Source organism: Desulfocurvibacter africanus subsp. africanus DSM 2603, from assembly GCF_000422545.1.
Lineage (GTDB): Bacteria > Desulfobacterota > Desulfovibrionia > Desulfovibrionales > Desulfovibrionaceae > Desulfocurvibacter > Desulfocurvibacter africanus.
On record NZ_AULZ01000030.1, the window covers coordinates 1 to 41522 of the forward strand.

The 41522-nt window shown below is 61.3% G+C and carries 39 protein-coding genes and 1 tRNA gene; 13 read left to right on the forward strand and 27 right to left on the reverse strand.

Going from position 1 to position 41522, the window contains the following annotated elements:
• The 8 genes from H585_RS23565 to H585_RS0116525 form a co-directional block, all read right to left on the reverse strand.
• Positions 1–189, reverse strand: a 189-nt coding sequence (locus tag H585_RS23565) for a hypothetical protein (protein ID WP_027368630.1), incomplete at its 3' end; no start/stop codon positions are given.
• Positions 190–513: 324 nt separating this feature from the next.
• Positions 514–1524: an ABC transporter ATP-binding protein gene (locus H585_RS0116495; RefSeq protein WP_102046965.1), complete on the reverse strand. Its 1011-nt coding sequence runs from the start codon at positions 1522–1524 to the stop codon at positions 514–516.
• Between the two features lie 4 nt (positions 1525–1528).
• Complete coding sequence (locus H585_RS0116500) at positions 1529–2494, reverse strand: ABC transporter ATP-binding protein (protein WP_014258998.1); 966 nt, start codon at positions 2492–2494, stop codon at positions 1529–1531.
• Between the two features lie 10 nt (positions 2495–2504).
• Complete coding sequence (locus tag H585_RS0116505) at positions 2505–3422, reverse strand: ABC transporter permease (protein ID WP_014258997.1); 918 nt, start codon at positions 3420–3422, stop codon at positions 2505–2507.
• Between the two features lies 1 nt (position 3423).
• Positions 3424–4401, reverse strand: a complete 978-nt coding sequence (locus tag H585_RS0116510) for an ABC transporter permease (RefSeq protein WP_027368632.1) — start codon at positions 4399–4401, stop codon at positions 3424–3426.
• Positions 4402–4485: 84 nt separating this feature from the next.
• Complete coding sequence (locus H585_RS0116515; RefSeq protein WP_027368633.1) at positions 4486–6084, reverse strand: ABC transporter substrate-binding protein; 1599 nt, start codon at positions 6082–6084, stop codon at positions 4486–4488.
• Positions 6085–6433: 349 nt separating this feature from the next.
• Positions 6434–7228: a hypothetical protein gene (locus H585_RS0116520; protein ID WP_034628342.1), complete on the reverse strand. Its 795-nt coding sequence runs from the start codon at positions 7226–7228 to the stop codon at positions 6434–6436.
• Positions 7229–7501: 273 nt separating this feature from the next.
• Positions 7502–8251, reverse strand: a complete 750-nt coding sequence (locus tag H585_RS0116525; protein WP_027368635.1) for a glutaminyl-peptide cyclotransferase — start codon at positions 8249–8251, stop codon at positions 7502–7504.
• A 544-nt stretch (positions 8252–8795) separates the two neighbouring features.
• Between H585_RS0116525 and gap the strand changes: the two genes are divergently transcribed.
• On the forward strand, positions 8796–9812 hold the full coding sequence (gene gap, locus H585_RS0116530; protein ID WP_027368636.1) for a type I glyceraldehyde-3-phosphate dehydrogenase: 1017 nt from the start codon (positions 8796–8798) through the stop codon (positions 9810–9812).
• Between the two features lie 136 nt (positions 9813–9948).
• Here the strand turns inward: gap and H585_RS0116535 are convergent, their stop codons facing one another.
• The 10 genes from H585_RS0116535 to H585_RS0116585 form a co-directional block, all read right to left on the reverse strand.
• A complete protein-coding gene (locus tag H585_RS0116535) occupies positions 9949–10281 on the reverse strand; it encodes a MerR family transcriptional regulator (protein ID WP_027368637.1) in 333 nt (110 codons plus the stop codon).
• Between the two features lie 85 nt (positions 10282–10366).
• Entirely contained in the window at positions 10367–11407 is a 1041-nt protein-coding gene (locus tag H585_RS0116540) for a 3-oxoacyl-ACP synthase III family protein (RefSeq protein ID WP_027368638.1), read from the reverse strand.
• Between the two features lie 657 nt (positions 11408–12064).
• Positions 12065–12418, reverse strand: a complete 354-nt coding sequence (locus tag H585_RS0116550; protein WP_014258989.1) for a hypothetical protein — start codon at positions 12416–12418, stop codon at positions 12065–12067.
• Positions 12419–13147: 729 nt separating this feature from the next.
• A complete protein-coding gene (pheT, locus tag H585_RS0116555; protein WP_027368640.1) occupies positions 13148–15568 on the reverse strand; it encodes a phenylalanine--tRNA ligase subunit beta in 2421 nt (806 codons plus the stop codon).
• A 301-nt stretch (positions 15569–15869) separates the two neighbouring features.
• On the reverse strand, positions 15870–16922 hold the full coding sequence (gene pheS / locus H585_RS0116560; RefSeq protein ID WP_027368641.1) for a phenylalanine--tRNA ligase subunit alpha: 1053 nt from the start codon (positions 16920–16922) through the stop codon (positions 15870–15872).
• 1 nt (position 16923) lies between these two features.
• On the reverse strand, positions 16924–17277 hold the full coding sequence (rplT, locus tag H585_RS0116565; protein ID WP_005986231.1) for a 50S ribosomal protein L20: 354 nt from the start codon (positions 17275–17277) through the stop codon (positions 16924–16926).
• 131 nt (positions 17278–17408) lie between these two features.
• Positions 17409–17606: a 50S ribosomal protein L35 gene (gene rpmI, locus H585_RS0116570; RefSeq protein WP_005986234.1), complete on the reverse strand. Its 198-nt coding sequence runs from the start codon at positions 17604–17606 to the stop codon at positions 17409–17411.
• A gap of 87 nt (positions 17607–17693) precedes the next feature.
• A complete protein-coding gene (gene infC, locus H585_RS0116575) occupies positions 17694–18221 on the reverse strand; it encodes a translation initiation factor IF-3 (RefSeq protein ID WP_005986236.1) in 528 nt (175 codons plus the stop codon).
• Complete coding sequence (gene thrS, locus H585_RS0116580; protein ID WP_027368642.1) at positions 18187–20154, reverse strand: threonine--tRNA ligase; 1968 nt, start codon at positions 20152–20154, stop codon at positions 18187–18189. The genes infC and thrS overlap by 35 nt, the downstream gene beginning before the upstream one ends.
• A gap of 67 nt (positions 20155–20221) precedes the next feature.
• Positions 20222–20296 (reverse strand) — tRNA-Val (locus H585_RS0116585).
• Positions 20297–20858: 562 nt separating this feature from the next.
• Between H585_RS0116585 and H585_RS0116590 the strand changes: the two genes are divergently transcribed.
• Together H585_RS0116590 and H585_RS0116595 are read left to right on the forward strand one after the other, a co-directional pair.
• On the forward strand, positions 20859–21692 hold the full coding sequence (locus H585_RS0116590; protein WP_027368643.1) for a hypothetical protein: 834 nt from the start codon (positions 20859–20861) through the stop codon (positions 21690–21692).
• A gap of 310 nt (positions 21693–22002) precedes the next feature.
• Positions 22003–22515, forward strand: a complete 513-nt coding sequence (locus H585_RS0116595) for a hypothetical protein (RefSeq protein ID WP_027368644.1) — start codon at positions 22003–22005, stop codon at positions 22513–22515.
• Positions 22516–22640: 125 nt separating this feature from the next.
• Here H585_RS0116595 and H585_RS0116600 read toward each other — a convergent pair whose 3' ends face one another.
• The 6 genes from H585_RS0116600 to ade form a co-directional block, all read right to left on the reverse strand.
• Positions 22641–23111, reverse strand: a complete 471-nt coding sequence (locus H585_RS0116600; RefSeq protein WP_027368645.1) for a hypothetical protein — start codon at positions 23109–23111, stop codon at positions 22641–22643.
• Positions 23112–23300: 189 nt separating this feature from the next.
• Entirely contained in the window at positions 23301–23714 is a 414-nt protein-coding gene (locus H585_RS0116605) for a glycine zipper family protein (protein WP_027368646.1), read from the reverse strand.
• A 144-nt stretch (positions 23715–23858) separates the two neighbouring features.
• Entirely contained in the window at positions 23859–24332 is a 474-nt protein-coding gene (locus H585_RS0116610) for a glycine zipper domain-containing protein (RefSeq protein ID WP_034628346.1), read from the reverse strand.
• 366 nt (positions 24333–24698) lie between these two features.
• Entirely contained in the window at positions 24699–25046 is a 348-nt protein-coding gene (locus tag H585_RS0116615) for a hypothetical protein (RefSeq protein WP_027368648.1), read from the reverse strand.
• Between the two features lie 94 nt (positions 25047–25140).
• Positions 25141–25629 carry a chemotaxis protein CheX gene (locus H585_RS0116620; protein ID WP_005986252.1) on the reverse strand — a complete coding sequence of 163 codons (489 nt, stop codon included), beginning with the start codon at positions 25627–25629 and terminating at the stop codon, positions 25141–25143.
• A 171-nt stretch (positions 25630–25800) separates the two neighbouring features.
• Positions 25801–27516, reverse strand: a complete 1716-nt coding sequence (gene ade / locus H585_RS0116625) for an adenine deaminase (protein ID WP_027368649.1) — start codon at positions 27514–27516, stop codon at positions 25801–25803.
• A gap of 249 nt (positions 27517–27765) precedes the next feature.
• Here ade and H585_RS0116630 point away from each other — a divergent pair, with 249 nt between their 5' ends.
• The 4 genes from H585_RS0116630 to H585_RS0116645 all read left to right on the forward strand — a co-directional run bounded on the left by H585_RS0116630 (position 27766) and on the right by H585_RS0116645 (position 33494).
• Positions 27766–29859 (forward strand): acetate--CoA ligase family protein, encoded by a 2094-nt coding sequence (locus tag H585_RS0116630; RefSeq protein ID WP_027368650.1) that lies wholly within the window; start codon positions 27766–27768, stop codon positions 29857–29859.
• A 39-nt stretch (positions 29860–29898) separates the two neighbouring features.
• On the forward strand, positions 29899–30960 hold the full coding sequence (locus tag H585_RS0116635; RefSeq protein WP_027368651.1) for a phosphotransacetylase family protein: 1062 nt from the start codon (positions 29899–29901) through the stop codon (positions 30958–30960).
• 281 nt (positions 30961–31241) lie between these two features.
• A complete protein-coding gene (locus H585_RS0116640) occupies positions 31242–33065 on the forward strand; it encodes a methyl-accepting chemotaxis protein (RefSeq protein WP_027368652.1) in 1824 nt (607 codons plus the stop codon).
• Positions 33066–33203: 138 nt separating this feature from the next.
• Positions 33204–33494: a hypothetical protein gene (locus tag H585_RS0116645; RefSeq protein WP_027368653.1), complete on the forward strand. Its 291-nt coding sequence runs from the start codon at positions 33204–33206 to the stop codon at positions 33492–33494.
• A gap of 78 nt (positions 33495–33572) precedes the next feature.
• Here the strand turns inward: H585_RS0116645 and H585_RS0116650 are convergent, their stop codons facing one another.
• Positions 33573–35783, reverse strand: coding sequence for a putative bifunctional diguanylate cyclase/phosphodiesterase (locus tag H585_RS0116650; protein ID WP_027368654.1), 2211 nt, complete (start codon positions 35781–35783; stop codon positions 33573–33575).
• Positions 35784–35966: 183 nt separating this feature from the next.
• Between H585_RS0116650 and H585_RS0116655 the strand changes: the two genes are divergently transcribed.
• The 3 genes from H585_RS0116655 to H585_RS0116665 all read left to right on the forward strand — a co-directional run bounded on the left by H585_RS0116655 (position 35967) and on the right by H585_RS0116665 (position 38667).
• Positions 35967–37307 (forward strand): 4Fe-4S binding protein, encoded by a 1341-nt coding sequence (locus tag H585_RS0116655; RefSeq protein ID WP_051183187.1) that lies wholly within the window; start codon positions 35967–35969, stop codon positions 37305–37307.
• 161 nt (positions 37308–37468) lie between these two features.
• Positions 37469–37954, forward strand: coding sequence for a response regulator (locus H585_RS0116660; RefSeq protein ID WP_027368656.1), 486 nt, complete (start codon positions 37469–37471; stop codon positions 37952–37954).
• A 260-nt stretch (positions 37955–38214) separates the two neighbouring features.
• On the forward strand, positions 38215–38667 hold the full coding sequence (locus H585_RS0116665) for a hotdog fold thioesterase (RefSeq protein WP_027368657.1): 453 nt from the start codon (positions 38215–38217) through the stop codon (positions 38665–38667).
• Positions 38668–38711: 44 nt separating this feature from the next.
• Here the strand turns inward: H585_RS0116665 and H585_RS0116670 are convergent, their stop codons facing one another.
• Positions 38712–39146 carry a methylglyoxal synthase gene (locus H585_RS0116670; RefSeq protein WP_005986269.1) on the reverse strand — a complete coding sequence of 145 codons (435 nt, stop codon included), beginning with the start codon at positions 39144–39146 and terminating at the stop codon, positions 38712–38714.
• A gap of 218 nt (positions 39147–39364) precedes the next feature.
• Here H585_RS0116670 and H585_RS0116675 point away from each other — a divergent pair, with 218 nt between their 5' ends.
• The 3 genes from H585_RS0116675 to H585_RS0116685 all read left to right on the forward strand — a co-directional run bounded on the left by H585_RS0116675 (position 39365) and on the right by H585_RS0116685 (position 41042).
• A complete protein-coding gene (locus H585_RS0116675) occupies positions 39365–39871 on the forward strand; it encodes a hypothetical protein (protein ID WP_027368658.1) in 507 nt (168 codons plus the stop codon).
• 287 nt (positions 39872–40158) lie between these two features.
• Positions 40159–40611 carry an aspartate 1-decarboxylase gene (gene panD / locus H585_RS0116680; RefSeq protein ID WP_027368659.1) on the forward strand — a complete coding sequence of 151 codons (453 nt, stop codon included), beginning with the start codon at positions 40159–40161 and terminating at the stop codon, positions 40609–40611.
• Between the two features lie 140 nt (positions 40612–40751).
• A complete protein-coding gene (locus tag H585_RS0116685) occupies positions 40752–41042 on the forward strand; it encodes a YciI family protein (RefSeq protein ID WP_027368660.1) in 291 nt (96 codons plus the stop codon).
• Positions 41043–41288: 246 nt separating this feature from the next.
• Here H585_RS0116685 and H585_RS0116690 read toward each other — a convergent pair.
• Positions 41289–41522, reverse strand: a 234-nt coding sequence (locus tag H585_RS0116690; protein WP_027368661.1) for an IS5 family transposase, incomplete at its 5' end; no start/stop codon positions are given.

A 41522-nucleotide genomic window follows, 5' to 3' on the forward strand; every position in this document is an offset into this window, starting at 1 on the left:
ACCAAGCAATGTGCAGCCAGACCCACCGTCTCCATCACGCACGCAGAAGGCCTGCTTCATGGCGAGTAACTGCCGCAAGGCTTCCTGGAACGAAGTCTCGTCAGCCATGGGCCCAAAGAGGTGTTCAACCTCGCGAGCGAGGATCAACCAGTCATCATAGTCTTGCATTGTCGCCAAGCACACATCCATCGTCAGCTCCTAGAGCAGATTGCTTTTAAGACGCCCGCTCCGGCGTTGACGGCGCAAGTGAATTGCGCCTACGCCGAAGCTAGCGGCAAGCCATGCCGACGCATGGCTTGCAGAGCATTTTCAAAAGCAAAATGCTCTAAGGGAAACATTGCTGGGATCTCGTGGTCTTTGTCTGTCGGCAGCCAAAAATATGTTCAAAGGCCCGGAATCTATTCGGGGATTCCGGGCCGCGATGAAACCAAAAAGTTTAGGAAGGGGTGGGGTTCGGGGAGGGGAGAACCCTTTTCAAAGGGTTTCCCCTCCCCGATTCTCTTCCTCTGCGTCTCACACCAATCCTTCCTCCGCCGCGTGACAGGCCACGAACACGCCTCCGCCGTGGTCCACTGGAATCGGGACCTCCTTGATGCAGCGCTCGTGGACCTTGGGACAGCGGCCGTGGAATACGCAGCCTTCGGGCAGGTTGATGGGCGTGGGGATTTCGCCTTTGAGGCGGACGTGCTCGAAGCCTTTGTTGCCCAGGCGCGGGATGGCCGACAGCAGCGCGCGGGTGTACGGGTGGCGCGGGTTGTCGAACAGTTCCTTGACCGGGGCCAGTTCGCAGAGCGTGCCCAGGTACATGACGGCCACGCGGGTGGAAATGTGCCGCACCACCGACAGGTCGTGGCTGATGAACAGATAGGTCAGGCCGCGAGACTCCTGGGCGTCCATGAGCAGGTTCAAGATCTGGGCCTGGATGGACACGTCGAGCGCTGCGATGGGCTCGTCGGCCACGATGAACTCGGGGTCCACGACCAGGGCTCGTGCAATGGAAATGCGTTGGCGCTGCCCGCCGGAGAACTCGTGCGGGAAACGGTCGGCCCAGTCCGGGTCAACGCCGACCTGCAGCATGACGTCGGCCACGCGGTCCTTGACCTCGTTGTCCTGGATTCCCCGGTTGTGGAAGCGCACGGGCTCTTCCAGGATCTTGCGCACGGGCATGCGCGGGTTGAGCGAGGCGTACGGGTCCTGGAAGACCATCTGCATGCGCGTGCGGTACGGCAGCCAGCCCTTTGGGGGCAGGTTGTCGATGCGCCGTCCCCGGTAGTGGATCGTGCCGTCGGTTGGCGGGTAGATGCCCAGAACAGTGCGGCCCAGGGTTGACTTGCCGCAGCCCGACTCGCCCACCACGCTCAGGGTTTCGCCCGAGCGGATGTCGAAGGACACGGAGTTCACGGCGCGCACCAGGGTGCGAGTGCGCGTCAGCCGGCCGCCGGACAGCGAGAGCTGGTCCAGCAGACCGCCGGAGATGTCGAAATGCTTGCTGACGTTCTGTATGGAGACAAGGGTTTCACGCATAATCTTAGTCCAGGAGATGGCAGGCGGCCAGGCAGCCCTTTTGCTTGGGTTCGAGGATCGGCACCGAGCCGCGACAGACCTCCTCGCAGGAGGAACAGCGGTTCTGGAAGGCGCAGCCAGACGGGATGGAGCGCAGGCTCGGCATGGAGCCGGGGATCTGGTTCAGCCGCCGGCCGTTGGCGGATTGGGGAAGCGCGGCGAGCAGGCCGCGCGTGTAGGGGTGGCTAGGATAGCCGATGATGTCGGCCGTCTTGCCCATCTCGACGATGGTGCCGGCATACATGACCGCGATACGTTCGGTTACCTGCGAGACCACGGCCAGGTCGTGAGTGATGAGGATAAGGCCCATGCGCTCTGCGCGGCACAGGTGCAGCAGCAGGTCCATGATCTCGGCTTGGATGGTCACGTCCAGCGCCGTGGTGGGCTCGTCGGCGATGATAAGCGCAGGTTCGGTGAGCAGGGCGATGGCGATGACGATGCGCTGGCGCATGCCGCCCGACAGTTCGTGCGGGTACTGCTTCAGCCGACGCTCGGGCGAAGAAATGTGAACCTTCCTGAGCTTGTCCAGGGCGATGATCTCGGCGTCCCGGCGCGTGATGCGGCGGTGGGCCATGAGCGTCTCGACCATCTGCGTGCCAATGGTCAGTACGGGGTTGAGCGTCATCATGGGGTCCTGGAAGATCATGGAGATACGGTTGCCGCGTATGTCGCGCAACTGCTCCTGGCTCATGGAGGCCAAGTCGACGCCCTGGAAGAGCACTTGGCCGCCGGCGATGTAGCCTGGTTTGCTGACCAGCCCCAGTATGGAGAAGCCGGTCACGGACTTGCCAGCGCCGGACTCGCCAACCAGCCCGAGGCGCTCGCCCTGGGCCAGATCGAAGCTCACGTTGCGCACGGCGGGCAGGTCGCCGTGGCGCAGGCGGAAATTGACGCTCAGATCGCGGACCGAGAGGATGTTCTTGTTGTCCATGGTCCGCTCCTTAGCCCTTGTAAAGCTTGGGGTTGAGGAAATCGCGCAGCCAGTCGCCCAGCAGGTTGATGGACAGGATGAGCACGACCAGCGCAATGCCGGGGAAGATGGTGATCCACCACGAGCCGGAGAAGATGTAGTCGAAGCCGGCCTTGATGAGCGAGCCGAGCGACGGCTTGTGCACGGGCATGCCCAGGCCGATGAAGGACAGGGCCGCCTCGCTCATGATGGCGTTGGCCACCTGCACCGTGGAGATGACCAGCACGGGCGTGAGCGTGTTAGGCAGGATGTGTCGCCACATGATGCGCGTGGGGGACAGGCCGATGACCTTGGCCGCTTCTACGTACTCCTTCCTCTTCTCGGCCAGCACCGAGGCACGCACGGTGCGCGCGTACTGCGGCCACTCGGCGAAGCCGATGACCACGATGAGCATGGGCACGGCCAGGTCGGCGTATGCGCCCATGCCGAAGGTGGCCTGGAACAGCGCTCCGAAGAAGATGGCCACCATGTAGGTGGAGAAGGACAGTTGCACGTCAGCCATGCGCATGAGCACGGAATCGATGCGCCCGCCGCGATAGCCGGCCAGCAGCCCCACGATGATGCCCATGGCCGCCTGCAGGGCCACAGCGCCGAAGCCGATGAGGATGGACACGCGCATGCCGTAGAGCATGGTGGAGAACATGTCGCGGCCCTGGGTGTCGGTGCCCAGCACGAAGCGCGTGTCACCGCCCGGTTGCCAGACAGGAGGCTTCTCGGAGTCGAGTAGCTCGATGGTGTGCATGTCGTAGGGGCTGTAGGGCGCGATGAGCGGAGCCGCGAAGCTGGCCACGCCCAGGATCAGCAGCACCGTGAAGCTGGTCACGGCCACGGGGTCGCGCAGGAAGGAGAACAGCAGGTAGGAGTTGGCGAAACGTTTTATGAACTGCATGCTACTTCCTCCCAGCCACGCGGACCATGGGGTTCACCAGTCCGTAGATCAGGTCGACCACGGTGTTCACCGTCACGAACACGAAGCCCACGAACACGAGATAGGCGACCATGAGCGAGGAGTCCGCGCGCTCCACGGCCTCGATGAACATGGAGCCCATGCCCTTCCACTGGAAGACCGTCTCGGTGAGAATGGTGAAGGCGATCATGGTGCCGAGCTGCACGCCGCCCACGGTGATGACTGGCATGAGCGTGTTCTTGAAGCCGTGCACCAGCAGCACGCGCCAGGGCCGCAAGCCCTTGGCGATGGCGAATTTGATGTACTCGCTTTCCAGGACTTCCTTCATCTCCGCGCGGATGAGCCGGATGAACAGCGGGAGCATGATGGAAGTCAGGGCCAGCGAGGGCATGACGAGGTGCAGCAGGCCGTCCTTGGTCAGAAAGCCCGTGTCCCAGCCGGGGAAGAGCGTGACCAGTTGGCCGCGGCCGTAGGAGGGCAGCCAGCCGAGGCCGACGGAAAATATGTAGATGAGCAGGATGGCCGTGAGGAACACGGGGATTGATACGCCCACGATGCTAGCGCCCATGAAGATGCGCGACAGCCAGGACTTGGGCTTGACCGCCGCGTAGATGCCCATGGGCACCGACAGGAGCACGATGATGATGGACGTGGCCAGCACGAGCTCCAGGGTTGCCGGAGCCTTGGACAGGATGACCTCCAAGGCGGGCCGCTTGAAGTAGAAGGAGTTGCCGAGGTCGCCCTGGACGGCTTTGCCCAGGAAACGGGCCCACTGCACTGGGAACGGGTCGTTGAGGCCCAGTTGATCGCGCAGCTGCTCGCGCTCGGCGGCGGAAACGGAAATCCCGGTGATCTCGCGGACTGGGTCGCCCACGTTCTGCTTGATGGCGAAACCGATCACGCTGATGACCAGCATGACCAGCACGGCCTGGCTGATGCGTCTGATAATGAAGGCAAACATAGGCATCCTGCGTGGAGCGGCGCCGGGAGGGCGATTGGCGTCCTCCCGGCGCCGCCGGGGTTCAATCGGAAGCGGGCTGCGGCCCTATTCCATGTTCAGGTCCCCGAAGTAGGGGAAGTCCATGACATTGACGATCTCCTCGGCGTTGGCGACCTTGTTGGAGGCGGCCCAGGAGAGCATCTGCCAGTGCAGGGGAATGAAAGCGAAGTCGTCGTACAGCATCCGCTCGGCTTCCTGCAGCATGGCCGCGCGCTTGGCCATATCCGTTTCGCCGCCGGCGGCCAGGACCAGCTCGTCGACCTTGGCGTTGCAGTAGTTGGCGGAGTTGTACTGGCCCCAGCCGGTTTCCTTGTTGGGGCAGGCGTTGAGGTACTCGATGTAGTTGGCCGAGTCCTCGGTATCCGCGTGCCAGCCGATCATCTGCACGTCGGCCACCTGGGCGTCGAACTCATCCCAGAACTGGGCCTTGGGCATGGTGCGCAGCTCGACCTTGACGTTGATCTTGGCCAGCATGGCCGCCACGGCCTGGGCGATCTTCTCGTCGTTCACGTAACGGTTGTTGGGGGCGATCATGCTCACGACGAAGCCCTGCTCGTAGCCGGCTTCTTTCATGAGCTGCTTGGCTTTCTCCAGGTCGTAGAGCGGCGCCAGGTCGGCGATGTGGCCGGCGTAGCCCTGCGGAGAGTTCTGGAAGGCCGGGGTGGCGTCGCCCTTCATGATGGTCTGGACGATGCCTACGTTGTTCACGGCGCGCACGAAGGCTTCACGCACGCGCTTGTCCTTGAAGGCTTCAACACGGTTTACGTTCATCTGGAAGGTGATGACGCGCGTGCCGGGCATGGTGATGAGCTTCACCTTTTCGGTGGCGCGGATGCGCTCATAATCCTGGGGCGGAACAGGCATGATCCAGTCCACGTCGCCGGCCAGCAGGGCGGCCACGCGGGTGGCGTCCTCGGTGATGGGCGTGAGCACGATTTCGGACACGTTGCCGGTGTCCTTGTCCCAGTAGTTCTGGAAACGCTTGAGCACCCACTTCTGGCCCGGCTCGTAGCTGGTCACCATGAAGGGGCCGGTGCCAGACTCGTTGCCGTTGGCGAAGGAATACTCGGTCTTGACGTTGGCGTCCTTGGGCAGGCCCTTGTCGTCGGTGCCGGTGTAGAATACCGAATCCATGGGGAAGATGTAGGTGCACATGTTGAGCGTCAGGCCGTAAGGGCGCACGGTCTTGATGTCGATGGTATGGTCGTCGACGATGACCGGCTCGCCGAAGGGCTCATACAGGCCCTTGTAGTCGATGGCCTGCTTCAGGCGGGCCAGGGTCCAGGCCACGTCCTTGGCGGTGAAGGGATTGCCGCTATGGAAGGTAACGCCCTTGCGCAGGTGGAAACGCAGGGTCGTGGGATCGATCTGCTCCCAGCTCTCGGCCAGGCGCGGTTCGAACTTCATGTCCTTGGTCCAGCGGACGAGCGGGTCGAAGACCATGTGAGAATACTGCAGCATGCCGCCCGAAAGCTGGACGTGCGGGTCCAGGGATACGGGGTCGGCGTCGATGGCCAACCGCAGGGTCTTGCCGGCGGCCGCGGATTCGGCCTTGGAAGCTTCTTCCTTCTTCTGCTCGCCGCATCCGGCAACGGCCAGGCCCAACAGGGCGGCGGACAGCGCTAACAATAGCAATCGTTTCACGAAACACCTCCGCGCTAAATAATGGTGTATGGTTCCAAAGGCTTGAGCAAATAGCCTCGCTATTCCTAGATCTTTCGGGGAAGTGATGTACCCTTAAATAGTCAGCAAGTCAAAAGTTTGAGGTGTAAAACATCCTTTGTGCTCAAAGCATGTGTTAGCGGCAAGTCTGCATTGGCTGAAAGAAAATATTGATAATATTACATTGCTGCCATGCAGTGGTCAGAATAAAGCTATATGCATCACTATTCTGAACAGATTGTCTGGATCTCGCGATAAAGCCTTGCCAAGAAAATAAGTTGATTCACCGCGGTGATGTTCACACACCACGGGTCAGCTCAGTAGCATTCAATCACGGAATGTAGGCTCTGGCCACCAGATAGAGTGTCTCATAATCGAACTCGGCGCGGATAGACCGGCAGAGTTCCAGCGACATATCCATCTTGCGCCGAGTTTCATCGAGAAGTGTGCGCGCAAGCGTTTCCATGTGCGCATCCACGAACGGCGCATCAAACCCGTCGGCGGCCAGCGAAAGGCCCTCCAACAGCAGATAGGCGCGCGCATAGGGCAACAGACCGCGGCAGCCGTCGCGGCCCTCCTTGCGGCCAAGGGTCACGTAAGCCATCAGCTTGACCATCAGGCGGTCGGCCTTGGTGCGGCTGTCGATTTCCAGCAACACGGCCTTGTCCGCGTCGGGCATAGCCAAGCCACGCAGGAGAGATTGAGCCAGTTCGGCGGCCTTGGCTTCGGGTATGGGAGGGGCAGGGAAGTGGGAGAGCATGCGGATGAGTGAAAGGCGTGGGCTCTCGGCCTCGATGATGGCGCGCACGGCAGTGCGCATGCAGGCGAAACGTCGGCGGTAGCCTTCCAGAAGTATGTCCTGGCGGGCCTTGCCAAGGCGCACGGCCCGTTCTTCGTCCAGGGCCGAAAAAGCCGTCTCCAGCAGGTGGCGGACGTACGGCTCGTTGGTATAGGCGGCTTCTTCCAACAGGAAGTTGGTGTCCTGCTTTTCGTCCAGGAGCTTCTTGAGTGATAGCCAATACGCGGCCAAACCCTCGTAAGGCATCTCCAGAATGTCCAACTCGGGCCTGCGCAGGGGCGTCTCGGGCACGCTTTCGGCCTGGAGTACTTTGCGGCTGATTTTCATGCACTGCGCTCGCTTGGCTTTTGAAAGGATTATGTAGCCATTAGGTTAAGCCGAGCAGCGCGTCAACTGCCTACGACCCGCACTTGGCGATGACTCGTCGCAAAGTGCTTTCGAGGTGCGCCGAATACTGGTTGGCAGTGGTGTTGAAAAAAACGGTCCGGTACTTTCAATCCCGCAGTGAGTGAATCAAGATAAACCATTGCGCCATTGCTGCAGAATGATTCGTAACCGGCGCGTTGTCCTGCTCTACATTGATCGCTATTCAACGGGCGGTTATCGCAGCTCCAGCTCGTAAAGAAAGGCCCACAGCTTGCCCGTGACGAGCAGACGGCCCGTGGAGGAGTCGTAGGCTATACCGTTGGCCACGGCATCGCGTTTGCCGCCTCCGGCCTCGGCCGTAAGCGGCGACAAATCCAGCCAGCCCCGCACCTGTCCGTTGGCGGGATCAATGACCGCGATGCGTTCGGCCAGCCAGACGTTGGCCAGCAGCATGCCCGCCAGAACGCCGGCCTTAGGTTCAGGGGGAATCCACTCCAGCTCGTTGAGCAGGCGAACGGGCTGGCCCTGATCGGTCACCTGCAGCCGTCCCAAGGGGACGAAAGTGTCGGGGTGGCGCAGGATGAGAAACGCGGACCCGTCGCTTTGGATTAAGCGTTGGCCGTCGAAAGCCAGACCCCAGCCCTGGTTGCGGTAGGCGAAGGAGCCACGCGGGGCCAAGGTGCGCATGTCGAAGCGCAAGGCCATACTCTCACGCCACGTCAGCAGCACTATTTCATTGCCGGCAAGAGCCAAGCCTTCGGCGAACAAACGGCGATCCAGGGGCGTCTCACGCAGTGCACGGCCCGTGGACAGGTCCCATACGCGCAGGTATGAGCGGCCGTAGAGACCGGAGGACTGGTAGACCAGCCCATCGCGAAATTGCAGGCCCTGGGTGAAGCATTGCGGATCATGAGCGTGCACCGCCGCGATGCGGTAGTTCAGGAAGGGCGCGGCGAGTCCCAGGCTGGGGCACGACAGGATCATAAGGTTCCAAAACAAGGCGACGATAACGCCGGCGAGCAGGCCATTCCAAGAGCGGTTTCCTGAGGAAGTGCGCGAAATCTCTCCCAATGGGGAGGCGTCCGCCTTCAGTGGGCGGGGTTCAGGGAAGGCAGGGTTCTTCCCGGCTAGAGCATTTTGCTTTTGAAAATGCTCTGCAAGCCATGCGTCGGCATGGCTTGCCGCCGCGTAGGCGTAGGCGCAATTCACTTGCGCCGTCAACGCCGGAGCGGGCGTCTTAAAAGTAATCTGCTCTATGGAGCAGCACGTTCCAGCGGGCGACATCCCGGCGACTCTAAGCGCACTCCCGGTGCGAGGCAATGATTCCGCGGGGCCTAAGCCTGTCAGATACTCCCGTTCTGCCCTGGCTGCGGCATCCTGTTTGACATGGCTGGACTCTAGGGGCAGAAACCAAATCCTCGGCCCAACCGCACAGCTCCCATCAACATTCCGGTTATCGAGCCGTGCCGCGCTTTGGCCAAGATTCACCAGGCCTGACAGGGCAAGGGTTTGCCAAGGATCTGCAAGGATGAGCACCATACGCATTGGAATCAACGGCTTCGGCCGTATCGGCCGGCAGACGCTGCGGGCTATTCAGGAACGTTACAGCGGGCGCATGCAGGTCGTGGCGATCAACGATCTGCACGGCGCCAAAACCATGGCCCATCTTCTGGAGCACGACACATGCTTCGGCCGGCCGTCCTGGGCTGTGGGCCTGGACGGGTCGGACGTCATTTTCGGAGAGTGGCGCATCCGGGGGCTGTCCGAGCGCGAGCCGGCCAGAATTCCTTGGGGCGAACTTGGCGTGGATGTGATCGTCGAGGCCTCGGGCAATTTCCGCTCCGGCCCGGCTGCGGCCGCGCACCTGCGCGCGGGCGCGCGCAAGGTGGTCATCAGCGCCCCGGCCGAGGACGAGGACTTCACCGTGGTCCTGGGAGTCAACGAGCAGGCTTACGATCCCGCCCGCCACCACGTGATCTCCAACTCCTCCTGCACCACCAACTGCCTGGCGCCCGCCGCCAAGCTCGTGCACGAGCGTTTCGGCATACGCACCGGGACCTTGTGCACCGTGCATCCCTACACCAACGACCAGCGTCTGCTGGACCGGGCGCATGCAGATTTGCGCCGGGCGCGCGCGGCCGCACAGAACATCATCCCTACGACTTCGAGCGCTGTGCAGTCCGTGATGCGCGTGCTGCCCGAGTTGGCGGGCAAGGTCCAGGGCTATGCCGTGCGCGTGCCCACGCTCTTGGTTGCCCTGGTGGACTTCACCTGTGTCCTGGAGCGCGAGTCCGACACCGAGGAATTGCGTCTCCTTCTGCGCAGCGCGGCGGAAGGCCCGCTCAAGGGCATTCTCGGCTACACGGATACGCCCCTGGTTTCCTCGGATTTCCAGGCCGATTCACGCTCGGGCGTCGTGGACGAGGAATACACGCTCGTGCAGAACGGTTGTCTGGCCAAGCTCGTGCTCTGGCACGACAACGAATGGGGCTACGCCTGCCGCATCGCCGATCTGCTCGGGCTCATCCAGGAACGCGGCATTTAAGTTCGCATATCTGGAAGATTGATTAGAGCAACTTGCATTTGACCTGAGAGAGGGCGCTGCCCTCTCTCAGACTCTCTCCCGCCAGGGAAATGATTTCCCTGGACCCGCGATGTCATAGGAGTTTGGCAAACGGCTGCTATCGCTCCAGCAGCCGCTTGATCTGCAGCAGCTCGGCTTCGATCTTCTTGAGCAGGCCGCGGCGGCCGTTTTCCTCCAGAGCCTTGCGCGCACCCTCGATTGTCAGGCCCTGCTCGTACAGCAGGTGCTGGATGCGGCGCACTAGCTCGATGTGCTCGTGCGTGTACATCCGTTGGCCCGAAGCCGTGCGGACAGGCTGGAGCTGGGGGAATTCGGATTCCCAGAAGCGCAGCACGAAGGGCTTGACCCCAAGCAGGTCGGCGGCTTGGCCGATCTTGTAGAGTCTTGCGCTGTCGGGCGGCTTGCCTGCTGGGAAATCCTGAGCGTCCATGCCCGGACTTGTAGCCGAGGAGCGCTATCCAGGCAACAAACCGTGATCTCTGCGGATTGGTTTTAGCCGTTGGCTCAGCCGTGCGTCAGGCCCACTGGAGTACGGTTCCGGCCCAGGAGTAGCCCACGCCGTAGCCTACCAGCATGACGCGCAGGCCAGGCTTCAGGCGGCCGTCGTCCACGGCCCGGCGAAGGGCGATGGGGATGGTTGCGCTGACAGTGTTCCCGCAGTCGGCCATGTTCACGTAGAAGCGTTCCTCGGGAATGCCTATCTTCTCGCGAAGGCCCTCCAGCATGTAGGCATTAGCCTGGTGGAAGACGAACAGGTCCACGTCGGACATGGTCAGGCCGTTGCGCGCCAGGGTCTCGTTTACGCAGACCGGCACGACCTGCATGGTGAACTTGAAGATCTCCGGGCCGTCCATGAACAGGTGGTCTTGGCTGCGCGTGTTGCCGAACTTGTCCGTGCATTCCCTGGCAGTCTCGGCACAGCGCGGCAGCCTGGCCCCGCCCGAGGCGATCAGGAGATTCTTGTAGCCCGCGCCGTCGGTGCCGTAGACCATCTGGCCGATGCTGCCCGACGCTTCATCGGCACTGTCGGCGGGAACTCCGCTTGCCTCGATGAGGGTCGCGGCCGCGCCGTCCCCGAACAATGTGCGCACGCTCTTGTCGCCGGGATGCACATGGCGGCTGTAGGTGTCCGCCGTGAGCAGCAGCACCTTGCGCGCCTGACCTGTGAGCAGCAGCCCCTTGGCCATCCCCAGGCCGTACACGAAGCCGGAGCAGCCCAGGTTGAAATCCAGGGCCCCTGCCGTCGTGGGCAGCCCCAGGCGGTCCTGCAGCAGGCAGGCCGTGGTTGGCAGGAGATAGTCCGGCGACTGCGTGCAGAAGAGCAGGAAATCAACCTCCCGTGGAGTGCAGGCTGCCTCGGCGAACAGGGCGCGCGCGGCTGCGCAGGCCAGGTCCGAGGCGCACTCGCCGGGCGCTGCTATGTGCCTGGCGTGGATGCCGGTCTTGCGTACGATCTTTTCCGCCGACCAGCCGTTGTTCATTTCGCGGGCCAGATCATCGACCGTGCTCACGGCTTGGGGCAGGTGATAGGCAACATGTCGGATGCGCGCGTTCATTCCTGCTCCGGATGGTTTGATCGGCTGTAGATGCGGGGCCTGGTTGTGAAGTCTGACTGATGGGGTGTTGAGAGCGGCTGCATAGGCCGCAAATAATTATTCGAAGAGTGGATAATTTACAAGTCTTACAATTTTGAACCGGAATCGTAACGGAAGGGTGTCGTTCTTGGCTCAAGTCAGCGGAAAAGCATGTACAGTCTTTACGGGTGGGGTAGTCAGCAGAGTTGGAAGCGCCCCGCGAGGTAAACCCAGGCGAAATAGGACGCGATGAAAAGTAGAACGATCTGTGCACCGAGCCTAGCGCGACTTTTGAGTCCAGCCGCCGGGGGAAGTGCTTCGTTCTGTTGTCCAAAAACATACAGCAGGATGCAGCCTTTTGTCCTGGGTGGAGAATTGAACTCCGTATGTCGACCTGGAAGTCCCGTGCGTAAAAGGACGTCAAGCTGTTGGACTCTGCGGCCGCCTACCAAGAGCGCGCAAAGCACCCCCAGACAGAAAAGTCCGGCGCCGATAATTATGAGGATCATGGGATCGGTCGGCATGGCAGCTTGGCCCATTCAGGTTTCGCTACGCAGGGCGCGAACCAGTCAGGATCAAAGGGATTGCGGAGCACATGTTTGCAGGCCGGGGCACAAGGCCTGTGCCCCACCGCCAAAGCTACTGCACGCGCGGGAAGCGGGTGAACTTGCCCTCTTCGACTGCGCCGCATTTGTTCATGGAACTGCGCAGGAGCACATAACCAGCCTGAACTTCGAAGTTGTAGGTTCTGGTTCCGTTACAGCTGTTATCCTGATCCGTGGCGAAAGTGGCGGTAAGATTCTTGCCGTCGAAGGCTCCGCCCATGCACCGCCAGCGGAAGTGCTGGTCGCGGGCCACGCCGCCGACCACAATGCCGTCGGTGATTTGCATCAGGAAGTAATGGCCTTGGCCGAATTCGATGGATTCGGCGTTCTGGCCTCGCGCCACATTGGGTACTAGAAGCAGGGCAACAAGCAGTACGGCTACTTTCATGTTCAAGCCTCCCCTATTCGCATGAGCTTGCACAACGTCGGTTCTTGACCATCTGGTTGGAACCGCTGCGCACGCCGGACAAATCCCCCCTTATCCCCTGGGACCATGCGGTATGCTCAGCGATGATCAAGTTTTGATGGGCCAGCGCCAGACTAAGCGACTTTTTGCGAACGCTTTCAACAATCTGTACGCTGAACATCAATACTCTGCACGATTGATGCCTACGAGGGAGGATCGGGAAGACCTTTTGTCGGATTAGGCAGGCCGTAGGGTATCTCTGAAGAGAAGCATATCGGTGTCTACTGGCAATAGATTAGGCGTATGAAATGTGTCCATAATGTCACAGATTTGTTGCAAGGCAGCCCCGCTTGGAATGCTTGCCGAACACATGCGGGGGCGGAAGACCGCTGCTTGCGGGCAGGATAAGGCCGAAAAGAGCGCCGCTCGAATTCGAGCGGTGCTCTGAGTCCATAAATAATCTAGAGCAGATTGCTTTTAAGACGACCGCTCCGGCGTTGACGGCGCAAGTGAATTGCGCCTACGCCTACGCGGCGGCAAGCCATGCTGACGCATGGCTTGCAAAGCATTTTCAAAAGCAAAATGCTCTAGGGCCTGTTAACGCTATATAAGAACAAAAGTTATTATAGCGGCTTACGTTTGAAGCAATTTCTCTGGGCCCTTATCTTCATTCATAAACTGCTTTAGTGTGAACAGGCCCTAAACTAGGCCCTAAGCGGCCTGGAATTTCACGGGGCAGGCGCTCGTGACGTGCTTGCCAACGCCGGCATGAGCCTTGTCCACGTCCTGGTCCGTGAGCGTGCGCTCGGCGGCGCGATAGGTCAGGCGGAAGGTCAGGTTTCGCTCGCTGGCGTCCTTGGGCTTGTACTCGTCCACCAGCTCCACGTCTTCCAGGAGCTTCTGGCCCGAGGCGCGCAGCGCGGACATGATGCCCGACACCGGGAAGCCCAGCGGGGCCACCAAGGTCATGTCGCGCCAGGAGGCCGGGAACTTGGGCAACTGATGGAAGCAGGGCACGAGGTCCGCGCTCAGGCTCCAGATGGCCTCCAGGTCCAATTCGGCCATCCAGACGGCGTGGCGGGCCTTGTAATCCTCGGCAACGGCGGGCTTTAGCTTGCCCATGACGCCGATGTCCCGGCCCTGCACGGTTATGGCCACGCACGGCTCAAGCCAGGCATGCGTCTGGCCGAGCGCCACCTCGGGCGCAGGCAGGCCCAGGAAAGCCAGCAGGTGTTCGACTATGCCCTTGATGTCGGGATAGTCGAACTGCGCGTCGCGCGGCCAGGGAAAGCTGGGGAAGCGTCGGCCGTGCAGCAGCACGCCCAGGCGCAACCGCTCGCAGGCCGAGGTCTCGCTCGTTTCGTCGTGGAGGAAGACCCGCGCGGCCTCGAACAGACGCAGCCCCTCGTCGCCTTGGCCCACGTTCGTGCGCAGGTTCTGGAGCAGGCCCGGCGCAACGGTCGTGCGCATGACGTTCTGCTCCTCGGTGAGCGGGTTGGCCACGTCGATGCGACCTTGCTTGGGCAGGCCCAGCAGATCCAGATCCTTGTGGCCTACAAAGCTGTAATTGATGGCCTCGCGCAGGCCCACGCCCTGGCCCCATTTCTTGATGCGCGTCAGGAAGGCGAATTCGCCGGTGCGCACGGACAGGGTCTCGGCGGGCGCCTCGGAAAGCGACTTTTTCACGTGCGGCAGCACGGCCGGGATGCGGTCCAGACCGTACACGCGGCCGACCTCCTCGATGAGATCCACCTCGCGCTCCAGGTCGGACCTGTGCGAGGGCGACTCAACCTGCCAAGCCGCGCCCTTGGTCTCGACGGCGCAGCCAAGGCCGGTCAGGGTCTTGCGACAGAACTCGGACGAAAGCTCCACGCCCAGCAGGTCGGCGGCGCGCGACAGCCGGAACGTGTGCACGCGCTTTTGCCAGGGCTTGGGCTCTGCCTTGGCCATGCCCGCCAACACGCGGCCGCCGGTCAGCTCGGCGATGAGCGCGCTCACGCGGTCGCAGGCAAAGGGGGAAAGCTTCTGGTCCAAGCCGCGTTCCATGCGGTACGCTGCTTCGCTGGGCAGGCTCAGGCGGCGCGCGGTTTTGCGCACGGTCCCGGGCCGGAAGACCGCGGCTTCCAGGAGCACGTTGCTGCTCTCGGCGTGGATCTCGGTTTCCGAGCCGCCCATGACGCCGGCCAGGGCCACGGGGCGCTCGGCGTCCCAGATGAGCAGGTCGTCGGCCGTGAGCTTGCGCTGCTGGCCGTCGAGCGTGGTCAGGGTCGAGCCGTCGACTGCGCGCTTGACTTGGATGACGCCGCCCTTGAGGAGGTCCTCGTCGAAGGCGTGCGTGGGCTGGCCGAGCTCGAGCATGACGTAGTTCGTGGCGTCCACCACGTTGTTGATGGGCCTAAGCCCCATGGCGATGAGCCGGTACTTGAGCCAGTCCGGGCTCTGCCCCAGCGTGCAGCCGCGGATGACGCGCGCTTGGTACAGCGGGCACAACTCGCCCTCGGGGATGTCGATGCGCCAGAAGCTATCGGCGCGCTCGCTCATGTCCTCGTTGAGCCGGACTTCCGGCAGCTTAAGCGGCAGGCCGTAGGCCATGGCCACCTCGCGGGCCAGGCCCAGGATGCTCAGGCAGTCACCGCGGTTGGGCGTGAGGTCCACGTTGATGACCGCGCTGTCGAGCTCCAGGGACTCGCAGAAAAGCACTCCCGGCTTGCTGGTGTCGGGCAGGACCATGATGCCCTTGTGCTCCTCGGTCAGGGCCAGTTCGCGCTCGGAGCAGATCATGCCCATGGACTGCACGCCGCGCAGCTTGGCTTTGCCGATCTTGAGGCCGCCCGGGAGCGTCGTGCCCACCATGGCCACGGGGACCTTCTGGCCGGCCGCCACATTGGGCGCGCCGCACACGATAGTCAGCAGCTCGGGGCCGCCGACATCGACCTTGCACACGGACAGTTTGTCGGCCTCGGGATGCTTCTCGCGCTCCAAGACATGGCCCACGACCACGCCGCGTATCTCGGCGAACGGATCGTAGACTTCGTCCACCTCAAGGCCGAGCATGGTCAGCCGGTCGGCCAACTCCTGGGCCGTGCCTTCGTACGGCGTGAACTCGCGCAACCAATCGAGGCTCAACAGCATGGGAATCCTCCGGAGAAAAGAGTGGGAGGGGAATCGGGGGAGGGGGACCCCTTTGAAAAGGGCTTCCCCTTCCCCCGAACCCCCAACCCTCCTAAACTATTTATGTCGCGAAAGCCGATAACGGCGTTCGCGATGCACTTTTCGACCTCACGGTTTGCGCGATAGACGCTGGCCGTGGATCGGGCTTGGGCCGCAACGCGGGGGGCCGGGAGGGAATGATTTCCCCCGGACGGGGCGAGAGTCCGGGAGAGGGGCAGTCACCCCCTCTCCTGGCGGGGTGCGGGGCGGCGCCCTGCGTTGCCTAAAAAAACTGCCCGAGGAAGCGGACGTCGTTCTCGAAGAACATGCGCAGGTCCGTGACCCCGTACTTGAGCATGGCCACGCGCTCTATGCCTAGGCCGAAGGCGAAGCCCGTGTACTCTTCCGGGTCGATGCCGGCGGAGGCGAAGACGTTGGGATCGACCATGCCGCAGCCCAGGATCTCGATCCAGCCGGTGGTCTTGCACACGCGGCAGGCTTCGCTCGCGCAGGAGCCCGTGCCCTTGCACATGAAGCAGGAGATATCCACCTCGGCGCTGGGCTCGGTGAAGGGGAAGAAGCTCGGCCGGAAGCGCACGCGCGTATCGGGCCCGAACACGCGGCGCACGAAGGCCGTCAGCGTGCCGCGCAGGTCGGCCATGGACACCTTGCGGTCCACGAGCAGCCCTTCGATCTGGTGGAACATGGGCGTGTGCGTCAGGTCCGAGTCGCGGCGGTAGACCTTGCCCGGCGCGATGACTGCCATGGGCGGCTTGCGCGTGAGCATGGAGCGCACCTGCAGGGGCGAGGTGTGCGTGCGCAACAGGACTTTGTCCCGGATGTACAGGGTGTCCTGCATGTCGCGGGCAGGGTGCTCGTCGGGAAAGTTCAGGGACGAGAAATTGTAGAAGTCCGTCTCGATCTCCGGGCCCATGACCACGTCGTAGCCCAGGGCCTGCAGGGTCTCGCAGACTTCCTGCATGACCAGCGTGATGGGGTGCAGAGAGCCCAGCCAGGGCGCGCGGCCCGGCACGCTCGGGTCGAAGGCGGCCAGCTCGGCCTGGGCCTGAGCCTGCTCAAGAGCGGTTTGCCGCTCGGAGAGCAGAGTGGTCAGGCGCTCCTTGACCGTGTTGGCGGTCTTGCCAGCGAGGGGACGCTCCTGCGGCGAGAGGCCGGCCATGGCCGACATGGCCTGGGCCAGGCGGCCCTTGCGGCCCAGGTATTCGACGCGTGCCGATTCCAGGTCTTGAAGCGAGGAAACCTGGCCCAGGGCGCTTTCACACGCCTGGACCAGGTTCTCCAGATCTTGGATCAGCGATTTCGAATCGCCGGACATTCTACGCGACCTTTGATTTGGCCAGTTCGACGAGCTTGGCGAAGCTGTCCTTCTCGCGCACGGCCATTTCGGCCAGCATCTTGCGGTTGATGCTGATTCCGGCCTGGGTCAGGCCGTTGATGAAGCGGCTGTAGGACAGGCCGTACTGGCGGGCTCCGGCGCCAATGCGCTGGATCCACAGCCTGCGGAACTCGCGCTTCTTCTGCTTGCGGTCGCGGAAAGCATAGGCCAAGGCGCGCTCGACGGACTCGCGCGCTACGCGATAAAGGCGATGGCGCGCGCCGCGGTGGCCTTTGGCAAGCTTCAAATATTTTTTGTGACGGCGATGTGAGGCGAGGCCTCTCTTGACACGCATTTTCGTTCCTCCTCAGGTTGGCCGTGAGCCTGAGCGTTTCTCATACCTTACGCATGGACGCCCGGCCTTGGGCAGCGTGCTTCGTGATCTCGAAGATCGACTAAGCGGTTTGGGTGTGTCCTGCTGGCGGCTTACAGGTAAGGCAGGAGCATGCGCACCTGACCCTCGTTGGCCTTGTCCACCAGGGCGGAGCCGCGCAGCTGACGCTTACGCTTGGGGCTCTTCTTGGTCAGAATGTGCCGCTTGTTCTGCTGGCGGCGCTTGATCTTGCCGGAGCCGGTCTTGGAAAAACGCTTGGCCGCGCTCCGGTTGGTCTTCATCTTGGGCATGACGTCCTCCTCGAGAGTATCTGAAATGCATGCTCCGAGCGCGTGGGATATTCCCGCGCCCAGTGCTTGGCGTCCGAACGAATCTCTTTATGCTTTCTTGACCAGGGGCACAAGCATCATGTTCATGGTGCGGCCCTCGAACTGAGGTTCCTGCTCCACCTTGGCGATGTCTTTGAGATCCTCGGCGACACGCTTGAGGATGACCAGGCCCCGGTCCTTGTGCACGATCTCTCGTCCGCGGAAGAAGATGACCGCCTTGCAACGGTCGCCGTCTTCGATGAAGCGCCGTATGTGCTTCACCTTTGTCTGGTAATCATGCTCGTCGGTCTTGGGCCGGAACTTGATCTCTTTGATCTGGACCTGGCTGGACTTTTTCCGAGCGCCTTGCGTCTTCTTCTGCTGCTCGTACTTGTACTTGCCATAATCCATGATCCGGCAAACTGGCGGCTCGGAGTTGGGAGCAACCTCCACCAGATCAAGTCCCTGTTCTTGGGCCGTACGCAGGGCGTCCAGCGTGGCCATGACCCCGAGTTGACTGCCGTCGTCAGCAATGACTCGAACGTCGCGCGCGCGAATCTGTCTATTGACCCGAGTCTGTTGCTGCTGCTGCTGCATAGGTGAAGCTATAGCGCATTCCTCCGCGTTTGAAAGGTTCCATTCCCTCGTCGTGTATCATCGCGGCGACCTCGGCGGGAGTCTTGACCCCCAGGTTCTCACCGGAGCGGGTCCGCACGTTGACCACTCCAGCCTCGACTTCCTTGTCGCCGACCACGAGCATGTAAGGTATCTTTTCCAACTGGGCTTCGCGGACCTTGTAGCCCAGCTTCTCATTGCGTAAGTCCGCCTCGGCCCGGATGCCTTGCTCGCGCAGTGCGTCCAATACCTTGGAGGTATACTCGGCCTGCGCGTCCGTAACGTTCAGTATCCTGACTTGCTCCGGAGCCAGCCAGACCGGGAATGCCCCCGCGAAGTGCTCGGTGAGCACGCCGATGAACCGTTCCAGGGATCCCAGGATAACTCGGTGCACCATCACTGGGCGATGGCGCTCGCCGTCCTGGCCGACGTAGGCGAGGTCGAAGCGCTCGGGCAGGGTGAAATCACACTGAATTGTCGCGCACTGCCAGCGTCGATCTAAAGCATCTTTTATAACGATGTCAATCTTTGGGCCGTAGAATGCGCCATCGCCTTCGTTGATGCCATATTTGAGACCCGCTTTGTCCAGGGCTTTCATCAGCGCATTGGTCGCGCGCTCCCAGTCTGCGTCCGAGCCGATGGACTTTTCGGGTCTGGTGCTGATCTCGGCCTCGAAGTTGAAGCCGAAGATGCCCATGACGTCGCGTACGAAATGCACCACGCCGATGATCTCATCTTCCAACTGATCAGGCCGGCAGATGATGTGCGCGTCGTCCTGCGTGAACTGGCGCACGCGCAACAGTCCGTGCAGCACGCCGGACTTCTCGTGGCGATGCACCACGCCCAGTTCGAACAGGCGCAGGGGCAGGTCACGGTAGCTGCGGACCTTGGACTTGTAGATGAGCATGTGCGACAGGCAGTTCATGGGCTTGACGCCGTAGGCCTGCTCGTCGATCTCCGTGAAGTACATGTTCTGGCGGTAGTGCTCGTAGTGTCCCGAGCGCTCCCACAACTCGCGCTTGAGCAACTGCGGTCCCTGCACGATGTGGTAGCCGCGGCGCAGGTGCTCCTTGCGCTCGAAATCCTCTATGATGGTGCGGATGAGCGCGCCCTTGGGGTGCCAGATGACCATGCCTGCGCCGGCCTCGTCGCAGAAGCTGAACAGGTCCAGCTGCGTGCCGAGCTTGCGGTGGTCGCGCTTCTTGGCTTCCTCGATGCGCTCCAGGTGCTTCTTGAGGTCCTTGGGGCTGGCGAAGGCCGTGCCGTAGATGCGCTGGAGCTGCTGGCGCTTCTCGTCGCCGCGCCAGTACGCGCCGGCCACGCTCATGAGCTTGAAGGCCTTGATGCGCCCGCTGGAGGGCACGTGAGGGCCGCGGCACAGGTCCACGAACGTGCCGTTGGTGTAGAGGGACACGGTTTCCGCGCCCAGGTCCTCGATGATCTCAATCTTGTAGGGTTCGCCCATGGACTCGAACAGGTCCTTGGCCTCGTCGGCGGGCAGCACGCGGCACTCGAAGGGCTCGTCCTTGCCGGCCAGGCGCAGCATCTCCTGCTCGATCTTCTCCAGGTCCTCGGGCGTGAAGGTGCGCTCGAACTCGAAGTCGTAGTAGAAGCCGCTCGCGATGGCCGGACCGATGGTCACCTTGGCCGTGGGGAACAGCTTCTTGACCGCCTCGGCCATGAGGTGCGCGGCCGAGTGGCGGATGATGTCCAGGCCTTCCGGCGAGTCCTCGAAGACCGGCTCCAGGGCTGCGCAGTCAGTGGGCACGGTTCGGGAAAGGTCCAGAGTCTGGCCGTTGCACTTGGCCGCCAGAACTTCCTTGAGCTTCTTTTTGCTCACAACCTGGGAAAGCGCCTCTCCGACGCTCACCCCGGACTGAACCTCGATCTGCTGACCAGCTATCTCGATCTGCACAGCAAACGCCCCCTTACGGCAAATAAAAAACAAGGGAGGCCCTCAAGCCTCCCTTCACTGAAAAATATGGTAGGCACGAGGAGATTTGAACTCCTGACCCCTTGCGTGTCAAGCAAGTGCTCTCCCCCTGAGCTACGCGCCTTCATCAGCTCAATGCAGACGCGTTGTTTATATCCCAGCCGTTGGCCTGTCAAGGGCAAACCCAATTTTCAGTAAATATCACGACCAGCCCGAATGTCCATATGGAAAGGGATGACGGAGGTATGGGCGAAGGGCGGCGTTTCTGATATACTTTGTAAAAATAGAAGGGGTCGCCATGGGGATGGCGGGACGTGGCAATAGCGAACGCGGAAAAGCCGGTTCAATTCATGCCTATTTGTCGCGGTAGTGGCCTGAAGGGTGCGGAGCGCACAGCGCCGAGTTCATTGGTGGCTGCTTCGCGCATGCTTGGGCATCGCATCCTGGCTAAGATGGAAAGATGTCTGCGTCATTCGCAGGTTGCTTTGCAGGTTGTTTGAGATATTTGTGTCTCTTTGCGCATTGAGCCAGTTTTTGTGCCTGTGCTAGCCTAAATAGTAAAGGGTGTGATGCGCCCTGTGAGGATAGGCGTTTTTGAGCGCTTTATCCTTTTTTGTAATTAAGCTATGTAAATGCTTGGATTTTTTGTATGGGCTTGCTGCTTGGGATATGTGGAGGTGGGGGGCATGAGGTTGTTTGTTGCGGTGGCGCTTGGCTTGCTTCTGTTTTGTGGCTCTGGATGCAGCTATGAAAAAATACTCAATGAATTTGTATCAAATGAAGAATTAGCATTCTCCGAACATTATTTTGAGATGTTTAGGGAAAAGAACTTCGAAGAAATAGTAAAGCCCCTAAATCCAAATCTATTAGTTGAGGATCTCCATTCGCAGCTTGCACAAATGGCCCAGTTCTTTCCTACGGATGAACCGATGAAAGTCGAGGTGGTCGATTGGGCTATAACATATAAAGATGGTAATAAGCAGGTTGGCATTACGTTACAGTATGAGTTTAAAACGTCATGGTTATTGGCTAATATAAATTTCGAGAGAGCTAAAGATGACAGTTTTATTGTAAATGGTGTCCATGTTAGGCCTGCCCAGGGTTCTCTTGCAGAAATTTACAAAACTAAAGTGTATCAAAATAATTCAATATACTATGCACTCCTACCTATTTATGTTGCCATCCCAGTTTTTATTATAGTTACGGTTATCTGCTGCCTTCGTGCGCCAATCAAAAAAAGGAAATGGCTTTGGGCTATCTTTGTCCTATTGGGCTTTGGGCAAGTATCGATAAATCTGCATTCTGGTTTGGTGAATATAAATCCCTTAAGCGTCTATCTCTTTGGTGTAGGGTTCATGTCCCCCACAAAATATGGTCCTTGGATTCTAATTATGACTATACCGCTGGGCGCAATCATGTTCTGGGTTAGGAGAGCAGCATTGATTAAAAGGAATGATCCCAGAGTTGGTAAGTTGCCTGAAGAAGCAGATTCTCAGGACAGGACAGGTCTCACGGAATAGCTCATTGTCAAAACGTAGCCTATTGAAATGCGTGAGATTGGATGAGCTCTAGGGCCGTTCACCAATGTCGCCTTGCTCTCAGATCGCATGAGCGTTGCGACAAGTCTCTCCTCTATCCCCCGGCAGGCTAACCTAAACGCGGACAGTGACAACTTGCCTGTGAACCAACTCCGACATTGTCTTTGGGCCTTTAACTGTTATTAGTAATTAATGATGAGCGACTTGCGCCAATCGGCTGATCCTCATCATCTTAAATTGTGGCTAGAGGAGCCATTCTTCCATAAATCCTGAGCTGGGCAAAGGAGATGCGGTGGCGACGCTGATAATTAATGATGCCATTGGCCAGATTCTGGCCGTGCTCCGGGAGGCTTTCGAAGGGGTCGAGCATTGGAGCTACTTCCTCGACCACGGCCCGCAATTCGGCCTGCTGGGTACGCTGCGTGGGCTCGATGCGGCCACGGCCTCCCGCTTGAGCGGCGGTAAGTCGAATATCTATGGAGCCACGGCCAGCGGTCCTGTGCAAGCCTCCATCGCCTCCCATGCCTTTCATGTGGCTGTCGGCCTTGAGATCGCCGCCGCCTGGGTCAGGAAGAAGGAACAGAACGATCAGGAGTGGGATAAGAGTTGGGCTGTCTCAGCCGCGGACGATGCGGAATGGGCTGCGTTGCTGAAACGGTTGGAACAGGCCTACGCCGACATGAAAGTCGCCATCGAACAGCATGGCGTGGACAGCATCGAATCCTTCGGTGGCGGAATGGGGGCCGTCGTCCATGCGGCGTATCATTTGGGCAGGATACAGGAGAAGTTGGATGGGATGGGGTAGCGATAAGAGCGAGTGTTAACTGATACGTTTGCGCTCAATAGTAATTGCGAAACAAACCCAATTGACCACTTAGCCCTACAGCCCATGGCTTCCCGGCATTTCGCCTTCAGCGGCTTTCCGCCCCTTCACTCCGGTAACGGCACATCGAGGATGCGCTTGGGCAACTCCTTTTCGGCCTGCCCCCGCAGCGCCATGGCTTCCTGCTCGGGCAGGCCCGCGCCCAACCTCTCCAGCCGGGCCGGACCTTCCCTTTGGCAATAAGCCGGGCCGATGACGTAGCTCAAGGGTCTGGTGCGCCTGGTGCGCTCGGTGGCCGCCAGGTAGCAGCTCACGCGCAGGGCTGCGTAGGCGTCCGCGTAAGCCGGACGGATGCGGCCCTGTTCTTCGTTGCAGAGGGAGCGGAAATAATAGGACCGGGCCAACTCATGGTCGCTGCCAGGGTGCTCCATGGCTTGCGTGTATTCCTGCACTGCCTCGTCGCAACGGCCAGCCTGCCTGTGCTCCTCGGCTGCCTCGTAGGAGTTCATGCCTGCGCAAGCCATGGCGCCCATGGCGTAAAGCGCGGCGGTCAGTATGCATGTGGTGGATTTGCGCATGGTCCGTGTTCTCCTGTCGTCACGCTCCCGGCTGCAGCCGAAGGGCCATGCTATACCACTTAGGCCAGATGGCGGCCTGCCGCAATGATGAACAAGGGTCTTATCTCGAAGGGGTCCAACCCGGTGAGCGTCGGGCGATAAACTGCCCGCGTGGATCGTTACGGCTGTCGGCGGGCGCGTTGTCCGCGCCTACTTCCAGCCCATGGGCTCGTAGCCCTTCTCGCGCAGGCAGCGGTCCACGTAGTTGCGATAGACCGGGTCCGGCCCCCGGTCGAACATTCCGCTGAACAGCCCGCCCACGGCGCCGGCGGCAGCTCCGGCGGCGGCTCCTCGGCCAGGGCTGCCGAAGATGGCCCCGCCCGCCGCGCCGCCAGCGGCGCCGACGCCCGCGCCGACAGCCGTGCGCTTGGCTGTGTCGCCCGCCTCGCTTTCCTTGCCGGCGTACCGCTCGGCAAGCTGTGAGCATTCATCGATATCGGCTTGGGCCTGCTGTTGACCAACGGACTGGAGCTTCGTGTTGGGATAGAGCTGCGGCTTTTTGGAACCGCAGGCAGTGATGGCAAGGGCCGCGATCAACAAAATTGCTAGGGTGCGAAAGGGCATGACGGCTTCTCCCTTCTGGGGCTGTCCTGGCCGCGCCGGGCGGCATGCCCGAACGGCCAGGAGGTCCACGAAAGTCTGTAGACCGGCCCAGACTTCCTGGCAACCCGAAACAGGCTTGACTGAGAAGCTCTTGCCTTTGCGGCCCTAACCGTCCACCAGCCTCCAGGCTCCATTCTCGTCGCGGCAGGCCCTGGCCATGACCGGCTCGCCCGAGCCGTCCGCTGGCTGGATGCGCACGTCGCGGCAGGGCTGGTCGCCCTGGGTGTAGGTCTTGGTCGGCGTAGCCTGGTATGCGTTGCCCGTATTGGGATTGGTCCAGGTGTCTGTCTGGCCTTCGGGGTTGTTTTCCAGTGTGTCGTAAAGATTGCGCTTGTCGTATTCCTCCCAGCCGCGCCCGGCCAGGTAGCCAAGTCCGGCGCCGATCAGGCCTCCCCACAGCGCGCCCGTTGTGCCGCTGGTGGCCCCGCCGATGACCGCGCCGCCGGCACCGCCCAGCACCGCGCCTTGTTGTCCCTTGGAGCCAGGCAGGTCGCTGCAGGCCATGAGGCTGGAAAGGATTAGAAGCAGGCCCGAGGCCACGAAGCGCCTGAAGCTCCAGCCGGTCGCGAATTTTCGCATGGTGTGCTCCTGTTGCCAAAAGGTGAGCCGGATCGGGGCCTGTGGCCCCGCCAAGACCTCTTGCATCAGGATAATATGTCGCGCGCTTTAGAGGCCATGAGAGATAATGCCCTGTAGCCTTAATCAGGAAGCTGAGCCGCTGAGCGGCAAGGCGAGTCGGGCAAGAGCGAGTCGGAGTTGGAAAGCGGAGCCGCGCGCGTAGGGATGGTCCGGCCACGGCTTGGCTGTTGATTCATACCCGCGAACCGCAAAGAGCGCACAAAACGAAGCAGCGCAGCCTCGGAGAAGACTATGGCTGAAGGGCCTGAGCGAAGTGGGCTCGGGAGAGCGAGGTCCGCTCGGACGGGAGACATCTCCCTGGGGGCGCTAGGCTTTGAACTTGTCGCGCAGGAAGGCCTCGGCCTTGTCCGGGTCCAGGATGTTGGCGTAGGCTGCGGCCATGTCGGGTATGCCGGCGCGGTACTCTTCCTTCTCCTGCTCGCGCACGGCCAGGACATGACGGCCGTTTACGTCTTGGCCCAGGTAGAGGCTGCGGCGCACGACGTTGGTTTCCTCGGTGTAGATCCTCATGCCCGTGGGCGAGAAGAAAGGAGCCGCGAATTCGATTTCATCCTCGCCCCATTGGTAGATGATCTCGTTCGGCTTTTCAGGGAGACAGCCTTGAAATTTGGACTTCCAGGAGCAGCGGTCGAAGAGTTCCTTGAGAGTGGTCATCGGGGTCCCCCAGGGTTAAAGTCCTGAAAAAATGATAGCCTGTACTGAAGCCGGGGGCAAGATCGCGGATGGAAGGAGCGGGCGGTCGTGAATCCTAACGTTTGAAGCTGCTGGCCTCCAGGCAGATCTCGACTACGATCTCGCCCTCGGTCGTATTGAAGGGAATGGCAAGGATGGGACCGGTAGCCTTGTGGTTGATGATGTGCTCCTTGCCGACGACTATTTCGGGGATGGCCGCGTCAAAGTGATGACCCATGTCGGCCAGTACTCGTCGGCCCTGGCCTGAGATGATGTTGGTCATCTCACCCACCAGGTCGCGTACGTCGGTGTCGATTTCTTGCTTGGGCGCGCCCATCAGGCCTTGCACAGCGGCCAAGGCCACACTTTCGCTCAGGGTCAGGGCGATGGAGCCCTTGAGCTTGCCCTTGATTGCGATGATGCCGGAAATGTCGCCGCGCGGAGCGCCCTTTTCCTTAACAAAAGGCTTGCCAGGCGTAAGGTTCATATTCGCCAGCTTTAGGAACGTGTCCATGACCGCTTGGAGGAACGGGTTAATAAAGTTCACATCATAGCGGATGGCCATTACCTATCCTGCCGCATCGCGGAGTCGATCACTGCGATTTATCTTTTGCGTTTTCAGAAATCTACGCGAACGGAAAGTGGTTAGCAACGCCTATACCATTGCATCGACGGCAAACGTAACGCCGAAAGAAGATGTGAAAAATCATTGACCAACGAAAAGGAGATGGGCGTGCTATTCTTCCCACAGGGAACTATATTCGAATCGAGCCACATCCACCAGACCCTTGTCCGTGAGTTTCAAGGTTGGGATGACCGGCAGCGCGAGAAAGCTCAGGGCTGCAAATGGATTTGCCAAGCCCATGCCAAGTTCGGCCAGGGCACGGTTGACCTCCGCTTCGCCGGCAGCCACCTCGGCCGCGGGCGCATCGCTCATGAGTCCGGCCACGGGCAATGCCAGCTTGGCCAGGATTCGGCCCTGAAAGGCCACTGCCAGGCCGCCGCCCATGCGCTGAACCTCACGCGCGGCCGTGAGCATGTCCGCATCGCTTGCGCCGGCCACGATGAGGTTATGCGAATCATGGGCCACGCTGCAGGCCATGGCCCCGCGCTTTAGTCCCAGCCCGGTGACGAAGCCCAGTCCCACGTTGCCGGTGGCGCGGTGGCGCTCAAAGACAGCCAGCTTGGCCAGGTCGCGTTGCGGATCGGCCAGGGCTTGGCCATCCTCCAGGCGCGGCTCCATGAGCAGGTGTTGCGTCACGATCTGGCCGGGCTGTACGCCGATGACCCGCAGGCGGCCACGGCCCGCGGGGATGCGCAGAGAGATTTTATCCAAATCTTTGACGCGCATGGAATTGCCCGGCGCGGCCAAGCGCGAGGAGAAGTCCAAGTCGAGCACGTCCCGGCCGCCCAGGTAGCAGGCCCGGATGCGGAAGGACTCCAAATCGTCCAGCAGCATGAAGTCGGCGCGAAAGCCGGGAGCCACCGCGCCGTGGCCAGCCAACCTGTCCAGGCCGAAGTAACGCGCGGTATTGATCGTGGCCATCTGCACCGCGCGCATTGGCGGCAAGCCCAGGGACATGGCCCGGCGCAGGGTCGCGTCCAGATGCCCGCGCTTCAGCAGGTCCGAGGCCAGGCGGTCGTCGGAAACGAAGGAAGCCCGCTGGCTGTTGTACTCGTTCACCGCCGGCAGCAGGTCGGCCATGTTGTGTTCCTGGGTGCCCTCGCGCAACATGAGATGCATGCCTTTGCGCAGCTTTTCGAGCGCCTCGTCCGCACTGATGCACTCGTGGTCGCTGGCCGGCCCGGCCAAAACGTAGGCCGACAGGTCGCGGCCCGAGAGCAGCGGGGCGTGGCCGTCGATGACGCGGCCGCGAGCGGTTTCGAGCTTGGCCAGCACAGAGGGGTCGCTCGCTAGCAGGCTGGGGTAGTTCATCATCTCGCCCAGGCCGGGCATGCGCCGGGGGTATTTCTCCAACAGCCTCCGGATATCCCCGGCGTCGAGCTGCGCGCCCGAGGTCTCCAGATGCGTGGCCGGCACGCAGGATGGGGCCATGAAATAAAAGGCCAGCGGCAGGCTCTCGCTCACGTCGAGCATGTACTCGACGCCGGGCGCGCCGAGCACGTTGGCGATTTCGTGCGGATCGCAGACCACGGCCGCCGTGCCGTGGGCTGCGGCGGCCTCGGCAAAGCGCGGCGGGGTCAGCAGGCTGGACTCGATATGGATATGACCGTCCAGCAATCCCGGGCAGCAGAATCGGCCTCGCGCGTCCAGGACTTCCCGGGCTTCGATCTCCTCGAAGCCGACCACCAGGCCGTCCGCCACGGCCACGTGGGCCGGGTGGATCTCTCCCGAGAGTACGTTGACCAAATGCACGTCCCTGACCAGCAGGTCGGCGGGCTCCTGACCACGGGCGATGCGGATGTGTCTGGCGAGTCCTGCGTGCGTCATGCTTTCTCCTGCGGCGTATGCTCCATCACGATTGCGCGGGCGCGATCCGGGCGAGCATAGGGCAGCAGGCGCGCAACCACAATCGGCAAGGCCATGCAGGGGAGAACGGGAGCGGTCCTGGGCTGCCCGACTCACCGGCGTGGTGTACGAAAAGGCTTTCCCACATTCGTCGAGTCATATATTCTGTTCGCAAGGCTGCCTTTTTACAGATATTGCCGCAGATACACCGAGGACAAGGCGAACCGGAGTATGGACCTGCAAGCCCTTTTCTCGCCGCAAAGCGTCGCAGTCATCGGCGCTTCGGCCACTCCCGGCAAGATCGGGCACACGGTGCTCAAGAACATGATCGACGCCGGGTTCCCTGGCCGGCTCATCCCGGTCAACCCCAAGGGCGGGGAGATCGAGGGCCTGCCGGCGGTCACGTCCGTGGCCGAGCTGTCCAGGGGCCTGGACTTGGGGGTCATCTGCATTCCGCGCCAGTTCGTGCTGGACAGCCTGCGCGAGTTGGCGGCCATCGGCGCGCGCGCGGCCATCGTCATCACGGCCGGCTTCAAGGAAGTCGGCCGCTCCGGCTATCACCTGGAGCAGGAGATGGCCGGGATAGCCCGCGAGCACGGCATGGCCCTGCTGGGTCCCAACTGCCTGGGGCTCATCGACACGGCCGCCCGCGTCAACGCCACCTTTGCCACGGGCAAGCCGCAGCCTGGCTCCATCGCCTTCTTTTCCCAGTCCGGGGCCCTGTGCGTGGCCATCCTGGACTGGGCCGCCGGCGCGGGCGTCGGCTTTTCCTCCTTCGTCAGCCTGGGCAACAAGGCCGTGCTGGACGAAGCCGACATGCTCCAGTGGCTGGGCAGGGACGATAAGACGCGGGTCATTCTGGGCTACTTGGAGAACGTGCAGGACGGCCAGACCTTTTTGGCCAGGGCAACCGAGGTCACGCGCAACAAGCCCATAATCATGCTCAAGTCCGGCACAACGGCGGCTGGCGCGCGGGCCGCCTCCAGCCACACGGGCGCCATTGCCGGGTCGGATCAGGCCTATGGCGCGGCATTCCACAAGGCGGGCATCATCCGCGCCGAGCGCGTGTCCGAACTGTTCGACTTGGCGCGCGCCTTCGCCACCCAGCCCCTGCCCAAGGGACCCAATCTGGCCGTCGTGACCAACGCGGGCGGACCGGGCATCCTGGCCGCGGACGCGGCCGAGCGCTCGCGGCTGATCATGGCCAGCCTGTCGCCGTCCACGCTGGACAAGCTCAAGGCATTCCTGCCGGCCTATGCCTCGCTCTACAATCCCATAGATATCATCGGCGACGCCGATGCCGAGCGCTTCCGCAAGACGCTCGCCGCCGTGGCCGCCGACGAGCATGTGCACAGCCTGCTGGTCGTGCTCGCGCCAACGGCCACGGCCGATGTTGAGGCCATCGCCAAAGCCGTGACGCGGATCGCCCGGGAGAGCGGCAAGCCAGTCTTCGGCTGTTTCATGGGCAGCCAGGGCGTCGCGGCGGGTCAAAGCATCCTCATGGATGCCGGCGTGCCGGTCTACCAGTTCCCGGAGCCGGCCATCGCCAGTATCGAGGCCCTGGCCCGCTACGCCGAATGGCGGGCCAGCCCCGAGCCCGAAAGGGTCGAAATCACGCGCGATCTGAATGAGGCCCGGCGCATCATAGAGGAAGCCCGGCGCTGGGGCGTGCGCGAGATCGTCGAGTTCCAGGCTCAAGAGCTGCTGCGGGCCTACAATCTGCCCACGCCACAGACGCGCCTGGCGCGCAGCTCCGAGGAGGCGGCCACGGCCGCGGGCGAGATCGGCTATCCCGTGGTGCTCAAGATCGCCTCGGCGCAGATCTCGCACAAAAGCGACGTGGGCGGCGTGGCTGTGGGCCTTAAGAATCTCAAGGAAGTCCTGCACGCATTTACGGACATCACCTCGCGCGCCCAGCGCATGCGGCCCGAGGCCTACATCATGGGCTGTCTGGTGCAGGCCATGGCGCCCAAGGGCTCGCGCGAGGTCATTGTGGGCTTCAAGCGCGACGACCAGTTCGGGCCGCTGGTCATGTTCGGCCTGGGCGGGATCTACGTGGAAGTGCTCAAGGACATCTCCTTCCGCCTGGCGCCGCTCAGCCTGGCCGATGCGCGCGACATGATCCGCGAGGTGCGCTCGTACATGCTGCTCAAGGGTTTTCGCGGCGAGCCGGCCGTGAACTTCCAGGCCTTGGAGCGCATCATCTTGACCATGTCGGCCCTGGCCATGGATTTCCCGGAGATCTACGAAGCCGAGTTCAATCCCGTGCTGGCGGGCGAGCAGGGCGCCATCGTGGCCGATGTGCGCCTGTCCTTGTCGTCCTGATCCGCCAGCCGGCGGTTATGAATCATAAGGAGAGCGATCATGGCAGGCATCTACGTGGGCTCCACCTCGTCCTACTCCGGAAAGAACCTGTTCGTCCTGGGCCTGGGATTGTGGTTCAAGAGCCGCGGCTATTCCGTGGGCTACATGAAGCCCGTGGGCGCGCTGCCCATCGAGAAGAACGGCCGCATGGGCGATGAGGACGCCTTTTTCGTGCAGGACGTGCTCGGCTTGTCCCAGGATCCGGCCGAAGTCACGCCCGTGCTCGTGACCCAGGACTTCAAGGCCAGGGCCTTCGCCGCGCCCTGCGAAGGGTTGCGTGAGCTGTGCGTCGAAGCCTACGAAAAGCTCTCCGAGGACAAGGATATAATGCTCGTGGGCGGCTCGGGCAGCATGTATTCGGGCCGCTACTGCGATGTTGACGGCGTATCCCTGGTCAAACGGCTGGGCATCCACGCCGTGATCATCGACCGCTTCGACAAGGAGCTCAACTACGACTACCTGCTTGTACTCGGCGAAGCCCTGGGCGATCGGCTGGCCGGAGTGATAATCAACGACGTGCCCCAGGGCGCCATGGAGGAAATCGAGGGCATGATCGCACCGCTCCTGGAACGCCAAGGCGTCAAGGTCCTGGGTATCCTGCCGCGCGATCCGCTGCTCGGGGCCATCAAGGTTGCGGACCTGGCCGAGCGCATGGGCGGGCGCATCATCACCGCGCACCACAAGGCTGACCGCGTGGTGGAGGACTTCCTCATAGGCACCATGCAGGTGGAGAATTTCCTGACCCACTTCCGCCGGCGGCGCAACGCGGCGATCATCGTGGGGGGCGACCGCTCGGACGTGCAGCTCGTGGCCCTGGAGGGCGACGCGCCTTGTCTCATCCTGACGGGCAACCTGTATCCCAACGACATCATTCTTACCCGCGCGGAGGTCTTGGAGATCCCCATGGTTGTGGTGCGCGAGGACACCTTTTCCGTGGCCAAGAAGATGGAAGACATCCTGTCGCGACATAAGCTGCGCGACAAGGTCAAGATTCAGCAAGGCGCGCAACTTGTGAGTTCCAGGCTTGATCTGGAACAGTTGCGCAAGACGCTCGGGATTTAAGGCGACCTGCGGTTAGCTAAGTCTGTATGTCGTTAAGCTTGGGGTAAACGATTTCAATTTCCTGTATGCATCTACGCGGTCATGCACTGCTTGCTTCAACACAATACCTGCCGGAAGCACTGATTTAATTTCAAATTACTATCGCAACCCCGATTTTGCCTTCTTGAACATATGCCGCAATACCGCTTGCCTTGAAGCATGTTTTGGTGGCAAAATCGTTACAAATAGTTTCAGCGTATAGCGGATTGCAATCTTCAATGCTGCACGGAACGGGGTAAGGCATGTTCAGGCGCTTTTCCATCGGTAAGCGTATATATTTTCTGCTCTTTGTAATGATCGTGTTCGTGGCCGGAGTCATCCTGGCCTTCCTGAGCAACTCGCTGCGTGTTGCGGAGCTCGGAGTTTCCGAGGTGCAGGAAGTCATGATCAAGGATCACAAGAACCGGCTGTACGTGGCTACGCACTCCATGGCCCTGGCTCTGGGCGAAGCAGTGCGCGGTGCCGCCACCGAGGAGCAGGTGGAGATCATCCGCAGGCTCGTGGATCCCATCCGTTTCGAGGAGGATAAGTCCGGCTACTACTTCGTCTACCGCGGCACCATCAACGTGGCCCTGCCCACCAAGAAGGAACTGCAGGGCAAGGACCTGAGCCAGGCCAAGGATGCCAACGGCGTGTACTTCGTGCGGGAGCTGGACCGCCTGGCCAAGGCCGGCGGCGGATTCCTGACCTGGATTTTCCCCAAGCCGGGCCAAGGCGACCAGCCCAAGCTTGGCTACGCCCAAATGATTCCTGGCACGGACATGTGGATCGGTACGGGTGTGTACATCGACAACGTGGATAGTCAGAAGGCGACAATCGCGAATGACCTCCAGGGTGAAACCAAGGCCTTCACTTACGTTCTTCTGTCCGCTCTTGCCGTAATCTTCCTGGTGGCCGTGCTGCCCTTGTGCCTGCTCATCATCCGCAGCATCGTGCAGCCCCTGCGCCAGACCACGGACGCGGCCAACGAGATGGCCACGGGCAACCTGGACGTGACCTTGGACGCGAGAGGCCATGACGAGACCGCCATGCTGCAGTCGGCCTTAGTGACCATGGTTCGGCGGCTCAAGGAAAATATACAGGATCTGCGGCTGCAGGAGGAGCAGGCTCGCCTGCTGACGCAGGAAGCCGAGAAGGCCGCCCAGGAGGCCCGCGACGCCGGTACTCGGGCCGAGAAGGCCAGGCACGAAGGGCTGTGCCACGCCACGGAGCGGCTGGAGGGCGCCATCAACGCCATCAGCCAGGCCTCGGAGCGCATCGACCGTCTGGCGGGCACGACCCATGAGGCCACCGTGACCCAGCGCATGCGCATCGGCGAAACCGCCACGGCCATCGAGGAGATGAACGCCACGGTGCTTGAGGTCGCCCGCAACGCCAGCCAGGCGGCGTCCGACGCCGATGCCTCGCGCGGCAAGGCCAGCGAGGGCGAGCAGGAAATGGCCCACAGCCTGAAGGCCATGGAGGCCCTCAAGGTCCGCACCGAGACTCTCAAAGACAACATGCACGGCCTGGGTCGCCGGGCCGAGGCAGTAGGCCAGGTCATGAACGTCATCACGGACATCGCCGACCAGACCAACCTGCTGGCCCTCAACGCGGCCATCGAGGCCGCCCGCGCGGGCGAGGCCGGGCGCGGTTTCGCCGTGGTGGCCGACGAGGTGCGCAAGCTGGCCGAGAAGACCATGGCCGCCACCAAGGAAGTCGGCGCCACTATCCAGGCCATCCAGCAGGAGACCCGCCGCAACATGACGGACATGGACGAAGCTGCTTCGGCCATCCTGTCCATGGCCGAGATGTCCACGAATTCGGGCAAGAGCCTGTCCGAGATCGTCCAACTCATCGACAGGGCCGCGGGCCAGGTGCAGGCCATTGCCGCTGCCACCCAGCAGCAGTCGGCGGCCAGCGAGGAGATCAACAAGAGCATCGAGGAGGTCAACAGCCTGGCCGACGCCACGGCCGGGGGCATGGAGGAGGCCGCGAGCGCCATCCAGGAACTTACCCGCCAGACCCGCGAGCTGATGGCCCTGCTCGATGATCTCAAGCGCGAGAACGCGACCTGTTCGCTCTGATTCCGCCGCTCTAAATTGTGCTACGTGCCGCCCCGGCTATGCCATGCCGGGGCGGTTTACTCCCTGCCCACGCTCTATGTTGCCAGCATGTTTGCATAAGGCACGCCCAGAACCTGCGCGATGCGTTGGCAGGTTGCCATGCGTCGCGCGAAGCATGTCTGTCTGGTCTTAAAGCATTTTGCATTTCAGACGCTCCCTTCGGCGTTGACGGCGGAATTACATTCCGCCTACGCCTGCAGGGCGACAAGCCATGCCGACGCATGGCTTGCAGAGCATTTTCAAAAGCAAAATGCTCTAGTCGTCAAGTTCTTGAAAAATCTATTTATTATAGTTGCTTGCCAATTGAATTGCAGGGTCCAGGGAGCAAAGCCCTTCCCAGCTCTTATCGGGATGGTCTATAGCAGTTTGCAAACGAAACAAAAAATGTAGGTCCAGGGAAATCATTTCCCTGGCGGGTGAGAGTCCGAGAGAGGGCAGCGCCCTCTCTCGGTTCATCTGCGAAATACTCTAGTAAGTCAGGACGAGGCCGGCCGGCTTGGCCAGCAGATCCATCACGTCGCTGGCCGGCATGGGCCGGAAGTAGAAATAACCCTGGGCGAAGTCGCAGCCCCACTCCCTGAGTTTGGCGGCCTGCTCCAGCGTCTCCACGCCTTCGGCCACCACTTCCAGGCCGAGGTTCTTCCCGAGCGCCAGCACGGACTGCACGATAGCCAAGTCGCCGGACTTTTCCAGCATGCTGAGGATGAAGCTCCGATCGATCTTGATGGCGTCAAACGGATAGCGCACGAGGTAGCTGAGGGAGGAATAGCCGGTGCCGAAGTCGTCCAGGGCCAGGCTTACGCCCATGGCGCGCAGCTTGAGCAGCTTGCCCGTTACGTGCTCGTCGCCGTCCAGGATAAGGTTCTCGGTGATCTCCAGGCGCAGGCGCGAGGGCCGTACACCGGTCACGCGCAGGATTTCACTGAAATCGTCCACCGCATCGCGCTTGAGGAAGTATTTGGCCGACAGGTTGATATTGAGCAGAAGGTCGTGCGCCGCGGTATAGCGCTCGCTCCACAGGTCGAGGATCGAGCAGGCGTTTGCCAGCACCCAGCGGTCGATATCGAAGATGAGGCCGGCCTCCTCGGCTTGGGGAATGAACTCGCCAGGACTCACCAAGCCACGCTCGGGGTGGCGCCAGCGTATGAGCGCCTCCATGCCCGTAATGCGATTGCCGCGCAGGGATATGATGGGCTGGAAATAGAGTTCGAACTCGCCGCGCTCCAGGGCCTTGCGCAGGTCCGTTTCCATGCGCAACACTTCCCTGGCCTGTTCGTGCATGCGGCTGTCGAATATCTCGTAGACCGCGTTCCCGTTCTCCTTGGCGCGGTACATGGCGATGTCCGCGTCGCGCACGATCTCCTCGGGGCTGTCGTAGCGCTCGGTGTCGAGCACCACGCCGATGCTTGCGCCGGCAAACAGCTCGTGGTCGTCCAGAAAGAAGGGGCGAGCCAGGGCCTTGCGGATACGCTCGATGATCTTGAGCGTCTCCAATGGGTCGCTCAAACCGTCCAGCAGGATAGCGAATTCATCGCCTCCGAAGCGGGCCAGGGTGTCGCTGTCGCGGACGCACTCCGTGAGCCTGGCGGCGATCTCGCACAGCATGGCATCGCCGGCCGGGTGCCCCAGGCTGTCGTTGACCAGCTTGAAGCGGTCCAGATCCAGGAAGAGCACGGAAAAAATGAAATCAGGGTTGCGCTTGCCGCGCCGGATGGCTGTTCCGAGACGGTCCAGGAACAGGGCTCTGTTGGCAAGCTCGGTGAGCGCGTCGTGGAAGGCCAGATGGCGGAGCATGTCATCAGCTCGCCTGTGCTCGGTGATGTCCTCGAGCATGGAGATGAAGTAGTCCGGCTCGTCGTTCTCCTTGCGCACAAGGGTCACAATCTGTCTGCCCCAAACCAACGCGCCATCCTTGCGCAGGTAGCGCTTGGTCAGTTCGAAGTAGTCCCGGCGTCCCGCCTGCAGTTCATGGAAAAACTGCTTTGTACGTTGAACATCGTCGGGATAGATGTAGTCCGAGTAATGTAAAGCCCGAATCTCGTTCAGGCTGTAACCCAGAATGGCCACGCCGGCCTTGTTCATGTCCAGAATACGGCCATTCGGATCAATGAGAGCTATGCCGAAGCCGGCGTGCTCGAAAAGGGTGCTAAAACGCTGCTCGCTGCCCAGGAGCCGCCGTTTAACCCGCCTGCTTTCCGTCACATCCTGCACGATGCAGCACTGCAGGTCGCGGCCGTCATGGCTGAAGCGTGAAGAGTAGACCTCGACATCGCGCACCGAACCATCGGCCCGGCGGTGTCTGACGCTTGCATTGCCGCCGTTGGAGCCCAACGCCTCGGCCGGGAAATGTGCAGGGCAATCGGATGGATCGACGAGCAAGGCACGCAGGTCCATGGCAATCAGAGTCGAGCGGGAGTGTCCGTAGTAGAGCGCAGCGCTCTGGTTGCAGTCCATGATGCGCAGGGACTGAGCATCGACCAGGAGCATGACTGCGGCGTGTTCCGCAAAGGCTCTAGCCAGGAGGTCGCAGGGCAGGCTGCATTCCCCGTTGTTTCCACTGCGGCATGCAGTGGGATTTACCGCAGGGAAAGACTCTGGCGCGTGCCCAGGCTCGCGCTCCAGTGGACCCGCGCTTCCCTGCCCCTGGGCTAGGCCGTCTGAAGATTCGTCCTGCCTCATGCGTAGCTCGTCCCCGGCTGATCGTGCAAGTTTGAGAAGATCTGGACTGCAAAGTCCCTAAACTAATTTTTTATCCGGTAAACTATTGCGCCCTTTTTCTCAAATAACAATATCCAGGGCAGCATGCAGTAATGTGATGTAGATCAATGCCAGGGTCTTAAACTGATCTTACAATCAAACATCATGAGCAAAAGAATTTCTGTCTTTCAACGCATTCTGCAGGCGCCAACCCTGGCCGCAACGCTCGCGTGCCTGCTTCTGTCGGCGCACTTTCTGCGCCTGGGCCAGCCGGGGCTCACGGCGGCCTGGGCGGGCATGGCGGCTTTGGCCTTGTCGCCATGGGCCTTTGTGCGACCGGTTCTGTGCCTGGCTCTGGCCGCCGGCGCGCTCGTGTGGATCGACACGGGGGTGAATCTGCTCCAGTTCCGCCTGGCCGCCGGATTGGACTGGCTGCGTATGGCCGCTATTCTTGGCGGAGTGAGCCTGTTCACGCTCGGCTCGTCCGTGCTCATGGTCAGGCGCGCCGGTCAGGACGCCTACCCATTCTGGGAGGAACGCGCCGCGCCCATGGCCGCGGCCTTTCTGCTTACGGCCGGACTGTTGGGAATTGTCCAGGCCATGGCTCCTCTGCCTCTGCTCCTGGCCGAGCGCTACCTGCCGGGTTGGGGCCATGCCGAGATATTTCTTCTGTCGCTCTATGCCGCCTGGATCTGCGGCCTGTTGTTGGATCCCCATAAGAGTCCGCGCGTGCGGCCGCGAATCTGGCTGTTCTTCTCGGTCGCGTTTTTTCTCCAGCTTGTCCTGGGACTTGCCGGCCTGGAGCGCATGCTCATGACCGGCAAGCTGCACCTGCCCGTGCCGGCGCTCATCGCCGCGGGTCCAATCTATCGCGGAGGCGGTTTGTTCATGGCTATCCTGTTCGGGATTTCGGCGCTCCTGGCAGGTCCGGCCTGGTGCAGCCACCTGTGCTACATCGGGGCCTGGGACGACCAGGCCAGCCGTCGATCGGGCAGACGGCCCAAGCCCATGACCAGGACCGCCTGGGCAGTGCGAGCGGCCATTGCCGCATTTGCGTTTCTGGCCGCCTGGCTCATGCGCCAACTAGGGGTGCCGGTCGGCGTCGCCGTCTGGTCAGCCGCCGCCTTCGGGCTGGCCGGCGTGGGCGTCATGCTCCTGCTCTCACGGCGTCGTGGCTCCATGGTCCACTGCACGACATACTGCCCGATGGGCTTGGCGGCAAACCTGCTGGGCAAGCTTTCTCCCTGGCGGCTGCGCATCGACAAAGATTGCGGCCATTGCGGCAAATGTGCCGCAGCTTGCCGTTACGGCGCCCTCGATGGCTCAGCCTTCACGCGCGGCAAGCCCGGCTTGTCCTGCAGCTTGTGCGGCGACTGCCTGCCGCGCTGCCCCCACGGATTCATCCGCTACAGCTTCCCCGGAGTATCCTCCTCCACTGCCCGTGCCGCCTTCCTGGTAGCCATGAGTGTTCTGCACGCTACCTTTCTAGGAGTGGCGCGCATGTAACAGCACTGTGCGGACCTCACCATGAGATGAGTTGAGCCGTATGGAATAAAGCAACGGCAATGGCTTGCACTTGAAACCAATTGGTTGTATAAGAAATCTTGTTTGAATATGCGAATGCTCACACGGTAAACGTATTTATTGTGTCCTTTTCAGAGGTGGCCATGCCTGCTCTGATTCCTTGCATGGTGGTCGAGGATGACCCCATACAGAACTTTGTCCTGCGGGAGCAGCTCAAGTTTATGGGTTATGCATCCCAAGGGGCGGAGAATGCGTTTCAGGCCTTGGACATGTTGGAACGGCGAGACTTCGCGGTTGCGCTCATGGATGTGCGCATGCCCGGAATGAACGGCTGGCAAGCCACGGAGACCATCCGCGCAAGCCCACGGCCATGGCGGGATATCCCAATCATTTGCGTCACGGCCTTTGCCTTTTTAAGCGACATCAAGCGCGCCTTTGCTTCAGGCATGGACGCCTATATCTCAAAGCCCTACGCTTACGAAACCTTGCGCAAGCTCATCCAGATGGTGCTGCGCGAGTCTGCCGAAGGCCGCATGTCGAACTGTGGCGAGCTGGCCTGCATCGAACATCTCACTCCCTCATGTTGCTATCGGCGTCGGCGCAGGCATGGCGCGGCTGTCTGCTTCTGATGCCTCTCCTGGCCTTGTCCACTCGATCGTCATGCATGTAAACCGCCCGGCGAAACGCCACGTCTAGCACACCCGCAACGGCAGATACGAAGCCGCCTGCACTGTGGGCTGTGCTGATTGTTTCGCCCAACGTCTTCCGCTAATATCTCCGACATAGGTTCGGACTACTTCCATAAAGCAAATCTAGCTTGCTAGCCCGCTTCAAGGGTCTTTCCCCCTCATAAGCCAGCCGCAGGCAATCCCCATCAAGGAGCCCGCACATGAACGCACAGGAAATGGAATCCTTCCGCGACTTGATCGAAAACCAGCTTCCCTTCAACAAGTTCATCGGCATCAAGCTGCTGTCCCTGGAGGCCGGGACCTGCAAGCTGTACATTCCCTACAAGGACGAGCTGATCGGTGACACTCGGCGCGGGGCGCTGCACGGCGGGGTCATCTCGACCCTGATCGATACCTGCGGCGGGTTCGCGGTCTGGAGCATGTGCGACATCACGGACAGGCTGTCGACCATCGACATGCGCGTGGACTACCTTAAGCCCGCGTTCGGCGACGACCTCGTGGCCGAGTCGCAGGTCAAGCTGCTGGGCAACAGAGTTGGTAACGCATCCACTGTCCTATATTCGCGCAACAATCCGGGGGGCATCCTGGCCGAAGGCAGATCGGTCTACAACATCCGCAGGGGCGAACCGACCGGCTCCGGCGCCAGCGCATAGCAACGCACGAGCGGGGCAGCATGGCCGCGACGGGGCCGCCTCGCTCACTCCTTCAACCTCCCCAAATGTTCGGAAAAGTCCCTCCTCCCCGGCTTATACGCGCTCCCGAACAGTCGGCTTTCAACAAGATAATCGGCCGTGGCGATATTGAACGCCGCCGGTACGTTGTGCAGCACGGCCATGCGCAGCAGCGTCCGCACATCCACGTCATGCGGCTGCGGGCTCATGGGATCGATGAGGAACACGAGTAAGGCGAGGCGGTCCTCGGCGATCATGGTCGCGAGCTGGGCGTCGCCGCCCAGGGGACCAGAGAGGAGTTGCGTAACGGACAATTCGGGAAAGGCCCTGGCCAGCAGGCCGCCGGTAGTCCCGGTAGCCACGATCTTGTGGTCGCGGAAACGCTCTTTATGGGTTGAAACCCAGGCCAGCAGATCGTCCTTGCAGGCGTCATGGGCCACGAAGCCGATGAATTGCGGCATGTTCTTCTCCTGAATGTGCATTAGGTCAGGCGCGGCCTCCAACCATGCTATCAGCAAAGGACAACATGCAGCCAGCCGCAAACGCCGCCAGCCCTGACGGTTTGCAGACAGTCGTCTTAATAATCTTAACTATATAATCACACTAAATATTTAATCATAATCAGCTTAATGGCCGATACGTCTTTAAACGGGAACTTAATTACCTGGAGGTATTCGCCATGGTATCAATCAATGCTGAGTACATTACCGGCTCGGGCGCGTCGCAATTGCTAGAAGGCGTGAACAGTACCGCTGCTTCCGCGACCAAGATAACCGAACAGGCAACAGGCGACTCTGTGGAAATCTCGGACGAGGCCTATGCCATGTACCAAGCGCAATCGAGCACGTCCAAGACCCAATCGGCCCAAGATTCATCCACGGAGCAGAACAAGAAGGAAGACACGGCCCAGGACGAAACCGAGAGCGACGATGCCGAAAAGACGGCAAGCGGCTCCGGCAGCGCATCCAAGCAAGCCGGCGGTTCGAGCCAGGCGGCAAGCTCGACAAGCAGTGAGGACGAAATCGAGGATCTCGAGCAGGAGATAGAAGAGCTGGAAAAGGAAATTCAGGCCCTGCAGGCCAAGGCTGCCAGTGACGAGGATGCCAAGACGCAGCTCCAGTCAAAGCGCGTGCAGCTTCAGCTCAAGCAGGCGGAATTGGTCCTTCTTGAGGACTCGCAGGAGTAACGTTTTCGTACGCTTGCCCGTTTGCACGGACGACAGCGCCAACCGGGAGCACGAGGCTCCGGCCCAAACGCGACGAGAAACTACAGGGCCGGCCAGCGCGATGTTGGCCGGCCTTTTCGCTTCAGTTCATGCCGCCTTGCCATGCGCCGACAAGTCATTAGAATCGGTGTTTCGCACTATGAATGCACCAGCCGCCCTCCCGATATTCGCGCAAGCGGAGCACGAACAGCTCATGTCGAACCGCTCGCAATCGACCGGGACTCGGCGGCACTGATACGGAGATTGCAATGACCGAAGCGACGCGCCTTTTCATGTACGGTAAGATCCACCGCGCCACAGTGACCGGCGCGGATGTCGATTATGTCGGTTCCATCACCGTGGACCCGCTGCTGCTGGCCGCCGCCGGCATCTATCCGCACACCATGGTCGACGTGGTCAGCGTGACCAGCGGCGAGCGCATCCAGACCTATGTCATCGAGGGTCCGGCGGGCGGCGGGGACATCTGCCTCAACGGCGCGGCTGCCCACAAGTTCCGCGCGGGCGACCTGGCCATCATCATGGCCTACGAGCAGGTCCCGTTGAGCCAGCTTCCAGGCCGCGTCAGCCGGGCCGTGCACGTGGACGGCCGCAACCGACTTGTGTCCGTAGACAAGCACGTAACCCCCAGCCTGGACGACCTGGGGCGCAACAGCCGCTTGGGCGAGAAGTACCGGAGCGTCCCGGAAGCCGAAAAAGCCTGAGCAGCCCTGGCCGCGCTACCGGGCTTTACTCTACCGGCGTGTTCCCTTAGCAAGGGCCGGTCGCATTCATAGCGCGGGAGAGCCGGCCTGATGACAGGCGCACGTTCCTCGCGCCGACCACAATAAAGGACGCGCTTGCCATGTTCATCGTATCCGTGACCTACACCGCCGATCTCTCCCAGATCGACGCGCACCTGCCTGCCCATATCGAGTTCCTGAAGAAGCACTTCGACGCCGGGAACTTCCTGCTCTCCGGCCGCAAGCAGCCGCGCACCGGCGGGATCATCATCGCAGCCATGCACAACGAGCAGGAGCTTTGGTCCATTCTGCGCCAGGACCCTTTTCACCTGCACGGAGTGGCCGAGTACGCGCTGACCCGCTTCCTGCCTACCATGTCCCGCGAGGACGTGGCGTTCCTGAGGGAAGTGTAGAGGCGCCCTGCAGACCGGAGGCGCTTTTCATCCAATGGCTGGATTCATCCCAAACGGGTGATGCGATCTGCCATGGCTTTGCCCGGTTTGAAGTTCTTCTCCAATTAGAGCATTTTGCTTTTGAAAATGCTCTGTAAGCCATGCGTCGGCATGGCTTACCGCCGCATAGGCGTAGGCGCAATTCACTTGCGCCGTCAACGCCGGAGCGGGCGTCTTAAAAGCAATCTGCTCTAGGGCCTGTTAACGCTATCTGAGCGCCTCTACAATTAGTGCCAAGGTGAGAAAGCCAAGGTACATGACATCGAGCTTGTCGTAGCGGGTAAAAATGCGCCTGTAACCTTTGAGTCGTCTGAATAGACGCTCTATCTCATTGCGCTTTTTGTACAGCTCCTTGTCATATTCCCAGGGTTCCAAGCGATTGGGGTTTGGAGGAACCACGGGAACAAAACCCAAATCTCGGCTCAGAGTTCTTGTTTCATT

Bases quoted from the DNA above. Each gene is read 5' to 3' on its own strand.
- H585_RS0116495 (WP_102046965.1), bottom strand. From the start codon at position 1,524: ATGCGTGAAACCCTTGTCTCCATACAGAACGTCAGCAAGCATTTCGAC.
- H585_RS0116500 (WP_014258998.1), bottom strand. From the start codon at position 2,494: ATGGACAACAAGAACATCCTCTCGGTCCGCGATCTGAGCGTCAATTTC.
- H585_RS0116505 (WP_014258997.1), bottom strand. From the start codon at position 3,422: ATGCAGTTCATAAAACGTTTCGCCAACTCCTACCTGCTGTTCTCCTTC.
- H585_RS0116510 (WP_027368632.1), bottom strand. From the start codon at position 4,401: ATGTTTGCCTTCATTATCAGACGCATCAGCCAGGCCGTGCTGGTCATG.
- H585_RS0116520 (WP_034628342.1), bottom strand. From the start codon at position 7,228: ATGAAAATCAGCCGCAAAGTACTCCAGGCCGAAAGCGTGCCCGAGACG.
- H585_RS0116525 (WP_027368635.1), bottom strand. From the start codon at position 8,251: ATGATCCTGTCGTGCCCCAGCCTGGGACTCGCCGCGCCCTTCCTGAAC.
- gap (WP_027368636.1), top strand. From the start codon at position 8,796: ATGAGCACCATACGCATTGGAATCAACGGCTTCGGCCGTATCGGCCGG.
- H585_RS0116535 (WP_027368637.1), bottom strand. From the start codon at position 10,281: ATGGACGCTCAGGATTTCCCAGCAGGCAAGCCGCCCGACAGCGCAAGA.
- H585_RS0116540 (WP_027368638.1), bottom strand. From the start codon at position 11,407: ATGAACGCGCGCATCCGACATGTTGCCTATCACCTGCCCCAAGCCGTG.
- H585_RS0116550 (WP_014258989.1), bottom strand. From the start codon at position 12,418: ATGAAAGTAGCCGTACTGCTTGTTGCCCTGCTTCTAGTACCCAATGTG.
- pheT (WP_027368640.1), bottom strand. From the start codon at position 15,568: ATGCTGTTGAGCCTCGATTGGTTGCGCGAGTTCACGCCGTACGAAGGC.
- pheS (WP_027368641.1), bottom strand. From the start codon at position 16,922: ATGTCCGGCGATTCGAAATCGCTGATCCAAGATCTGGAGAACCTGGTC.
- rplT (WP_005986231.1), bottom strand. From the start codon at position 17,277: ATGCGTGTCAAGAGAGGCCTCGCCTCACATCGCCGTCACAAAAAATAT.
- rpmI (WP_005986234.1), bottom strand. From the start codon at position 17,606: ATGCCCAAGATGAAGACCAACCGGAGCGCGGCCAAGCGTTTTTCCAAG.
- infC (WP_005986236.1), bottom strand. From the start codon at position 18,221: ATGCAGCAGCAGCAGCAACAGACTCGGGTCAATAGACAGATTCGCGCG.
- H585_RS0116590 (WP_027368643.1), top strand. From the start codon at position 20,859: ATGAGGTTGTTTGTTGCGGTGGCGCTTGGCTTGCTTCTGTTTTGTGGC.
- H585_RS0116600 (WP_027368645.1), bottom strand. From the start codon at position 23,111: ATGCGCAAATCCACCACATGCATACTGACCGCCGCGCTTTACGCCATG.
- H585_RS0116605 (WP_027368646.1), bottom strand. From the start codon at position 23,714: ATGCCCTTTCGCACCCTAGCAATTTTGTTGATCGCGGCCCTTGCCATC.
- H585_RS0116610 (WP_034628346.1), bottom strand. From the start codon at position 24,332: ATGCGAAAATTCGCGACCGGCTGGAGCTTCAGGCGCTTCGTGGCCTCG.
- H585_RS0116615 (WP_027368648.1), bottom strand. From the start codon at position 25,046: ATGACCACTCTCAAGGAACTCTTCGACCGCTGCTCCTGGAAGTCCAAA.
- H585_RS0116620 (WP_005986252.1), bottom strand. From the start codon at position 25,629: ATGGCCATCCGCTATGATGTGAACTTTATTAACCCGTTCCTCCAAGCG.
- ade (WP_027368649.1), bottom strand. From the start codon at position 27,516: ATGACGCACGCAGGACTCGCCAGACACATCCGCATCGCCCGTGGTCAG.
- H585_RS0116630 (WP_027368650.1), top strand. From the start codon at position 27,766: ATGGACCTGCAAGCCCTTTTCTCGCCGCAAAGCGTCGCAGTCATCGGC.
- H585_RS0116635 (WP_027368651.1), top strand. From the start codon at position 29,899: ATGGCAGGCATCTACGTGGGCTCCACCTCGTCCTACTCCGGAAAGAAC.
- H585_RS0116640 (WP_027368652.1), top strand. From the start codon at position 31,242: ATGTTCAGGCGCTTTTCCATCGGTAAGCGTATATATTTTCTGCTCTTT.
- H585_RS0116645 (WP_027368653.1), top strand. From the start codon at position 33,204: ATGCGTCGCGCGAAGCATGTCTGTCTGGTCTTAAAGCATTTTGCATTT.
- H585_RS0116650 (WP_027368654.1), bottom strand. From the start codon at position 35,783: ATGAGGCAGGACGAATCTTCAGACGGCCTAGCCCAGGGGCAGGGAAGC.
- H585_RS0116655 (WP_051183187.1), top strand. From the start codon at position 35,967: ATGAGCAAAAGAATTTCTGTCTTTCAACGCATTCTGCAGGCGCCAACC.
- H585_RS0116660 (WP_027368656.1), top strand. From the start codon at position 37,469: ATGCCTGCTCTGATTCCTTGCATGGTGGTCGAGGATGACCCCATACAG.
- H585_RS0116665 (WP_027368657.1), top strand. From the start codon at position 38,215: ATGAACGCACAGGAAATGGAATCCTTCCGCGACTTGATCGAAAACCAG.
- H585_RS0116670 (WP_005986269.1), bottom strand. From the start codon at position 39,146: ATGCCGCAATTCATCGGCTTCGTGGCCCATGACGCCTGCAAGGACGAT.
- H585_RS0116675 (WP_027368658.1), top strand. From the start codon at position 39,365: ATGGTATCAATCAATGCTGAGTACATTACCGGCTCGGGCGCGTCGCAA.
- panD (WP_027368659.1), top strand. From the start codon at position 40,159: ATGACCGAAGCGACGCGCCTTTTCATGTACGGTAAGATCCACCGCGCC.
- H585_RS0116685 (WP_027368660.1), top strand. From the start codon at position 40,752: ATGTTCATCGTATCCGTGACCTACACCGCCGATCTCTCCCAGATCGAC.